Source organism: Serratia sp. S4 (assembly GCF_000347995.1).
In the GTDB taxonomy this organism is placed as follows: Bacteria; Pseudomonadota; Gammaproteobacteria; order Enterobacterales; family Enterobacteriaceae; genus Serratia; species Serratia quinivorans.
Genome location: NZ_KB661120.1, coordinates 4,541,394 through 4,596,849, shown reverse-complemented (window position 1 = coordinate 4,596,849; position 55,456 = coordinate 4,541,394). Strand labels below are relative to the sequence as shown.

The following is a 55,456-nucleotide window of genomic DNA, read 5'->3' as shown; positions in this document are numbered from 1 at the left end:
CCCTCTGAACTGAAATAGATAATTGCTTAATGCTCTATGATTTATTGAACCGACTGTTAGGGCTGTGAAGAAAAAAATTATTGATAAGAAAGCGAGGATAGACACATTTCTCATGTGTTCCCAAGAGTTAATCACTTCGATTAACTCTGCTTTTTTTTCTTTGTCGTCAAGGGATATGTATTCACATGCGGAGCGATATATATCGTGGGGGTGGGTTTTTATTATTTCTATACAATCGCTTTCGCTTAGCACTGTGTGGTCTTTAAGGAAGCCATTAGGAACCAAAATGTTGTTTTCGGAAATCTGTACGGATAATTTATCGTCATGGTAATTTACATACCCAACCTTTGGTAGGTCGCTCAACAGGAAAAATGCGAATGATAGTAGGATTATCCCCATGAAAACAACAAACCAGGTTTCATAGCGTGAACTTTTTATTTTTCCTACTACGCCAAAAAGAGAAGCGAAGTAAAATTGCTTTTTTGATATTTCCCCAGTGAGTAATCCTTTCGATAGTAACTTTGCATCTCGGACGTTTTCGACTTTAACACCATTAAGTAATGAAAATGTTTGAGTGTAAAACATTTCATCGTCGGCCTTTCCTAGAACGCCACGATTAAACCTAAGTCCCGCGGTTCTTAGCAAGAATCTAAATAAAACTGATATCCCACCACATCGCAAAATAATTAATGTAATAAACCCAAGAGATACTAATAATTTTATCCCATCGGGAAATATCTGATCTATTGCAAACATCATGCTACTCCTTTAATAAATTAAAAATATTGTAGCAAATCCAATGGTATGTTGTGCCTAAGATCTTCCAACCCCTTTCCGTTGCTGTTACCCGCGTCGGGCGGCATCCTTTCAGCATGAAAAATTTACCAAACATCATGCGCCTGCTGCGCAACATGATCCGCATTGGCACCGTGAACGCCGTCGACCTTGAGCGCGGTCTTTGCCGTGTCGATACCGGCGGCAACCTTACTGACTGGCTTCACTGGATGACCTGCCGGGCAGGCCGTGCCCGCATGTGGTGGGCACCGTCCGAAGGTGAACAGGTGTTGGTGTTGGCGCTGGGGGGGGAATTGGACACCGCCTTTGCGCTGCCGGGTATCTTTTCCGATGACTTCCCGGCCCCGTCGGCGTCTGCGGATGCGCTGTATATCACTTTCCCTGATGGCGCGGTGCTGGAGTATGAACCGGCCAGCGGTGCGCTGAGTGTGACTGGCATTAAAACTGCTGACGTGCAGGCGTCCGAGTCAATCACCGCCAGCACCAAGGTGGTGATGGTCAAAGCCGCAAAAAACATCACCCTCGATACCCCTGAGGTGATCTGCACTAACAAGCTGACTACCGGCACGCTGGAAGTGAAAAGCGGCGGGAAGATGACCGGCAGCATTGAGCACAGCGGCGGCAGCATCACGTCTAACGGCGTGGTAGTGCATACCCATACCCACGGTGGCGTGCAGAACGGCGGCGACAACACGGATAAACCAGCATGAACAACGCGAAATACCTCGGCATGAACCGCGACACCGGTCGCATGTTGACGGATATCGACCATATACGGCAATCCGTGGCCGACATTCTGATCACGCCGCAGGGTTCACGCCCTATGCGCCGGGCTTATGGTTCGTTGCTGTCTGAGCTGCTCGACCAGCCGCAGAATGACACGCTGCGTCTGCAAATTATGGCCGCCTGTTACAGCGCGATTCTGGCTTGGGAACCCCGCGTAAAGCTGACCGGCATCACCTTTAACACCACCTACGACGGCAAGATGGTGATTGATATCACTGGCACCAGCACCGATACCCCCGGCGCGTTGTCGTTGTCTATTCCTGTGAGCTGAACCATGGCAACGATTAACTTAAGCCTGCTTCCCGCCCCGACAGTGGTCGAGGTGTTGGACTATGAAACGCTGTTGGCAGAACGTAAGGCTACGCTAATTTCACTCTATCCCGAGGCCGAACGGGCGGCCATCAGCCGCACACTGGCGTTGGAGTCAGAGCCGATCGTTAAGCTGTTGCAGGAAAATGCTTATCGTGAGGTGATTTTACGCCAGCGCATCAACGATGCCGCCAAGGCGGTGATGCTGGCTTATTCCACTGGGGCAGACCTTGACCAGTTTGGGGGGAGTTTTAACACCCCGCGTCTGGTGATTATCCCGGCGGATGAAACCACTATCCCGCCGACACCGGCGCTAATGGAGTCGGACGACGATTATCGGCTGCGCTTACAGGATGCTTTTGAAGGCATGAGCACCGCCGGTTCGGCAGGCTCTTACCGTTTTCATGCTCGCTCTGCCGATGGACGAGTGGCCGATGTGACCGCCATTAGCCCATCCCCGGCCTGTATCACCGTGACCGTGTTGTCACGCGACGGCGACGGCACCGCCAGCCCTGAGCTGTTGCAAGTCGTCAGCGTGGCGCTGAGCGATGAGGATGTGCGCCCGGTCGCTGATCGGGTGACGGTGCAATCCGCCAAAATTACCCGCTATGCCATCGAGGCCACGTTATACCTCCATCCCGGCCCGGAGGTTGCGCCGATCCTCACGGCGGCCAACGAAAGGTTGCGTAATTACGTGGAAGGTGTGCGCCGGTTGGGGCGCAGTATCCGGCGTTCCAGCATGAATGCGGCGTTGACCGTGGAAGGTGTCGAGCATGTAGACATCATCAAACCGGCAGCCGATATCGTGCTGGATAAGACGCAGGCGGGCTATTGCACCGGCTTCACCATCAATCCGGGGCGTGCTGATGAATAACCGATTATTGCCGGTCGGTTCTTCCCCATTGGAAGTGGCCGCCGCCACGGCCTGTGCTGAGCTGGAGCGTTTACCGGTACCGCTGCGCGAACTGTGGAACCCGGCACGCTGCCCGGTGCACTTGTTGCCCTATCTGGCGTGGGCGTTTTCCGTTGACCGCTGGGATGAGGCATGGCCGGAAGAGGTGAAGCGCGGTGTGGTTGCAGCGGCATTTTTCATCCATCGCCATAAAGGCACCATCGGGGCCGTGCGCCGCGTGGTCGAGCCGCTCGGCTACCTGATTAACGTCACTGAATGGTTTCACGGTGACGATCCGCCCGGCACCTTTCGGCTGGATATTGGCGTATTAGAAACCGGCATCACGGAAGAAATGTATTTAGAAATGGAGCGGCTGATCGCCGATGCCAAACCCCTGAGCCGTCACCTGATTGGCCTCAATATTTTGCAGGACATTCCCGGCCTGATTTACGTCGGCGCGGCCGTCGTGGACGGCGATGTCATCACCGTTTACCCCGGATAAGAGGAAATTATGAGCAAGTATAAAGCGATTATTACCACCGCCGGGGCGGCCAAAATTGCCGCCGCGTCGGCAGGCGGTACCCAGTTAAAAATCACCCGTATGGCCGTCGGCGACGGTAACGGCAGCTTACCCACCCCGAACCCGGCACAGACCAAGCTGATCAATGAGAAATACCGGGCCCTCCTTAACGGACTGACCATTGATAAAGCTCTGAAAAATCATATTGTGGCGGAGTTGATTGTCCCGGCGAGCGTGGGCGGGTTCTGGCTGCGTGAGATGGGGTTGTATGATGATTTCGGCACGTTGATTGCGGTTGCTAACATGGCCGAAAGCTACAAGCCGAAACTGGAGGAGGGCAGCGGCCGCACGCAGACACTGCGCATGATCCTGATAGTTAGCAGCGCCGCCGCTATCAGCGTGATTGCCGGGGGCGATACCGTACTGGCAACCAAAGATTTTGTTGCGGACGCCATCAAAGACCATGAGAAAACCCGCAACCACCCGAACGCCAGTACCACCGCTAAAGGGTTGGTGCAACTGAGTAGCGCGACAACCAGCGCGGAAGAAACCAAAGCCGCCACACCGAAGGCCGTTAAAGCCGTTAACGATGCCAGCGCCAAAAAGTCCGCCAATCTGTCCGACCTGACCGACAAATCCGCCGCTCGTGGCAATCTGGCGTTAGGCAGTGCTGCGACGAAAAACGTCGGCGTTGAGGGCGGGCAGGTGATGGCCGTCGGTGCGTTTGGGCTGGGTATGGGGGGAAGGCAATTTGATGATGCTTATTCAAATATCGCGCAAATTTACCGGGTTAATGTGTCATCAGAAAACAAGCCACCCATTAGCGGTAACATTGCCGCCGGGGTTATTAGCCTGCCTTGCGATGCCGCGCCGTCGGCGGGTTATATTGCGGTGTCAGGTGTTGGCCATGGCTTTATCGGCTATTCCAATAGGCCGGAAAATGGGGTGCGCTGGTCACGGATTTACACCACGGATTACAAGCCGACGGCGGCCGATGTCGGGGCATTGACCGATGCGCAGGCGATGCAAAAGTTTGCCCTGCGCTCCATCAAGGTTAACGGCAAGCCATTGTCCGGTGATGTTAATCTGTTGGCGGCTGACGTTAACGCATGGAACAAAACGGAGGCAGATGGCCGTTATGTGAAACGGACGGGCGACACCATGGCCGGGACGCTTGTCATTGATGGCGCAACGGTGCTACCTACGCAACCATTGCGAGCGGCTACCGACGTCCCCGCGCTCTGGAAGCAGGGGATCAGCCTATCAACGTTGGAATTTGATGATAAAAATATCAGTGGTTATCCCGCGCAGCCTTATTCGACGTTGGTAAATTTGAGCGCGACTGAGCATCGTGGGATTCAATTATTATCTGAAAAAGCGACGAATAATTTTTGGTTACGGTCAGCGGATGCTAAAAAATACTCTGATTTTGTAAAGCTCTATCACACCAGTAATAAACCAACGGCTGCCGATGTGGGAGCGTTAACGGATGCACAAGCCGCGCAGAAATATGCCCTGCGATCGTACAAGGTCAACGGCAAGCCGCTATCCGGTGATGTCAATCTGTTGGCGGCGGACGTTAACGCCTGGAATAAATCAGAGGCGGACGGACGTTATTTAATGAAGTCCGGCGGTCAATTGACCGGAATAGTAAAAACCTCCGCTGAAATTCAATCAACATCAACCGATAATTATCGATTAATCGGTGGTGATTACGGCACGTTCTGGCGTAATGATGGCAAAAGCCTGTATTTAATGGTGACGAATGCGAAAAACCAGTACGGCACATTTAACGGATTGCGCCCGTTTTCTATTGATGTGAAAGGCGGGCATGTAAATTTCGGTCACAATGTGTCTGTCGGTGGTGAGCTGAAAACACTTAGCAGTTTCCGTTCTGATAAAGGTGTTTCGATTGGCGAGGATTTATGGGTTGATCGAAATGCCAACGTTGCAGGCAACCTGAAGGTAGGGAACACGACTTATCAAACCGATGGGAATATTAATGGGACTGCATGGGGCGGATATCTTAGCAACTGGCTAAGCGATCATTTAAATGGCCGTGTTGACTGGAATTCATTTAACAATCGTAGTCACATTTCCGGCAATAGAAATGCCTGGTGGTATAAAGACGAGTTAACCGGGTATATCCATCAGGGGGGTGTTATCAATCGCGGCGATAACTATCTAAACCGCGTTAATTTTCCACGTGGGTTTACACAGGACTGTTTCGGGGTTCAATTAACATTGGCGGGTCATTGGGGGGACTCATCCGCAAACATGGAAGCGCTAAACGTGGGGCCGGGAGGATTTGACTCTGGTATGAATGGAAATGAACGCATCGCATTTTGGTGGGCGGTTGGGGTTTAATGATGAATTACGGATACAGTGCGAAAACCAATATTTTCTATGTGTTGGAAGATAAAGAAGCCTACGAAACAAATAACAACTGGCCTGATGATGTTAAACCAGTGTCTGTAGAGCATTGGGAAAAATACCGCGGGCAATCCCCTGCGGGAAAAATCCGGGCGGCGGATAGCGATGGCCTGCCGTGCTGGATTGACGCTCCACCGTTGAGCCAACAGGAACAGGTGAGCGAAGCGTCACGGAAAAAAAGTTTGCTGATAGTACAAGCCAGCAATGCAATTGCTCCTTTGCAAGATGCGGTTGAATTAGGGATGGCGACCGAGAAAGAGAAGGCGCAGTTGATCGCATGGAAAACCTGCCGGGTGCTTGCCAACCGTATTCGGCCTGAGGATACGCAGGACATTGACTGGCCGACAGTCCCCGACGCCTAATAAAAAAGCCCGCATCATTATGATATGCGGGCTTCGTGCTTTGCGGCTTTCCCTGATGTTGCCGCGTCTTGTTTATTGACCATACCCCGCCCGGCTAAATTCCGTCCAATTGGTTGTGTAGATCAATGCAACGTTATTGATCGGCGAAAACGATCGGTAAGCCTCCTTATATTCCCTCAACAGGCGCGGCCTGTTGTCTGGTCTGCCTTCCATCATCCTCCGCGTGCGGCCTGCCGTGCCGCGCGGCATCATGTTTGCACCTACTCACCACGGAGCAAGCTTATATGGCTGACTATCATCACGGCGTGCGTGTTGTCGAAATCAACGACGGCACCCGCGTTATTTCCACCGTTTCGACGGCTATCGTCGGCATGGTCTGCACGGCGGAGGATGCCGACGCGGCAGCATTCCCGTTAAATACCCCGGTACTGATTACCGACGTGTTAGCCGCTTCCGGCAAAGCCGGTAAAAAAGGCACGCTGGCAGCGGCGCTGCTGGCTATCGCTGACCAGTCAAAACCGGTAACGGTGGTTGTGCGTGTTGCCGAAGGTAAAGACGCCAAAGAAACCACCTCCAATATTATCGGCGGCGCTAACGCAGAAGGCCGCTATACCGGCATGAAAGCGCTGTTATCAGCACAGGCGGAGTTGGGTGTTAAACCGCGCATTCTCGGCGTGCCGGGCCATGACACGCTGGAAGTGGCAACCGCATTAGCCGGTATCTGTCAGCAGTTGCGTGCATTCGGCTATGTCAGCGCCTACGGCTGCAAAACGGTGCAGGATGCGATTAAGTACCGCGCCAATTTCAGCCAGCGTGAGCTGATGATTGTCTGGCCGGATTTTGTCAGTTGGAACACTACCACCAACAAAAGCGATATTGCCTACGCCACCGCCCGTGCGCTGGGCCTGCGTGCCAAAATCGACACGGAAACCGGCTGGCACAAAACCCTGTCTAATGTCGGCGTTAATGGGGTAAGCGGTATCACGGCCAGCGTGTTCTGGGACTTGCAAGCACCCGGCACCGATGCTGACCTGTTAAACCAAGCCTGCGTCACCACCCTGATCCGCAAAGACGGCTTTAAATTCTGGGGTTCCCGCACCTGTTCTGACGATCCACTGTTCCAGTTCGAAAACTACACCCGCACCGCGCAGGTGCTGGCGGACACCATGGCCGAAGCGCATCTGTGGGCGGTAGACCGCCCGGTCACGCCAACGCTTGTCCGCGACATGATTGACGGCATCAAAGCCAAATTCCGCGAACTGAAATCCGCCGGGCTGATTATCGATGGTGACTGTTGGTATGACGCCAGCGCCAACGACAAAGAAACCCTGAAAGCAGGCAAGCTGTTTATCGATTACGACTATACGCCAGTGCCGCCGCTGGAAGATTTAACCCTGCGCCAGCGTATCACTGATCGCTATCTGGCGACGTTCGCCGCGTCCGTGAACCGTTAAGGAGAGGATGAATTATGGCTCTGCCGAAAAAACTGAAATACCTGAACCTGTTCAACGACGGTTTTAACTACATGGGCATTGTGTCATCGCTGACGCTGCCCAAGCTCACCCGCAAGCTGGAGAAATACCGGGGCGGCGGGATGAATGGCGCGGCCCCTGTCGATATGGGGCTGGACGATGACGCGCTGGCCGTTGAGTGGGCGATGGGCGGCATTGATGAACTGGTGCTGAAACAATGGGGCGCAGTTGATGCCGTACCGCTGCGTTTTGCCGGTTCCTTCCAGCGTGATGACACCGGCGAAGTATCCGCCGTGGAGGTGGTCATGCGTGGCCGCCACAAAGAACTCGACTTTGGCGAATACAAGCAAGGCGAGGACACCGAAACCAAGGTATCTACCGAATGCACCTATTTCAAGCTGACCGTGGATGGCAAAGAGCTGATCGAAGTTGACACCGTGAACATGGTCGAAAAGGTCGACGGCGTTGATCGTCTGGCTGAACACCGTAAGGCCATCGGCCTGTAAACCTGCGCCAGCCCGCCGGGCTGGCCGTTCCCTGATTCAAGAGAGAAAAACTACCATGAACGAAGCTAAAGAAAACGTCATCACCCTCGATACCCCGATCACCCGTGGTGAAACCACCATTACCGAAGTGCAGGTAATTAAGCCCACGGCAGGCGCACTGCGCGGCGTCGGTCTGGCAGCCGTAGCGAATGCGGACGTTGATGCGCTGCTGGTGATCCTGCCGCGTGTCACGTTCCCGAGCCTGACCAAAGAAGAATGTGCCCGGTTGGAACTGTCGGACTTGGTGGCGCTGGCCGGGCAGGTTGTCGGTTTTTTGTCGCCGAAGTCGGCGGAGTAGAAATTGACGCCCGGCTGGGCGTTGATGATCTGATGGCGGACATTGCGGTGATATTCCACTGGCCGCCGTCTGAAATGGCCGGTATGACGCTCACGGAGCTGTTGAACTGGCGTCATAAAGCCTTACAACGCAGCGGAGTGAATCACGATGAGTAAAAGCCTGCAGCTTCAGGTCTTGCTGAAAGCCGTAGACCAAGCCACCCGCCCGCTAAAGAGTATCCAACAGGCAAGCAAAACGCTGGCCGGTGACATTAAAACCACACAACAAACCCTCAAAGCACTGGACGCACAAGCCGCCCGGATTGAAGGTTTTCGTAAGCAGCAGGCGCAGCTTGCTGTCACCGGGCAGGCGCTGAAAACCGCCAAGGCGGAAGCGGCCGCGCTGGCTGTCCAGTTCAAGGCCACGGAAAAACCCACTGCACAGCAGGCGCGATTGCTGGCAGCCTCCAAACGCGCCGCTGCCGAGCTGCAAACAAAATACAATGGCTTGCGCCAGTCGGTGCAACGCCAGCGCAATGCGCTCAACGCTGACGGTATCGCCACCAAGAAGCTGAGCGCCGAGCAACGCCGGTTAAAAGCCAGCGCCAGTGAGGCCACAGCAGCGCTAAACCGTCAGCGTGCTGAGCTGGGACGGTTGAGTAAAAAGCAGGAGTCACTGAGCCGTATTCAGCAGCGTGCGCAGGCCGGTAAAGCATTGGGTGCCACCGTTCGCAATCAAAGTGCCGTCGGGCTGGGTGTCGCTACCGCCGGGTTGTATGCCGAAAGCCGCTTTATGGCACCGGGTGTGCAATTCGATAAGCAGATGTCAGACACGCAGGCCACCTTAGGGCTGGCGAAAAACGACAAACAACTGACGGCTATTCGCCAGCAGGCGCGGGACATCGGGGCCACAACGGCATTTTCACCGACGGACGTCGCCCGCACGCAATCAGTATTGGCGAAATCCGGCTTTAACGGTGATGCCATTCTGAAATCGACCGAATCCACGGTGAATTTGGCGTTGGCCTCCGATCTGGATATTGCCGACGCGGCGGACATCATCACCAATATGCAATCGGCGTTTAACATGCCGATAGACGAGATCCAGCGCGTTGCGGATGTGATGACCAAGGGCTTTACCAGCTCAAACAGCAACCTGATGGATTTTGGCGAGGCGATGAAGTACGTCGCCCCAATTGCGGAGGCGGCCGGGGCCAGTATTGAGGACACTACCGCACTGCTGGGCGTTCTGGCCGATAACGGCATCAAGGGCAGTATGGCCGGGACGGCGACAAGTGCCATGTTCACCCGGCTGCAAGCGCCGGTCGGGCAGGCGCAGGATGCGCTGTCAGAACTGGGGGTGAAAACCAAAGACGGCAAAGGCAACATGCTGCCGATCGAAGGCATCCTGAAGAAAATCGACGGCTCGTTTAAAAAGAACAAGCTCGGCACCGCGCAGCAGGCTGAATACCTGAAAGTCATTTTCGGCGAAGAGGCGATGAAAGGCGCAATCAAGCTGATTGCGGCGGCAGGCAACGGCAAGCTGGATGCGAAAAAGCAGACGGTGACGGATTCCAAGGGGGCGACAGAGCATATCGCCAAGACGAAAACGGATAACCTCGACGGCGACTTAAAAAACCTTTCCTCGGCTTTTGAGGATATTCAGATTGAGGTCTTTGATAAGCAGGATTCCGGGTTACGTAAGCTCACGCAAAGCGCCACAAAATGGCTCGGTGTGGCCGGGCAGTGGGCGAAGGAAAACCCGGAGCTGTCCGGCACGCTGTTTAAGCTGGCGTTGGGCATTACGGCGGTGATTGGCGGCTTGGCTATTGTGGGCTTTTTGGCCGGGCCGGTGATCACCGCTCTTAGTCTATTGATGGGGCCCACACTCGGCCTAACCAAAGGGTTTTTTAAACTGAGCGGGATTGCCGCCAAGTTTTCGTTTAAGGGCATAACCACCGCTGCGCGTGGGCTTGGCACCGTAATGAAGTTTACCGGCGGCGCGGTGGGCCGTTCCCTGTTGACGATGGGCAGTGGCATGCTCAGATTGATGTCCATCGTCGGGCGCGTGTCATTTGCCGGTCTGGTCAAAAGTCTGCGTTTTGTAGGCACGGCGGTGATGTGGTTGGGCCGCATCATGATGGCTAACCCGATTCTGGCCGTGATCAGCTTGGTGGCCATGGGGGCGATTTACATCTGGCAGAACTGGGAAACGCTGGGGCCAAAATTCCAAGCCATCTGGGAGACAGTCAAGAGTGCCACCCTGGGTGCATGGGATGGCATCACCACGGCGACGTCGGCAGCATGGGAACGTGTAAAACAGTCAACAAAGGCGGCGTGGGAGGGCCTTAAAACGTGGCTGGGTGGGCAATGGGACGACCTTGTGGGGTCGGCTAAGGCCTTGCCGGGTAAGTTTAAGGAAGCCGGGATGAACATGATTAACGGCATCATTGATGGCATTACCGAACGCTGGCAGGCACTGAAAGACAAGTTTAGCGGCCTTACCGATATGTTGCCGGACTGGATGAAGTTTGGCGGTGATAAGACGGAAATTAACCCGGCCATTTCTTACAATCGGCCTGCGCCGGAATTGGCACCGGGGCCGGGCTATGCGGGAGCTTTTGACAAAGGCGGCAACATTCCCCGTGGTCAGTTTGGCATCGTGGGCGAACGCGGCCCGGAAGTGGTCAGCGGCCCGGTTAATGTCACCGGTCGCCGGAAAACAACGGCGCTATCGGCTGCCATGCTGTCGTTGTCGACGCCGGTGATGGCATCAGCACCGCCAGCCGCGCCGGTGCAGATGGCCCCGGCACCTATCACTATTCAGGTACATGTCGCACCGGGACAGGATGCGCAGGCCATTGCCCGCGAAGTGTCTCGCCAGCTTGCTGCCGAGCAGCGCAAACACGCGGCCGCCGCACGCAGCCGCATGAATTACGGAGGGTAACGACATGATGTTAACGCTGGGGCTGTTTGTTTTTATGCTGCAAACGCTGCCTTATCAGTCCCTGAACCGCACGGCGGATTACCGTTGGCCGAGCAATGCGCGTGTAGGCCAGCGTCCGGCGGCGCAGTTTTTGGGGCTGGATGATGAAACTATTACCCTGTCCGGCGTGTTGCTGCCGGAGATCACCGGCGGCCGCTTTTCGTTGTTAACGTTGCAATTGATGGCGGAGCAGGGGCGGGCGTGGCCGCTGATTGAGGGCAGCGGTACGATTTACGGCATGTTTGTGATCGAGTCTATATCAGAGAGCCACTCGGACTTTTTCGCCGACGGCAGCCCGCGCCGTACCGAGTTCACACTCGATTTAAAACGGGTGGATGAGTCTTTGTCTGCGATGTTTGGCGATCTGCGCCAGCAAGCCGGGGAACTGTACGACAAAGCGGGCGCTATGGCCGGGCAGGCCGCCGGTGCAATGGGAGGATTATTATCATGATCACGGGTGTTGCTATGCCTGCCGGGGCGTTGATTGCCCCGGACTTCTCTTTATCTCTGCAGGAAAAAGACATCACGCAAAACATCCGCAAACGGCTTATTTCCTTATCGCTGACGGATAACCGGGGCTTTGAGGCCGATCAGCTTGATATTGAGCTGGACGACAGCGACGGCCTGATGGCGATGCCGCAGCGCAATGCGGTGCTTGCGTTGTCACTCGGCTGGAAGGGGGAGGCACTGACGCCAAAGGGGCTATTTACCGTGGATGAGGTAGAGCACCGGGGCACGCCGGACACGCTGACTATTCGCGCCCGGAGTGCGGATTTTCGTGGGTCGCTGAATACCCGCCGCGATGAGTCCTACCATGACACTACGCTGAGCCATATCGTGCAGAAGGTGGCGGCCCGCAATAAGCTTAAGGCCACCATTGCCGCCGGTCTGGGGGTTATCAAGGTGAGCCACATCGACCAGACTCAAGAGACGGATGCGGCATTTCTTACCCGGTTAGCTTCCCTCAATGGGGCGGTGGCCGTGGTGAAGAACGGCAGTCTGCTGTTTATGCGACCGGGCAACGGCACTACTGTGAGCGGCAAGCCGCTGCCGATGTTTACTATCACCCGGCAAGATGGCGATCAGCACAGCTTTAGTATTGCCGATCGGGACGCTTATACCGGGGTAACAGCGAGCTGGCTCAATACCAAACAGCCAAAACCGCAGAAAGTGAAACTGCAGCGTAAGCCGAAAGAGCAACATTTACGGGCGCTGCAGCATCCTAAAGCCAAGCCGGCCGCCAGTAAAAAAACGGGTAAACAGGTGGAGGAAAAGAAAGGGGAATATCTGGTGGGGGCCGAGGATAACGTGTTTGTGATCCCCAAGGTCTACGCGAATAAGGCCGCCGCCATGCGGGCCGCGCAAGCCAAATGGGAAAAGCTGCAGCGCGGAGCGGCTGAGTTCTCACTGTCGCTCGCTATGGGCCGCGCTAACATCACCCCGGAAACGCCAGTACGCGTCAGCGGGTTTAAGGAAGTGATTGACGCACAGGCTTGGATAGTGAGCAAAGCCACGCACAGCCTGAGCGATAGCGGCTTTACGACGGCGTTAGAGTTTGAGGTTTTGCTTTCCGATGTGACTTATGAGGTGAGTGACTTCGCTTTGTGAATTTGTAAATTAGATTAAAGCTAATTTAAATCCAGATCACAGCGCGTATTATCGCGGCAAGATCCATTGATGAGGAACTAATCATGTTTCATTGCCCACTTTGCCAGATGGCGGCCCATGCTCGCACCAGCCGTTACCTAAGTCAGCACACGAAAGAACGTTATCACCAATGCCAAAATATCAACTGCGGCCACACGTTTAAAACAATGGAGAGCTACGACAGTGCGATCATGACGCCGGGGCAGGTAAGGGCAGTACCGCCGCATCCAGTTGGTACAAATGTGTCAGGGCAGCAACAGGTTATGTGGATGTAACCAGCATAGAGAGACAAACCCGCGTAATGCGGGTTTTTTGTTGGCATGTTTACATTGGCCAAGCAACTATCTTGTGCCGGGGTTCGTCGGGTATGAGTAGCACTCAAAAAAAACAGAGCGACACTTTTGCGACACTGTACAGTAGAAACAAAAAAGCCACTTCGTGTGAAGTGGCTTAATGTGCTGTTATATCAGCTAAAATTTGGTGGCCCCTACTGGACTTGAACCAGTGACCAAGCGATTATGAGTCGCGTGCTCTAACCAACTGAGCTAAGGGGCCAAGCGGCGAGATTATACGGTAATCCTCCGGCGCAGGTCTACTGTTAACCATCTGTATGTTGCTTTTATGCGCAGTTCTAGCCTGTTGTAATTACTGGCGGATTTTGCGATAACCGCTGTAAATCCCTTTAATGGACTCCCGAACCTTATGGAACTCCTGGCACCCAACCTGCGGGTCGTGTTTTGCGGCATCAACCCTGGCCTGTCCTCGGCTCACCAAGGCTACCCTTTCGCTAACGGCAGTAACCGCTTCTGGAAGGTAGTGCATCAGGCCGGTTTTACCGATACTCAGTTAGCGCCGGAGCAGTGGCAACAGCTGCAGGATACCGGTTGTGGCATCACCGCGCTGGTAGCACGGCCCACGGTGGCGGCCAGTGAGGTGACGCGTGACGAATTGCTCAGCGGCGGTGAGGCGTTAAAGGAAAAGATCCTGCGTTACCAGCCGCGTGCGCTGGCGATTTTGGGCAAGCAGGCGTTCAGCAGTGCCTTTGGGGTGAAAAATGCGGCCTGGGGCCGTCAGGAGATGACGATCGGCAAAACGGAGGTTTGGGTATTGCCTAACCCCAGCGGATTGAACCGTGCCACGCTGGAGCAGCTTACGGAGAGCTACCGCGAGTTGTTCCTGGCTCTGAAATAATTTTTATTGCGGGCATGAGATCGATAATAAGGCTGTGGAGACTGTCAAAGAGCTGCCCCGGCTTTTGCCGCGAGCAGCTTATACTGACTTAATTCAAACCAAACTAATAGAGCAGCGACTACCCTGGATAACCGTTACGTTTGGCATTGGCAATGCAATCGGAACGGTTCTTATAACCCTCCGTAGATGCGCCGACAATCTTACCGTTAGGTGCAGTACGGCGCCAACGCCATTCATTGCGATTGTCTTGATAAAACTCCCATTTATCATTCATCAAAATCATTCCTTTTATTTGATATCTCTCAGTAATGTTCTTAAGACAATTACCTCGTGTTTTAACGGAAACCGTAAAACACTATTAATATGGTGTTTTTTTGACCGCCGCTCAAGACCTTTTTTATTGTGTGGTTACTGGTGTTTTGAGGCATAAAAAAAACGGCTTCCTGTTAAAGAAGCCGTTTATTGTCGAAGCTTAAAGTTCGATCAACCGAACCAAACCTTAGTCGTCCAGGAAGCTACGCAGCACTTCGGAACGGCTTGGGTGACGCAGTTTACGCAGCGCTTTGGCTTCGATCTGACGAATACGCTCACGGGTAACGTCGAACTGTTTGCCCACTTCTTCCAGCGTGTGGTCGGTGTTCATATCGATACCGAAACGCATACGCAGCACTTTCGCTTCACGGGCGGTCAGGCCGGCCAGAACGTCGTGCGTGGCAGAGCGCAGGCTCTCCGAAGTAGCAGAATCCAGCGGCAGCTCGAGGGTGGTATCCTCGATGAAATCGCCCAGGTGTGAATCTTCATCATCACCGATCGGCGTTTCCATAGAGATCGGCTCTTTGGCGATCTTCAGCACTTTGCGGATTTTGTCTTCCGGCATCAGCATGCGTTCAGCCAGCTCTTCCGGCGTCGGTTCGCGGCCCATCTCTTGCAGCATCTGGCGCGAAATACGGTTGAGTTTGTTGATGGTCTCAATCATATGCACCGGAATACGGATGGTACGCGCCTGGTCGGCGATAGAGCGGGTGATAGCCTGACGGATCCACCAGGTGGCGTAAGTTGAGAACTTATAACCACGACGGTATTCAAACTTGTCTACCGCTTTCATCAAACCGATGTTGCCTTCCTGGATCAGATCCAGGAACTGCAGACCACGGTTGGTGTATTTCTTGGCGATAGAAATAACCAGACGCAAGTTGGCTTCAACCATCTCTTTCTTCGCACGGCGGGCTTTCGCTTCACCGATAGACATGCGACGGTTAATGTCCTTCACCTGCTCGATGGTCAGGCCGGTCTCTTCTTCGATCTGACGCAGTTTCTGCAGGCTGCGCTGCACGTCATCCGCGACGTCTTTGAGCTTTTCTGACCATGGCTTGGCCATTGCCAGCGCTGCTGCGAACCAGGTATCACTGGTTTCGTTGCTGGAGAACAGGGTAACGAAGTTTTTCTTCGGCATTTTGCACTGCTCAACGCACAGCTTCATGATGATACGTTCTTGAGTACGAACGCGGTCCATCATGATGCGCATGCTGTTGACCAGGAAGTCGAACTGTTTTGGCACCAGGCGGAACTGCTTGAACACTTCAGACAGCTTCAGAATTTCTTCTGCTGCGCTGGCGTGGCTGCGGCCGTTCTTTTTGATGACTACACGAGTCGCTTCATACTGATCGCGCAGATCGGCGAATTTCTGACGAGCCAGCTCTGGATCGATGCTGTTGTCATCTTCTTCTTCGTCTTCGTCGTCTTCTTCTTCGTCATCTTTCTGCTCTTCGGTCGACAGCTCAGAACCGACGTGCGTTGCGGTAGGAGCGATGTCTTCTTCCGCGTTAGGATCGACGAAGCCGGTGATCAGATCGGACAGGCGAGCTTCGCCTGCTTCGACGCGATCGTACTGCTCCAGCAAATAGGTAATGGCTTCCGGGTACTCGGCAACCGAGCACTGAACCTGGTTGATGCCGTCTTCAATGCGCTTGGCGATGTCGATTTCGCCTTCGCGCGTCAGCAGTTCAACGGTCCCCATTTCACGCATGTACATGCGCACCGGGTCGGTGGTACGGCCAATTTCAGACTCAACGCTGGACAACACTTGAGCAGCCGCTTCCGCCGCATCATCATCGGTGTCGGTGGTGTTCTCGGCCAGCATCAGGTCATCGGCGTCCGGTGCTTCTTCCAGCACCTGGATGCCCATGTCGTTAATCATCTGGATGATGTCTTCGATCTGGTCGGAGTCGACGATATCTTCCGGCAGATGGTCATTGACCTCAGCATAGGTCAGATAGCCTTGCTCCTTACCACGGGTGACAAGTAGCTTTAGCTGTGACTGCGGGTTTTGCTCCATAAGACGGTATCCACACTTCAGAGTATTGGGGTTGGTGTCGGTCGGCGAAACCGCCAACAATAGCATTTGGGGCGTTTTTGTTGTTGCCGCGGCCCACTGTGGCGGCATATTGCAGGGCTCTGCCCTCGCATTTATCGGCACTTAAGCCGTTTAGGTATTCAGTTTTTCTTCGCTAGCACTTGGTTAAGAGAACGGACTTCTTCACGTTCTTCCGGGCTGAGGCCATGTGTTCTGGCCTGGGCGATCAATGTCTCCAGCCGTTGCTCCAGTACCGAGTCATATAGGCTGGCCAAGGTGTCCAAAAAGGTCTGTTCGACCCTTTCCTCAACGATCATATGGTTCCATGTCGCCAGGGTTTCAAGCTGCTGGCTCAATTTGTTGTCGCGATACTGCTCCAACAACTGGCCGGTAGTCAGGCCTGGCTGAGCTAAACAGGTCTGCACCAACTCGACAAACAGCGGTAAACCGGCCTGTTTGGTCTGCTCCAATCCCTCGAGTGAAGGGATAAGTGTAGCCAACTGCGGATTTTGTACCAGTAACCCTATTAGTATACGCATGGTTGTGCGTTTTAGCTGGGGCGCCTGATAGGTATTCGCATTTTCAGCCTGTTTGGGCATCAGCTTGTCTAGCTGGCTGTCATCGAGCAGGCCAAGCTTGCTGCCGAGCTGTTGACGCAGGTACAAGCGCAACGTTTCGCCCGGCACCTGAGTAATCAGCGGTAGCGCCAGCGTGCTCAGCTTGGCGCGGCCGTCCGGGCTGCTCAGATCAACCTGTGGCATCAGGGTTTCGAACAGGAAAGTGGAAAGCGGCTGCGCCAGCTCCATCCGTTGTTCGAAGGCCTCTTTGCCTTCTTTGCGTACTAATGTGTCCGGGTCTTCGCCATCAGGCAAAAACATAAACCGCAGCTGACGCCCGTCATTGAGATAGGGCAGCGCGGTTTCCAGTGCGCGCCAGGCCGCTTCACGACCGGCCCGGTCACCGTCATAGCAACAGACCACGTTGTCGGTGGCGCGGAACAGCAGCTGAATATGTTCAGCCGTCGTTGAGGTTCCGAGCGAGGCGACGGCATAATCAATGCCGTATTGCGCCAACGCCACCACGTCCATATAGCCTTCCACTACCAGCAAGCGCTGCGGGGTAGGGTGGTTCTGCTGCGCTTCATACAGGCCGTACAGTTGACGACCCTTGTGGAATACTTCAGTTTCCGGCGAGTTCAGGTATTTCGGCATGCCGTCACCCAACACGCGTCCGCCAAAGGCGATCACTCGCCCACGCTTGTCGCGAATAGGGAACATTACGCGTTCACGGAAACGATCGTACGAGCGTCCTTGATCGTTAGTCACCAGCATGCCGGCATCGTTCAATGCACTACGGCTGTCGGCGTCGCGACCAAAACGCTTTAAGGCATTATCCCAACCGGCAGGTGCAAAGCCGATGGCAAAATGGCGGATAACATCGTCACTCAACCCGCGCTGTTGCAGATAATTACGCGCCGGTGCACCGGAAGGTTGATGCAGTGACTGTTGATAGAACGAACTGAGCTGTTCCATCAGTTGATACAGGCTTTGGCGCTGATGACGTTCGATTTGGGTCGGTCCGGAACCTGCCTCGTAAGGCACTTCCAGTCCGTGCATGGTTGCCAGCTCTTCGATGGTTTCGACAAACTCAAGTCGGTCGTAATTCATCAGAAAGTCGACGGCGTTACCGTGCGCACCACAACCAAAACAGTGATAAAACTGCTTTTCACCATTAACGGTAAATGAAGGCGTTTTTTCGTGGTGGAACGGACAGCACGCGTGATAGTTCTTGCCCTGCTTCTTGAGCTTTACCCGGGCGTCGATCAGATCGACGATGTCGGTGCGAGCCAGCAAGTCATTGATAAATACACGCGGAATTCGTCCAGCCATAAGCCCTTACTTTACTAGCCTATAAACGAGAACAAGCCGCGCATTCCTTTCGGAAAGCACGGCCTTCGTATGCAACTACTCGGTCTGCGCGATTTTTAAAATCAGAAATTCACGCGGCGGGGTTGCCCCCGAAGAATTAATACAGACGAGTGCGGCGTGCGTTTTCGCGAGCCAGTTTCTTCGCGTGACGTTTCACAGCAGAAGCTTTAGCGCGCTTACGTTCGGTAGTCGGTTTTTCATAGAACTCACGACGACGAACTTCAGCCAAAACGCCCGCTTTTTCGCAAGAGCGTTTGAAACGACGCAGAGCAACGTCAAATGGCTCGTTTTCACGTACTTTAATTACAGGCATGTGCCTCTCACCTCAATAAAATTCGGTTTGCTGCTGGCCAAGCGCCAGCAATTTCAAAATGGTGCGGAATTTTACTTCAACGGATGCTGCTTTGTAAAGCACCACAGCAAATTGAACCTGCGGCCACCCTGGTAAAACATGCGCAATTTTGCATCGGGCGCTGATTATAGACTAATCAGAAAAAAATGCTCGTTTTTAATCAAACGGCATTTATGGCTGGAATCATCAACATAGCCCAGGGGGGCCGACAAGATGCGCCGCACTGGCGGTAAACCGGCCTGTTTGTGCTAAACTGGCGGCCGCACGTGAATGATGGGAAATGTAATGCGAGTACTGGGTATAGAAACCTCCTGCGATGAAACCGGAATTGCAGTGTATGACGATCAGGCCGGTTTATTAGCGAATCAATTGTACAGCCAGGTGAAGCTGCACGCCGACTACGGCGGTGTGGTGCCGGAACTGGCTTCCCGCGATCATGTGCGTAAAACCGTGCCCTTGATTCAGGCGGCATTGAAGGAAGCGAACCTGAGCGCGGCCGATATCGACGGCGTTGCCTATACTGCCGGGCCGGGCCTGGTGGGGGCGCTGCTGGTCGGCGCGACCATTGGTCGTGCGCTGGCGTTTGCCTGGGGCGTGCCGGCAGTACCGGTGCATCACATGGAAGGCCACCTGCTGGCACCGATGCTGGAAGATAATCCACCGGCGTTCCCGTTTGTCGCGCTGCTGGTTTCCGGCGGCCATACCCAGTTGATCAGCGTGACCGGCATTGGTCAATACCAACTGCTGGGCGAATCGGTCGACGATGCGGCGGGTGAAGCCTTCGACAAAACGGCCAAGCTGTTGGGGCTGGACTATCCCGGCGGGCCAATGCTGTCGAAAATGGCGCAGCAGGGTGCCGCAGGCCGTTTCACCTTCCCACGGCCAATGACCGATCGGCCGGGGCTGGATTTCAGTTTCTCCGGGTTGAAGACCTTTGCCGCCAACACCATTCGTTCCAACGGTAATGACGATCAGACGCGTGCGGACATTGCCCGGGCGTTTGAAGATGCGGTAGTGGATACGTTGGCGATCAAATGCAAACGTGCGCTGGAGCAAACCGGTTTCAAACGGCTGGTTATGGCCGGCGGCGTCAGTGCCAACCGCACGCTACGCACCAAAATGGCGGAGATGCTGCACAAACGCGGCGGTGAGGTGTTCTATGCCCGTCCGGAATTCTGCACGGATAACGGCGCAATGATCGCTTATGCGGGTCTGGTACGGTTGCAGAGCGGTGCCAATCCGGAACTGAGCGTTTCGGTGCGACCGCGTTGGCCGCTGGCTGAATTGTCTGCAGTATAAATAGTTGAAGGCCGGAGAGCTCCGGCCTTTTTGATTACTCTTCTTTTTTTTCTTCCTGCTCTACCGCGTCGGTTTTCTTCTTGCGGAAGACACTCCAGATTTTCCCTTCCTGACCACGCCACAGGCGCTGAATATTGTCGTGGTGCCGCATCAGGATCAGGCACGACAGCATCGCTACCGGGAAGGTGAACTGCGGTTTGAACCACCAGACGTAGAACGGAGCAATCAGCGCGCTGATAATCGCACCCAGCGAAGAATAGCCGCTGAGCAGCACGGTCAGCAGCCAGGTGCCGGTCATCAGGCCGGTAAGATCCCAGCCGATCGGTGCTATGGCACCAAACGCGGTTGCCACGCCCTTACCGCCGCGGAAGTGGAAGAATACCGGGTAGATATGTCCCAGACAGGCCGCGATCGCCGTCAGGCCCAGATACAGCGGCGGGACATCAAGTTTGTATGCCAGCCAGACCGGCAGCATCCCTTTGAGAATATCGAATACCAGCACCGCCGCCGCAGCTACGCGCCCGCCGATACGCAGGACGTTGGTCGCTCCTGGATTCCCTGAGCCATTTTCACGCGGATCGGGCAGCCTGGCGATCCGGCAAACCAGGATCGCACTGGAAATTGAGCCACACAGATACGCGAAGATAATCATGCCAAGCGCGGTAGCACTCATAACGCGGTTCCGTTTAATAAGGGTCGTTTTACTCGCAACATATATGGATAATACCCATATTCCGCTGGAAGTGGTATCCGGCAAGGCCAAAAACAGAGAATGACGTGATGGATATCGTATTTATAGAAGAGCTTACCGTAATTACTACCATTGGCGTTTATGACTGGGAACAAAACATTCGCCAGAAGCTGGTGTTCGATATCGAAATGGGCTGGGACAATCGCCAGGCGGCCGCCAGTGACGATGTGAATGACTGCCTGAGCTACGCCGATATCAGTGAAGCCATCATCCAGCACGTGGAGCCCAATCGCTTTGCTTTGGTGGAGCGGGTTGCAGAGGAAATATCTGAAATATTACTCCAGCGCTTCAATTCCCCGTGGGTCCGTATTAAGGTCAGCAAACCGGGCGCTGTTGCACATGCCAGCCGGGTTGGGGTGATCATTGAACGTGGCACCCGGCCGGTGTGAGGTTCTGTCATACTTGTGCAACTAAAGGTCATTAAATTGGTCTGAACCTGAGAATTGTTTTAGCGGCAATGTATTGAACACTGCCGCTTTTTTATGTTTATAGCCGTAAATTTATAGGGTGATCGAAGCACATGGCGGACATGCATTCACTGTTTATTGCGTTTGTTCTTGGGGTGGTCGAAGGGTTAACTGAATTCTTACCGGTGTCTTCAACCGGGCACATGATTATTGTCGGCGAGTGGCTGGGTTTTACCGGCGATAAGGCCAAAACCTTTGAGGTGATCATCCAGCTGGGGTCGATTCTGGCGGTGGTGGTGATGTTCTGGCGTCGCCTGTTCGGGCTGATCGGCATTCATTTCGGTGGTAAGCCGGTTGAGCATGAAGGCAAAACGACGGGCCATTTGAAACTGGGCCATATTCTGCTGGCGATGATCCCGGCGGTAGTGCTGGGGCTGCTGTTCCATGACGTTATCAAGTCGCTGTTTGCACCGAAAAACGTGATGTATGCGCTGGTAGTGGGTGGTTTCCTGCTGCTGGCAGCGGAATGGTTGAAGCCGAAAAAGCCGAGTGCTGAAGGGCTTGATGACATCACCTACCGCCAGGCGTTTATGATTGGTTGCTTCCAATGTCTGGCACTGTGGCCGGGCTTCTCCCGCTCAGGTTCCACCATTGCCGGTGGCATGCTGGTGGGCGTGAATCGTTACGCGGCTGCGGAGTTCTCATTCATTCTGGCGGTGCCGATGATGATTGGTGCCAGTGGGCTGGATTTGTACAAGAGTTTGCATTTCCTGACGATGGGCGATTTACCGATGTTTGCAGTCGGTTTTGCCACGGCCTTCGTGGTAGCACTGATCGCGATCAAGACCTTCCTGACGCTGATCAAACGCATCTCGTTTGTGCCGTTTGCCATCTATCGCTTTATCGTGGCCGGCGTGGTTTACATGGTCTTCATGTAAGCCGAGCGGCAATAAGAAACCCCGCGCTGCGGGGTTTTTTTATGCCTGATCGAGAGGGATATCCTGAGTTTGTTTCCACTCGGCCAGAGCTTGTTGGCGGCGGCGTTTCAGCTCGTCGCGGACAGCCAGCCCTTGCAGGCCGCTGGCCACCACCTCTTTGACCGATACCGCATTCGCCACCTGAAACGCCTGGCGCAGATAGTCGCCCTGCGGATAAGGGTTGTTTTCAAAGCCGGTACGGCCGCGGGCGTCGGCTTCGCTGGTGAGGATCATCTGTTCCAGCCGCTGCGGTTTGCGCCAAACATCGACCGCATCAAACAGTTTCAGCAAGGTCTCAGGGCGCAGCTTGTTTACCGTATGGATCAGATCGTGATATTCGGCAACCAGCTTGGCCAGATCGCGCACCGGATTGGGGACTCGCAGCCGCCGGCACAGTGCTTCGACCAACAGAACGCCCGCCGGTCCATGACCGTGGTGATGTGGCCAGAGCTCTTTTGGCGTCTGCCCCTTGCCGAGGTCGTGACAGAGTGCGGAGAAGCGTACGTCCACTTCAGTGCTGAGCTGGGCAGCGATAGCCAGCGTCATCAGGGTATGAATGCCGGTGTCGATCTCCGGGTGCCATTTGGCGGGGGCCGGTACGCCGAACAGCGCGTCGATCTCCGGGAACAGCACGCCCAGCGCCTCGCAGTCACGCAGTACCTGAAAATAGACCTGTGGGCTCTGGCTTTGCAGCGCCTTCTCGGTTTCTTTCCATACCCGCTCGGCCGTCAGCGCGGCCAGTTCACCACTGCGTGCCATCTGACGCATCAACCCGGCGGTTTCCGGCGCGATGCTAAAACCCAAATGGGCGAAGCGGGCGGCGAAACGCGCCACGCGCAGTACACGCAACGGATCTTCACCAAAGGCATCGGACACGTGGCGCAGCACTCGCGCTTGCAGGTCGGCCACGCCGTTGAAAGGGTCGATCAACTCACCGTCGGTGCTGCGGGCAATGGCGTTGATGGTTAAATCGCGCCGTTGCAAATCTTCTTCCAGCGTTACGTCCGGCGCGGCATAGCAGGTAAAACCGGTATAGCCCTGGCCGGATTTCCGCTCGGTGCGCGCCAACGCATATTCTTCATGTGTCTTGGGGTTGAGAAACACCGGGAAGTCTTTACCGACCTGTTGATAGCCCAGGGCTGTCAGCTCGGAAGGCGCAGCACCTACCACCACCCAGTCGCGGTCGACTACCGGTATTTCAAGCAAGCTGTCGCGGACGGCACCGCCGACCAGGTAAGTCTTCACTGTTAACTCCTGAATTTATTCTAAGGCTCTGTTGACCAGATTACCTCAATTAGCGGGGCGCTGCCGAAACCAATAAAAAGGGCGCCCCGCAGGCGCCCAATCTCAAACCGAACGATACTTTAATCAGTTCATCCAGCGGTTGTTGCTTTTACGACGCGGGATCAGGTGTGGTAACAGCAGGCCCAACAGCAGGCCTACGCCGGCCACGCCGCCGCCGTACATAAACCACTGCAGGATAATGGTGCGCTGTTTGTCGTCGAGCTGCAGGTTAACCGCGTTAACCTTTTTCTGCGCCACTACCAGCTGGTTTTTCAGATCCTGGTTTTCCTGCTGCAGGCCGCTGATGGTGCTGTCGCTGCCGGCCACTTTCTGCTGCATTTCAGCGGTACGCTGGTTCCAGCTGTTGTCGATATTGGCCAGTTTATCGGTCAGGGTTTTGACCTGCTGCTCCAGCGCGGGCACCTGAGTGCGCAGGCTTGGGGTCTGGCTAAGCTGATCCAACGGGATCCAGGTGTTGCGGCCCTTGGCATCGCGGATCTGGCCATAGTTGGTGCTGTCGTTTACGCTCAACAGGGTTACTTCTTCACCGGCGTTCAAGGTGCCGACAATACGGTACTGATTACCCGGGCCGCTGTGGACGTAAGTATTCAATTCATCGGAGATATAGCGTTTATCTTCGGCATGGGCGCCCCAAGTGATGCTGAAGCTCAGCACGGCAAGGCAAATCAGGCGTAATTTCTGCATTAGTTCATCGTTTCTGTGTGAATTTATGGGAACGATAGTAGAGCGTTCAGTCTGACGACGCAACGCTAAAACCGGAATGAGAACTATCTTACTGTGGCAGATTCTGTGAGTTGCGCAGCGTTTTATAACGTAACAGGTTTTTTCTGCAGTTAGCAGGGTTAAGGCGCCGGGAATCGCGGTAAGATAACGGCAACTGTGCGTCACCGGGCAGAACGTGGCAGGCCAGGCCCGCCGCCGTGAAGGCTGACGCGAATGCGTAACTTATTGGTGTAAAAGACTTATGACCGTTGAAATAGAACTGAAATTTATTGCCACCCCGGATGCGGTTGCCGCCTTGCCGCAGCAACTGGCTGCCTGGCCGAATCAGCATTCCGCACCGCAAAAACTGACCAATATTTATTTCGAAACCGCCGACAATTTCCTGCGTGGTCAGGATATGGGGCTGCGTATCCGCGGGTTCGACGACAGTTATGAAATGACTATCAAAACCGCCGGCAAGGTGGTGGCGGGCTTGCATCAGCGTCCGGAATATAATGTGGCGATTGCCACGCCGGAGCTGGCGCTGGATCGGTTCCCGGCAGATATCTGGCCGCAGGGTTGTGATATCCCGGCGTTGCAGCAGGCGTTACAACCGCTGTTCCGCACCGATTTCGTGCGTGAGAAGTGGGTGGTCACTTACGGTAAGAGCGAGATTGAGGTTGGTCTTGACCAGGGTGAAGTGAAAGCCGGTGAGCTGAGCGAAGCGCTGTGCGAAATCGAGCTGGAATTGAAAGAAGGCAATACCGCCGATTTGCTGGCGCTGGCCAACCAACTGGCGGAGCACGGCGGCCTGCGTCAGGGCAGCCTGAGCAAGGCGGCACGGGGTTATCATCTGGCGCAGGGCAACGTCCCGCGCGAACGTCTTCCATTGGCGGTGTTGAAGCCAGCCGCCAAATCCAGCGTTGAGCAAGGGATGATCGCCAGTTTTGAACTGGGTTTGAGCCATTGGCAATATCACGAAGAACTGTGGTTGCGTGGCGATACTCAGGCCCGTCGTTCCGTGATGGAGGCGATTGCGCTGATCCGCCAGGCACTGGTGATTTTCGGCGGCCTGGTACCCCGCAAGGCCAGCGCCGATCTGCGCGCCCGTCTGACTGCACTGGAGCCGCTGCTGATTGATAAAACCACTCAGCCGCAGGAGTTGTGCTATAGCGCGGAATATCTGCAATGTAAGTTGGCGCTCACATCGTGGTTGGTGACCGCTGCCTGGAAACCTTTTATCGATGCCAAGGCGCAGGCCAAGCTTGACGGTTCCTTCAAACGTTTCAGCGACATTATGCTGGGGCGCAGCGCCGCCGAGTTGAAAGAAGCCTTCACCCGCACGCTGAACGATGACGAATACGAGGAACAGCTGCCGCGTCTGACTCGTCAGGTCTCGGCATTTATCCTGCTGTCTGGGGCTTACCCTGACGACGAAACCGGCCCCTACATTGACGGCTGGCGCGAGCTGCAACTGGCGGTGGCCGAACGGCGCCAGGGCTGGTACGAAGGCAGCCGCAAGCAGGCCTTATCGCATGCGCCATTCTGGTTAAACGGCGCGCTCCGCTAACTAAGCTGGCCTGCCAGGCGCAGGTCTTCGATTGGATCATTCACTATGTTGCCACTTTCAGCAGCGTTACAGACTCAGGCACAGAACATCGTGCAGCGTTTTCAGGAAACTCAGGGCGCGGACTGCGCGCTCAGCAGCCAGGAACTGTGGGTTTTGGCGTCGAGCGACTTTGTCTGCGACATGTTGCAGAGCCAGCCGGAATGGCTGGCGACGCTGCGCAAGCAACCGCCGGTGGCGGACGAGTGGCAACATTATGCCGCCTGGCTGCAGGATGATTTGGAAGAGGTGCGTGACGAAGCGCAACTGATGCGTGCACTGCGCCTGTTTCGCCGCGAGACGCTGGTCAGGATCGCCTGGGCGCAGGCGCTGGGCCAATGCAGCACGCAAGAAACGCTGTTGCAGCTGAGCGGGCTGGCGGAAACGCTGATTGTCAGCGCCCGCGACTGGCTGTACCAAACCTGCTGCCGTGAGTGGGGTACTCCATGCAATGCTCAGGGCGTGCCGCAGCCGTTGCTGATCCTCGGTATGGGGAAATTGGGCGGCGGTGAGCTGAACTTCTCGTCCGATATCGATCTGATCTTTGCCTACCCGGAAAACGGCCAGACCCAGGGCGGGCGGCGTGAGCTGGATAACGCCCAGTTCTTCACCCGTCTGGGGCAGCGGCTGATCAAGGCGCTGGATCAGCAAACCATTGACGGTTTCGTCTATCGCGTGGATATGCGGCTGCGGCCGTTCGGCGACAGCGGCCCACTGGTGATGAGCTTCGCCGCGCTGGAGGATTATTACCAGGAGCAGGGCCGTGACTGGGAACGTTATGCGATGGTCAAGGCGCGGCTGATGGGCGGCTCGGAAGACGCCTACAGCGAAGAGCTGCGCAAAACCCTGCGGCCGTTTGTCTTCCGTCGCTATATCGATTTCAGCGTGATCCAGTCGCTGCGCAATATGAAAGGCATGATCGCCCGTGAAGTCCGGCGGCGCGGGCTAAAAGACAATATCAAACTGGGTGCCGGTGGCATCCGCGAAATTGAATTTATCACCCAGGTATTCCAACTGATCCGCGGTGGCCGCGAGCCGGCGTTGCAAGGGCGCTCGTTGCTGCCGACGCTACAGGCGGTGGGGGAACTGGGGTTGCTGGAGCCGCAACAGGTACAGGCGATGAGTGCCAGTTACCTGTTCCTGCGCCGGCTGGAAAACCTGCTGCAGGCGATTGCCGATCAACAAACGCAAACGCTGCCGCAAGATGAACTCGACCAGGCGCGGCTGGCCTGGGGCATGGGGTTCGACGACTGGTCGGCCCTGCTGCTGGCGCTGGATCACCATATGCAGGCGGTCAGGGCGGTATTTAACGACCTGATTGGCGATGATAGCCCCGACGTTGGCGAAGATCCTGATTATCAGCACTATCACAGTCTGTGGCAGGACGCGCTGGAAGAGAACGAACTGGCCCCGTTGACGCCACATCTGGATGAAGAGGCGCGCAGACAAATGCTGCGCACCATCGCTGAATTTCGGCATGACGTCGACAAACGCACCATCGGCCCACGCGGTCGTGACGTGCTCGATCAACTGATGCCGCGCCTGCTGGCGGAAGTCTGTCCGCGTCAGGACGCGCCGACCGCACTGCTCAGGCTGACCCAGCTGTTGCTGAGCATCGTGACCCGTACCACCTACCTTGAGCTGCTGGTGGAATACCATGCGGCCCTTAGCCATTTGATTCGCCTGTGTGCCGCTTCGCCGATGGTGGCCAACCAGCTGTCGCGTTATCCGCTGCTGCTCGATGAGCTGTTGGAGCCGGCGACGTTGTATCAGCCGGTGGCCCCGGATGCCTACCGCAGCGAGCTGCGCCAGTACCTGCTGCGGGTGCCGGAGGACGACGAAGAGCAGAGGCTGGAAGCGCTGCGCCAGTTCAAACAGGCACAACAGCTGCGTATTGCCGCCGGGGATATCTCTGGTGCGCTGCCGGTGATGAAAGTGAGCGATCACCTCACCTATCTGGCGGAGGCGATTATCGACACCGTGGTGCAGCAGGCGTGGAACGATATGGTCGTACGCTATGGCCAGCCAACCCATTTGCAGGAGCGTGAAGGGCGCGGTTTTGCGGTGATTGGCTACGGCAAGCTGGGCGGTTGGGAACTGGGTTACAGTTCCGATCTTGACCTGGTGTTTATCCTCGATTGTCCGCCGGAGGTGATGACCGACGGCGATCGCAGCATCGACGGCCGTCAGTTTTATCTGCGTCTGGCACAGCGGGTGATGCACCTGTTCAGCACCCGTACCTCGTCCGGTATTTTGTATGAAGTGGACGCCCGCCTGCGGCCGTCGGGGGCGGCCGGCATGTTGGTCAGCACCGTCGAAGCCTTTGCCGATTATCAGCAGAGCGAAGCCTGGACCTGGGAACATCAGGCGCTGGTACGGGCACGCATCGTGCATGGCGATCCGCTGTTGCATCAGCAGTTTGATGTTATCCGCCGGGAGATCCTGTGCAAACCGCGTGACCTGGAAACGCTGAAACGCGAGGTGCGTGAGATGCGCGAGAAAATGCGCAATCACCTTGGCAACAAGCAGCGTGAACTGTTTGATATCAAAGCCGACGAGGGCGGGATCACCGATATCGAATTTATTGCCCAGTATCTGGTCTTAGGCTATGCGGCCGCCGAACCGCGCCTGACGCGCTGGTCTGATAACGTGCGCATTTTCGAACTGATGGCCAATTACGACATCATGCCGGAAGAGGAAGCGCGTGCGCTGACCCAGGCTTACGTCACCATGCGCGATGAGATCCATCATTTGGCGTTGCAGGAGCATTCCGGCAAGGTTGGCAATGGGCAATTCGCCGCCGAACGTGAACAAGTCCGCGCCAGTTGGGCGAAGTGGCTGGGCTGAGCAGGCCGGTTGCGCAATACGTTTTGCAGCTATTACAGACGTCTGTGGTAATATCTGCGCCACTAAAATTTTGTACTTTTTTGGAGTTATCGGATGAAAGTTACACTGCCTGATTTTCGCCGCGCCGGGGTATTGGTGGTGGGTGACGTCATGTTGGATCGCTATTGGTATGGGCCGACCAGCCGCATTTCACCGGAAGCGCCGGTGCCGGTGGTCAAGGTTGAAACCATTGAAGAGCGTCCCGGCGGTGCGGCTAACGTAGCGATGAACATTGCTTCGCTGGGCGCCAATTCACGCCTGGTGGGCCTGACCGGTATTGATGATGCCGCGCGGGCGCTGAGCGCCAAGCTGAATGAAGTCAACGTGCGCTGTGATTTTGTCTCGGTGCCGACGCACCCGACCATCACCAAGCTGCGCGTGCTGTCGCGTAACCAGCAATTGATCCGCCTCGATTTCGAAGAAGGTTTCTCAAACGTCGATCCGCAGCCGCTGTTGGAACGTATTCAGCAGGCATTGCCGCAGATCGGCGCACTGGTGCTGTCAGATTACGCCAAAGGCGCGTTGAGTCAGGTACAGAGCATGATCCAGCTGGCGCGTGCCGCCAAGGTGCCGGTGCTGATCGATCCAAAAGGTTCTGATTTTGAGCGTTATCGCGGCGCAACACTGCTGACGCCAAACCTGTCCGAATTCGAAGCGGTGGTAGGTCACTGCAAAGACGAAGCCGAACTGGTTGAGCGCGGCATGAAGCTGGTGGCGGACTTTGAGCTTTCTGCACTGCTGGTCACCCGTTCCGAGCACGGCATGACGCTGCTGCAGCCGGGCATCGCGCCGCTGCATTTGCCCACTTTGGCGCAGGAAGTGTTTGACGTTACCGGTGCCGGCGATACCGTTATCGGCGTGTTGGCCGCGGCACTGGCTGCCGGTAACACGTTGGAAGAGTCCTGTTTCCTGGCTAATGCCGCAGCCGGCGTGGTGGTGGGCAAACTGGGGACTTCGACCGTTTCACCAATCGAGCTGGAAAACGCGGTACGCGGCCGGGCCGAAACCGGCTTTGGCGTAATGACCGAGGCGCAATTGAAAACCGCCGTGGCGCAAGCCCGTCAGCGCGGTGAAAAAGTGGTGATGACCAACGGCATCTTTGACATTCTGCATGCCGGTCACGTCTCTTATCTGGCCAATGCCCGCAAGCTGGGCGATCGCCTGATTGTGGCGGTGAACAGCGATGCTTCCACTAAACGTCTGAAAGGCGAAACCCGTCCGGTCAACGCGCTGGAAAACCGCATGATTGTACTGGGTGCGCTGGAAGCGGTGGATTGGGTGGTGCCGTTCGAAGAAGACACGCCACAACGCCTGATCGCCGATATCCTGCCGGATCTGCTGGTGAAAGGCGGCGATTACAAGCCTGAAGATATCGCCGGTAGTACCGAGGTATGGGCCAATGGCGGCGACGTAAAAGTGCTGAACTTCGAAGACGGCCTGTCGACCACCAACATCATCAAGGCAATCAAAGACGGGCGTGGCTAACGTTCGCTGAAAACGGCGGTGGGCAGTGAGTGGACTGAAGCAAGAGCTGAGTTTAGCGCAGGGCGTTGGGCTATTGTCCACTTCACTGCTGGGTACCGGCGTATTTGCCGTTCCGGCTTTGGCAGCACAGGTGGCACAGGGCGATAGTCTGTGGGCCTGGCCGCTGCTGATTATCCTGGTTTTCCCGATCGCCATTGCCTTTGCCGCCTTGGGCCGCCATTTCCCCAGTGCGGCTGGTGCAGCGCACTTTGTCGGTCTGGCCTTTGGTCCGCGCATGGCGAAAGTCACCGGCTGGCTGTTTTTGTCGGTTATTCCGGTTGGCCTGCCGGCGGCGCTGCAGATTGCCGCCGGTTTTTGGCAGGCCACTTTCGGCTGGAGCGCCAATGGCCTGCTGTTGGTGCAAATTGCCACGCTGGTGATGATTTGGTTTTTAGGCACGCGCAGCGCGGGTTCCAGTGCCAATATTCAAACGCTAATCGCCGTTCTGGTGGTAGCGCTGGTGGCCGCTATCTGGTGGCGTGGCGACATTTCACTGTCCCAAATTCCCTGGCCGGCAATCAATGAAATCTCCTCGCCCAATCTGTTCCATGCGCTGGCAGTGATGTTCTGGTGCTTTGTGGGCCTGGAGGCATTTGCCCATCTGGCGACCGAGTTCCGTAACCCTGAACGCGATTTTCCGCGTGCACTTCTGTTTGGCATGTTGGTCGCCGGGGCGGTGTACTGGGGCTGTACCGTGGCGGTACTGCATTTCCACGCCTACGGTGAGCATCAGGCGGCGGCTGCGTCATTGCCGGGTATCGTGGTGCAACTGTTTGGTCAGCATGCGCTGTGGGTGGCCTGTATCATTGGCTATCTGGCCTGCTTTGCCAGCGTCAATATCTATACCCAAAGCTTCGCCCGGCTGGTGTGGTCGCAGGCGCAGGACCGACCGGCCAGCGCGCTGGCCAGGCTGTCTGCCGGACAGGCACCGGTCAATGCATTAAGCGCGGTGGTGGGCAGCTGTTTGCTGTTCACTTTGCTGATTTATACGCTGAAGCTGCCGCTGGATACGCTGCTGGTGTATGCCAATGGCATCTTTGTGCTGATCTATTTGCTGTGTATGCTGGCGGGCTGCCGAATTTTGCACGGGCGTTCGCGGCTAATGGCGGCGACAGGATTAGGGCTGTGTGTGCTGTTGATGGTGATTATCGGCTGGAAAAGCCTGTATGCACTGGGAATGTTCGCGCTGATTTGGCTGGTGTTGCGGCTTAAGGCTCAGGCGGCGCTCAAACCGCAATAAGGGCGCAGTATCGCGCCCTTAACGGTAACTTATTCGGCGTCTGGCTGTTGTGCAGCAGGCGTGGCGTTCAGCTTGCTTTCCAGCTCGCTCATACGCTGTTCCAGCAACGCCAGTTTTTCACGGGTGCGCAGCAATACCTGGGTCTGCACGTCGAACTCTTCGCGGTTGACCAAATCCAGACGGGTGAGCTGTGACTGCAACACCTGACGGATTTTCTTCTCAACGTCTTCCCCGAATTCGCGCACGCCTTTAGGCATGGACTCATGCACCTGACGTGCGATCTGTTCAATTTTTTTCGGGTCAATCATGGCGTATCCCTTTCAGAGTTTAATAGCTGTTGCCTAGTGTAATGCGAGTTGCCCGCCGGATAAACTATTTAACCGCATTCCCTGCGGCTGGCCGAATTGTGCTTTTGCCAATTGCCCTGATTAATCATTAGCGTTATAGTCGAGAGGCTTATTCTCAGGGCGGGGTGCAAGTCCCCACCGGCGGTAAATCACCTTCTACGGTGAAAGCCCGCGAGCGCTCAGCCAGTCTCTTGCAGTTTGGTTAGAGGTCAGCAGATCCGGTGTAATTCCGGGGCCGACGGTTATAGTCCGGATGGGAGAGAGTAACGGTATCTGCCGGGTTTGCGCCCGCTTGCGTTATTTTTTTAGCTATTGCTAGCTACTCCTCAAGATCGCCCTGGTTCTGGTAATCCATAATTTTCTAATGAGGTTTTTTACCATGAATCAGACCCTACTTTCAGATTTCGGCACGCCGGTAGAACGCGTAGAACGCGCTCTTGAAGCATTGCGCAATGGGCGCGGTGTGATGGTGCTCGATGATGAAAATCGTGAAAACGAAGGTGATATGATCTTCGCCGCAGAAACCATGACCGTTGAGCAGATGGCGCTGACCATTCGCCACGGTAGCGGTATTGTGTGCCTGTGTCTCACCGAAGAACGCCGTCAGCAGCTTGAGCTGCCGATGATGGTGACCAACAACTCCAGCCAGTTCCAGACCGCTTTCACCGTGACTATCGAAGCGGCGCAGGGTGTGACGACCGGTGTTTCCGCGTCCGATCGCCTGACCACCATTCGCGCGGCGGTAGCCGATAACGCCAAGCCGAGCGATCTGAACCGCCCTGGCCACGTGTTCCCACTGCGTGCGCAGCCGGGTGGCGTCCTGAGCCGTCGTGGCCATACCGAAGCGACTATCGATTTGGTATCAATGGCCGGTTTCAAACCTGCCGGCGTGCTGTGTGAACTGACCAACGATGACGGCAGCATGGCGCATGCGCCAGAAGTTATCCTGTTCGCCAAACAGCATGATATGACCGTGCTGACCATCGAAGATCTGGTGGCCTACCGCCAGTCACACGAGCAGAAAGCCAGCTGATATCGGACTGATTTTCTGAATATAAAAAAGCCGCGAATGCGGCTTTTTTTGGCTTAAAAGGTTTAACCGATCCCGCCGCTTTGCAATAACGTCAGGCTGAATCCCATCACCGCCATTCCGCACAGCACGCCGTAACTCGGGTTATTGTTCGGATCAATTTCTTTCGCCAACGGCATCAGCTCATCGACCGACAGCGCCACCATAATACCGGCGACTGCCGCCATAATCGACGCCATCACCACCGGCGATATCATCGGACCGAGCAGCAGAAATGCCAGCACGCCGCCGAGAATTTCCGCCATGCCGGAAATACCCGACCACAGCAACGCCTTGGTCTTTGAGCCGGTTGCGGCGTACACCGGCCCGGCGACCGCCAGGCCTTCAGGAATATTGTGAATGGCTACGGCCAGCGCGATACCCATTCCCAGCTCCAGATCGGCGCTGGCGGTCACGAAGGTGGCGATGCCCTCCGGGAAGTTGTGCAGGCTGATACCTAGCGTCAGCAGCACGGCAGTGCGTTTCAGGTTGTGCGGCTGGAGTGGTTTTTGCAGTAAATCCTGCGGATGCTGATGTGGCAGCATCCGGTCCAGCGCAAAATAACCCAGCAGGCCAAGCATGAACATGCCGTAGCCCAGCATGGGTGACATACCGACGGTGTGCAGCGCCGCGGGCAGCATTTCCATCAGAGATATCAACAGCATAATCCCGGCGGCAAAGCCGAGAGCAAACGCCAGCATTCGGTTGGATGGCTTCTGGCCGATAATGCCGAACAGGGCACCGACAAAGGTGGCGCCGCCGGCCAGCAAGGTCAGGAGCAGCGGTACGGACATAGTCTTCTCCTGTACGTTGAAATTGTTGTTTATTTTCTGATACTAACAGAGTAAAGGCATAAATCGAGTGGATTTGGCTGATTGCTTCCATTGTTTTAACCATTCAAATTTATTGAAGATCATCATCACGGTTATCCGGCTGTTTTACCTCGGCAAACGGCGTAGTCTGGTTTATAGAATGTATTGCGACCAACCAAGGATCCTGTATGAAAACCTCTCGTATGCCAGCACTTTTCCTCGGCCACGGTAGCCCGATGAACGCGCTGGAAGAAAACCGCTACACCCGGGCATGGCGTACGTTGGGTGAAACCTTGCCACGTCCGAAGGGCATCGTTGCCGTATCCGCTCACTGGTATACCCGTGGCACCGCCGTTACTGCGATGGAAAAACCGAAAACCATCCATGACTTTGGTGGTTTCCCACAGGCGCTGTTTGATACCCAGTATCCGGCTCCCGGCTCTCCCGAATTGGCTGCGCAGGTCCAGCAGGTGTTGGAGCCGACTCGCGTCAAGGCTGACGTCAGTGAATGGGGGTTGGATCACGGTACCTGGGGCGTGTTGATCAAAATGTACCCTGAGGCGGACATTCCGGTGGTGCAGCTCAGCATCGACGGTACTCAGCCGGCAGAATACCATTATGAGCTGGGCCGCAAACTGGCGGAGTTACGCGAACAGGGGATTATGATCGTTGCCAGCGGTAACGTGGTGCATAACCTGCGGATGGTGAAATGGCAGGGTGACGCGACGCCTTATCCGTGGGCCACGTCGTTTGACAAGTTCGTGCGGGATAACCTGAATTATCATGGCGATAACCACCCGCTGGTGAACTTTATGCAGCATGAAGGTGCGGCGCTTTCGAACCCGACGCCGGAGCACTACCTGCCGCTGCTGTATGTGCTTGGCGGTTGGGACGGCAAGGAAGCGATCACCGTGCCGGTAGATGGCATTGAGATGAGCTCATTGAGCATGCTGTCAGTGCAGATCGGCTAGATCATCCACGCCAGCTCAGGCTGGCGTGGATTTATCTGCAAAACCGCAGGACTCGCGGATCACCAGAGAAGGCGGCAGGATGATACGTTTTGGCGGCTCATCATTACCCTGAATACGGCTGTACAACAGTTCCCCGGCCTTACGGCCAATCTCGCGCGAGGCCACCGATACGGTGGTCAAACCCGGCTGCACCAGCGAGGCTTCGGTAATATCATCAAAACCAATTAGCGCAAAATCACGGCCAATCTGGCGGTTGAGTTTGCGCAATGTCTGCATCACCCCCAGCGCGACAATGTCCTGATAGCATAAGGCCGCAGTGATTTCCGGATGGGCTTTCAGTAACTGTTCCGCCGCCATGGCTCCGGAGCTTTGGCTGGCCTCGCTATCCACAATCCATTCTCCGTTGACCGCGATACCGTGCTCTACCAGCTTGCTGGTGTAGCCGCCCAGCCGTTGTGCGCGGGTAGTCGAGCTGATGGATCCCCCGATAAAGGCGATATGACGATGCCCCAGATTCAGCAGATGCTGAGTCGCCAATTGAGTGCCCAGGAAGTTATCGGTGCCGACGAAGTCAAAGTGCGCATCGGCCACCGGGCGGACTACCATAATGGCCGGTATCTTGCGGCGTTTCAGCGTTTCAAAAAACAGCGGTGGCGTTTGTCTTGCGGCGCACAGCACCATGCCGCTGGTATTGTTCTGCAACAGGGAGTCGACAAATTTTTGCTGCCTGTCGGCGGACTCTTCGCTGTTGGCCAGAAACAGCATCAACTGATGGCGCTCCATCTCCTGGCTCAGCCCGGCGGTCATCTCCGCATAAAACGGATTGGTGATGTCGTGCAGCAGCAGGCCGACCTGGTTGCTGCTGCGATTGCGCAGGTTAGCGGCGGTCTGATTGTAGACATAGCCCAGCTCATCAATGGCGCTCAGCACGCGCTTGCGGGTGGCATCCGATATGCGGCCTCGATTGCGCAACACCATCGATACCGTCGCGGTGGAGACTTTTGCAAGTGCGGCGACGTCCGCCAAGGTTATTGTGCTCATTTCATCTCCTGTCGGTGCCGACTGTCATAGCAAGGTATAACGATTAACCTTATTTTGTAAAACCCTGCCGATAAATCGTGATTCGCGTCACGAAAGTTTGGTTTTTTATGGGGTTATTATCGATTGTAAGAGGTTAATCTCGTTAATCAGCCTATTTTGTATTCGGTTAATCGATTAATCTTTTTCTATGTATTCAGTTCATAGGCAGAAGAATATGACACAGCAACAGCATAAATCAACAAGCTATGACAAGTCTCCGGAAGTGGCAGTGCAGGGATTTGATCATGCCGCCTGGCAGGGCTGGCAGGCAGTGGCCGCCGCCGTCAGCCACAAGATTGCCACTCTTGGGTTGCGCAAAACCCTGTTGGTGGTGGATTGCTACCATGGGGTGAGCCTGGCAGAGCTAACCGAGAATTTTATTCATCCTCTGCAGCCGGTCAGTAGCATCAACGCCGAGTCGGCTAAATACGATGAGCCGCACATCCACGCGATGATTGAGCGCAATTTAACGGATGACCGTGTTTTTGGCGTGCTGTCGTGCCATGAAATGCCCGAGTTTTTTGACGCCGAGCGCGTCCAGCAATTGCGCGATCAAATTGCGAGCGTAGACAGTGGGCTGGTGGTGGTTTACGGGCCGGGTGCGGCGCTGATCGCCGAAGCCGATGTATTGGTGTATGCCGATATGGCCCGCTGGGAAATCCAACAGCGTTTCCGTCGCGGCGAACTGGGCAACTGGGGGGTGAATAATGTGGACGAAGACGTGCTGCGCCGTTACAAACGGGCATTCTTCGTGGAATGGCGAGTCTTCGATCGTCATAAAACCCCGTTGCTGCAGCGTGCCGATTTTGTGTTGGATACCAATCAGGCCGGCCAACCCAAGCTGGTGACCGGCACGGCTTTCCACGCCGGATTGCAGCAGGCAACCCAACGCCCATTCCGCGTGGTGCCGTTTTTTGACCCCGGAGTCTGGGGTGGCCAGTGGATGAAACAACAGTTCGATCTCGACCCGACGGCAGCCAACTATGCATGGTGTTTTGACTGCGTGCCCGAGGAAAACAGCCTGCTAATGCGTTTTGGTGACGTTCGGGTCGAGATCCCCTCACAGGATTTGGTGCTGTTATATCCCCGCCCCTTGCTGGGTGAGCAGGTACACGCCCGCTTCGGCGCCGAATTCCCGATCCGCTTTGATCTGCTCGATACCGTCGGTGGGCAAAATCTCAGTTTCCAGGTGCACCCGCTGACGGAATACATCCAACAGCATTTCGGCATGCACTACACCCAGGATGAAAGCTATTACATTCTGGCGGCAGAGCCGGGGGCTGAGGTGTACCTGGGAGTGAAAAACGGTACCGAACCGCAGGCGATGATGGCCGATCTGGCCGCTGCCCAAAGCGGTGAAAAGCCCTTCGATGACCAGCGTTTTGTTAATCGTTTTCCGGCGCGTAAACACGACCATTTCCTGATCCCTGCGGGGACGGTGCACTGTTCCGGCTCCGGCTCCATGGTGCTGGAGATCAGCGCGACGCCATATATTTTCACCTTCAAACTGTGGGACTGGGGCCGCCTGGGGTTGGATGGTCAGCCACGCCCGGTGCATCTGCAGCATGGCGAACAGGTGATCAACTGGCAGTGCGACACCACCTGGGCGAAGGATCACCTGGTGAACCGTATTGAACAGGTTGCCGAAGGGGCGGGCTGGCAGGAAGAGCGAACCGGTTTGCACGAGCGCGAATTTATCGAAACCCGTCGTCACTGGTTCAGTGAACCGGTGCTGCACCATACCGAAGGCCGGGTGAACGTACTGAATTTGGTTGAAGGGGAAGAGGCGGTAGTTGAAAGCCCTGAGGGCCATTTCGCGCCCTTTGTGGTGCATTACGCCGAAACCTTTATCGTACCGGCCGCCGTGGGGCCATACCGTATCAGCCCCCATGGTCGCAGCCTGGGCAAGACCCTGGGCACCATCAAAGCCTGGGTAAGGGGATAAGCATTATGTTGAAAGTGATAGTGACCTCCCATGGCCCGCTGGCCGAGGCGCTGATGAGCAGCGCACGTATGGTTTACGGTGATCTGCCGGGGACCAGCCATGTAGGCCTGAGCGAAGGTGCCGGTATCGAAGCCTTTAAACAGGAGTTTGCCGACGAATTGCAGCGGGTGAGCGCGGGGGCGGACGGTGTGCTGGTGCTGTGCGACATGCTGTGCGGTACGCCCTACAACGTGGCCTGTCGCCACGCTTTTGATCCCCAAACGCCAGTGCCGATGGCCGTGGTGACCGGCGTGAATTTCCCGATGCTGTTGATGAGTGCCGAATTGCTGGACGAAAAGGACGTTCACCAGGCGGCTCAAGAGCTGGTAGCGCTGGCGGGTGAGGCGATTGCCGTTGCCCGTCCGGCGGTAACGGCGCAATTGGACGATTTCTGAGGAGAGAAGATGGCCATTTCATTTGTACGTATCGACGACCGGGTCATTCACGGTCAACTGGTCACCCGCTGGGCGAAGGAGTTGCCTTGCGACGGTATTGTGGCGATCGATGATGAGGTGGCGGCAGACCCGTTGCTGTCATCGGTGATGAAGGGGGCGGTGCAGGACACGAAAGTGTGGCTGTTTACCGTGCAGCAGGCGATAGAAAAACTGCCGAAGGTGATCGCCAGCGACAAGCAGTACTTCGTGATCGGCAAATCGCCGGTCACGCTGCGCAGGTTGATAGAGGCAGGGATCGATCTCAGCAATCGTAACAAGAAAATTAACGTCGGGCCGATGTCTGCCCGCAAGGAAACGGTGACCATTGGCCCCAATCAATCCGTGAGCGCGGCAGAGACAGAGGCCTTCGATTTCCTTGCCGAACAAGGACATGCCATCGAATTCCGTTTAGTCCCAGACGCCAGCCATTTCAGCTGGCTGGACGCAAAAAAGAAACTCAAATAAGCCTGAACGGCGGGAGTGAACTATGTGGTTTGAAGCGACGCTTATCGGGATACTTTGCTATCTCGGTGCGCTGAGCAGCCCCTGGCTGCTGGGACTGACCGGAGGCTGGTATATCCTCAGCCGTCCGCTGGTCTCCGGCATGCTGGTGGGGGCTATCCTCGGCGATGTACAGACCGGCATTATCATCGGTGTTGCGGTTCAGGCGGTGTATATCGCCATGGTAACACCGGGCGGATCGATGCCGGCCGATCTCAATTTTGTGGCGTTCCCGGCGATTGCGTTGGGCATTCTTTCCGGTAAGGGAACCGAGGTGGCGGTGGCGCTGGCGGCGACTATCGGCATCATGGGCACCGTGCTGTTCAACGCCATGATGGTGCTCAACTCTTACTGGAATCACCGTGCGGATCTGGCGGTCGAGCGCGGCGATGAGCGGGGGATTTACCTCAATAGCGCCATCTGGCCGCAGGTCACCAACTTCCTGTTGCGGTTTATACCGACGTTCATCGCGGTCTTTTTCGGGGCGCGCTATATCAATGCCTTTATGGACAGCCTGCCTGCGCTGGTGTTGACTACCATGAACGTGGTGGGCGGTATTCTGCCTGCGGTCGGCATCGCTATTCTTCTCAAGCAGATTATTAAGAGCTACAGCATGCTGATTTACTTCCTGGTGGGGTTCATCTGCATTGTTTTCCTCAAACTGAATATGGTGGCGCTGGTGATTGTCGGCGCGCTGCTGGCACTGATTCACTACAACTATAAGCCAGAGCCGCAGGTGGCCGCCGCACAGGGCACGCCTCAGGCTGATGATGAGGATGAATTCTGATGGATACGCCAACACCTAAATTGAATAAGCAGGATTTGCGTCGTTGCTGGCGCAGCTGGATGATGTACAACCTGTCATCGATGAGTTTCGAACGCCTGGAGTCTTACGGTTTTTGCCTGAGTATGATGCCGGCGCTGAAAAAACTGTATCAGGATAAACAGCAGCGTATTGAAGCCATTCGCCGTCATACCTCTTTCTACAATACCGAGCCACAGCTGGGCGCGATTGTTAACGGCATGGTGATTGGGCTGGAAGAAAAACGTGCCAACGGCGAGCCGATCGACGGGGAAACCATCAACACGCTCAAGGTGGGGCTGATGGGGCCGGTGGCGGGTATCGGAGACTCGATGGTGCCGGGCATGTTGATCCCGATTTTGTTGAGTATCGGCATGGCGCTGGCGGCCGGTGGCAGTGTGATTGGCCCGCTGTTTTACATCATCGCGTTTAGCCTGATCGTCATTCCGGGGTCTTACTGGCTGTTTATGAAAGGCTACCATATGGGCTCCGGCTCGGTGGAGATGCTGGTCAGCAGCAAGTCCTCACGGCTGCGGGAAGCCCTTTCTCTGCTGGGAGTGTTCGTCATGGGCGGCGTAGCGGCGAGCTACGTCAAACTGGGGACTGGGCTGGAGTTTGTGACCAAAGACGGGGTGAATATCCACCTGCAGCAAATGCTGGACGGCATTTTCCCTAACCTGATGCCGCTGATCGTGGTGCTGGCGACCTGGTATCTGATGGCCAAGCGCGGACTGTCACCGGTGAAGGCGATGCTGGGGTTATTGGTATTGGCAGCGGCAGGGGTAGCCTGCGGTCTATTCTCTTAATACCCGTCGCCTTTCAAGTTGCAGCGTTGTTACCTGCACTCACTCCCCCCAGTTACTTACTTAAGTAAGCGCCTGGGGATGAGTGAGCTGGGCGCCTAGCTGCAACTCGAAATTCATAGGGTATGAAATTTCCTGTTATTGAGTGGGACAGTGGTCTTTACGGCTCAAATCGTTGCCATTTTTCCGCTACGCTGCCGGGTTTGGAAATGAACTGGAAGCGCGCCGGGTCAGCTTCAAACTGCGAGTATAAGGGAGCGTCGCTCAAACCGAATTCGTGGTATTGGCGTGGCCCGATGGCGTGCAGCCTGCCGGATTGATAGTGCGGATTCTGTTGCCAGATAATATTGCTGCCCTGTAATAGCGGGTACCAGGCCAGCCCTTTATATTCACGTACGGCATCGTATTCAAAGCCATATTCACGATCGCACCAGGCGGCGAAGGTCAGCGGCTGATTGGCATCGGCGGAAATCGTGGCGTGCGCCCATCCTGGCGGTACCAATACTTTTTCACCCGGGCCGGCATGTACGGCAAAGCAACGTCCCGGCTCACGCTCAACCCTTTCTTGCATGTAAATAATGGCCTTCCCTTGCCAGATTTCGTACAGCTCCGGCGGTGACCAGCCGCTGTGTACACTGATGCGATGCACATGACCCTGACTGCGTACTGGCTCCTGACCTAACTGGCCTTTGGCATAGGTGACAATGCCGAACAACAACATGCGTTTTTTCAATTCGGCCAAATGCTGCTGTTTGGCGACGTCCATGGCGATGGCATAGACCTGTTCTGGCCCGCTGCAGTCAGGGTCGCGCAGAGAACGGCGGATTTGTTCTAACGTCCGAATCTCCGGCAAAGGGCCAATCACGTCATCGCCATAGCCAAACCCCATCGGATGCTCGCTAATGGAGACATCCAGGCCAAATCTAAGCATCGAATCACTCATATTGCGCCTCCGCTTTCCAACCGCTGCCATCGGTAAACACCCGCAGTTTGAAGCCCTGTGGCTGTAGTGCGTCGTAGTTGTGCCCAGCCACCGTTGGCCAAACCGCCAGTGCGGACAGTACCTCAGTACCGGTGTTGATCAGGCGATGAGCGGTAAAGGAAGGGATATGGTGCACGCTACCGGGGGTTACCTGTTCCAGCATGCAAGCACCGTCCCGGTGTTGCAGCAACAGCAAACCCTGGCCACGCAGACCAAAATAGAATTCCGCCTGTTCGGGGCGCTGATGAAAGTGCCCGCGGGTCATAAAGAATTCACTGCCCACCCGGCCAGGTTGCAGGTGAGTGGTGCCGACAAACAGCTCACCTTCCTGTTGCTCGGAAGGCAGCATTTCTACCTGATACACGGCAAGTTCTGCCGGCATCTCTCGCCATGCGGCAGGATCGGAAAAGATCCCGGTCAGACTGCCCAGGGTGGTAGATTTTCGTTGAATATCAGGTGCAGTAAAGCATCCGTCCGCCAGGTTGACCTGCGGTGGAATAATGGACGTCAGTTTCATATCTGGTTGCTCCGCCCGAGGAGAACAGACACTTTGAGTATAAAAGGTTAATCGATTAATCACCAGCCGGAAAGTATAAAAAAAGCGCGATATGATCGCGCTTGATATCAACCAATTTAATCGTTAGCCGAGGATGATGTGCGGGTAGAAACGCGACAGATCCTGGGTGATCAGTTCGCGATCTTCACGCAGACCGATGCCGCAGGGTTGATCGTCAACCAGCCAACTGCCGATCAGCGTATAGCTGCCTTCAAACTGAGGCAGCGGGTGGAACTGCTGCACGATCATGCCTTCTTCGCCGTAAGGGCCATCGACGCGTGCCACTTCCTGACCGTTTTGCACGATCTGGATATTGGCACCTTCGCGTGAGAACAGCGGCTTGGTGACGTAGTGATCGAGCTGTGGATGATCGTCTTCTGCAAAATATGACGCCAGCAGATTAGGGTGATCCGGGAACATTTCCCACAGCATCGGCAGCAGGGCCTTGTTGGAGATAATGCTTTTCCACGCCGGCTCCAGCCAGCGCACGCCGGCATCTTCCAGCTTGGTGGAAAACATTTCGCGCAGCATGAATTCCCACGGGTAAAGCTTGAACAGGTTACCAATGACCTGATTTTGCAGGTCGGTAAACTGGCCTTTCTCACCCAGACCAATCTCTTCCATAAACAGGAATTCGGTCGGGACTCCGGCTTCCAGCGCGCAGTCTTGCAGGTATTGCACAGTACCGCGGTCTTCCTCACTGTCCTGGCAACAGGCCAGGTGCAGCAGGCCGAAACCGTGGTGCGCTTTCAGATCGGCGAAACGCTCGATCAGTTTTTCCTGCAGGCTGTTGTACTGATCGGACTCCGGGCTGAGCTTGCCGGCGTTGATCTGGTCTTCCAGCCACAACCATTGGAAAAAGGCCGCTTCATACAGCGAGGTCGGGGTATCGGCGTTGTTTTCCAGCAGCTTGGGCGGATTGATACCGTCGTAGGCCAGATCAAGACGTGAATACAGTGACGGTTGGCTGGTGCGCCATGAGCTGCGTACGAACTCCCAGGTGTGTTTCGGGATGCGGAACTTGGTCATCAGCGCATCGCTGCTGACCACTTTCTCTACCACCTGCAGGCACATCTGGTGCAATTCGGCGGTGGCGTTTTCAATTTCTTCAATCTGCGCCAGCGTGAATTGGTAATAGGCGTCCTCACACCAGTAGGGTTCGCCATACATGGTGTGGAAGCGGAAGCCGAATTCGGTGGCTTTTTCGCGCCAGTCCGGGCGCTCGGTGATCGCAACGCGTTTCATGCATTAACCGCCCATGCTGCGTGAGCTGGAGGTCGCGCTGCTGCGCTGCATGCTGGTCTGCTTGGCGACGGATTCGCCAAAGCCACCACGGGTGACGGTATTGGTCACTGCCGGTTTCGGTGCCATGGCGGTTTTTGGCACCGTCATGGTACGGCCGCCTGCGGTGGCCGGGCCGTAGCTCTTGCCAGAGGCATCAACGAATTTGCCGTTGGCCGGGCTGGCGGCGTTTTTAGAGGTGAACAGCGGCTGTTGAGCAAAGCCGGAGCCGCCCATCATGCGGCCCATCATGTAACCCGCCATCAGCGGCATCCACATGCTGCCGCTGCTCTGTGACTCTGCAGCCATGCCGGCCTGTGCCGGAGCCGGTGCCTGAGTACACTGCGCTTCACCGAACTCGGCGACACAGTCTTCGCGAGTCGCGTATTTCGGCGCGGTTTTTTCGGCTTCTTTCAGGGCGTTGTTATAGGCAGTGGTGCACTGCTCGCTCATCGAAGGGTTGGTGCGCGAACAGTCGTCGGCATTTTGATACATAGAGACCGTTTCATCGCTCTTCTCGCAGCCGGCCAGCATAAAGACAGCGCTGATCGCCAAAGCTACGGGCGCAACGCGGTAGTCGCGCCAGGATTTGCGGAACGTCTCTCGGTTGATGTTTTTTGTCCGTTTCATCGTTATTCATCCCATCAGTCGGGCTGTATTCGCCCATTCCCAGTAATGGCGGTAAGGATAGGGTAAAGATGGTCAAAATTAAAGCTGAAATACCTACGGAATCCACTCTTTACGCAGCTATACGTTGGGTTGTGCGCCAGTTCGCTTTACCGGCTAAAAAAGCCTCGTCAGAGTTTCATTATGAAACGTCATGGGTAAAGTAATGTTCCATAATGAAACGAAAATACCGGAGGTCGCAAAGCCTTCGACAAGCCCTATAGTCAGTCCATAACAACGCGACGGCACAAGACCGGCGCATTATCACCTGATATCTGAACGTTACCATCGCCAATTTCCCTACAAGGATCCGGTTATGTTGAGAATCATCCAGTCTCCAGGCAAGTACATCCAGGGCGCCAACGCATTGGCCGCCGTGGGCGAATACGCGAAAGCCCTTGCCGACCATTATTTCGTGATCGCCGACGACTTCGTGATGAAGCTGACGGGCGATACCCTGATGGGCAGCCTGCACCAGCACGGGGTGAAGCATCACGCCTGTGTGTTCAACGGCGAATGCTGCCATAAGGAAATCGACCGGCTGGGCCAGGAACTGAAGGCCCATGGCTGCCGCGGTGTGATTGGCGTCGGCGGCGGTAAAACGCTGGACACCGCCAAGGCTATTGCCCATTACCAGCATCTGCCGGTGGTGCTGATCCCGACCATTGCTTCCACCGATGCGCCAACCAGCGCGCTGTCGGTGATCTACACCGAGCAGGGCGAATTTGACGAATATCTGATCCACACCAGTAATCCGGACATGGTGATAATGGACAGCTCGATTATCGCCAAGGCGCCGGTGCGACTGCTGGTGGCGGGCATGGGTGACGCGCTTTCAACCTATTTTGAAGCACAGGCCTGTTTCGATGCCCAGGCGACCAGCATGGCGGGCGGCAAGTCCACGCTGGCGGCATTGAGCCTGGCGCGGTTGTGCTATGAGACGCTGCTGGCGGAGGGCGTGAAGGCCAAGCTGGCGGTCGAGGCCGGCGTGGTGACCGAGGCGGTCGAGCGCATTATCGAGGCCAATACCTATCTGAGCGGTATCGGTTTCGAAAGCAGTGGCCTGGCGGCCGCGCATGCCATTCACAATGGTTTTACCGTGCTGGAAGAGTGCCATCACCTTTATCACGGCGAAAAGGTGGCATTTGGCACGCTGTCACAGCTGGTGCTGCAAAACAGCAGCATGGCGCAGATCGAAACGGTGCTGGATTTCTGTCAGCGTCTCGGCCTGCCAATTACGCTGGCGCAGATGGGCGTTAGCGGCGACCCGGCGGAGAAAATCATGGCGGTGGCCGAAGCCAGCTGCGCGGCAGGCGAAACCATTCACAATATGCCGTTTGAGGTCACGCCTGCCAGCGTACAGGCGGCCATTCTGACGGCAGACCGGCTGGGCAACGCCTGGCTGCAACAACACTCAAGCTGATAGAGCAGGGGCGCAGCACGCTGCGTCCCGTTGGCCAAACGAGGAAATAACCGTGAAAAAACTGATTAACAAGGTTGAGTCGGTACTGGAAGAGCAACTGCTGGGGTTGGCAGAGGCTCATCCTGAGCTGTTGGTGCATCAGGAGCCGGTGTTTGTCACCCGCGCCGATGCGCCGGTAGCGGGCAAGGTGGCGATCCTGTCCGGCGGCGGCAGCGGCCACGAGCCGATGCACTGCGGTTTTGTCGGCGAAGGCATGCTCGACGGTGCCTGCCCGGGGGAAATTTTTACCTCGCCCACGCCGGATAAAATGTACGAGTGCGGCCAGGCGATCGACGGCGGCGCCGGGGTGTTGTTGCTGATTAAAAACTACACCGGCGACGTACTGAACTTTGAAACCGCCACTGAGCTGTTGCATGACAGCGGTGTCCAGGTGGCGACGGTGCTGGTGGATGATGACGTGGCGGTTAAAGACAGCCTGTTCACCGCCGGGCGACGCGGGGTGGCCAATACCGTGCTGATGGAGAAACTGCTCGGTGCGGCAACGGCGCGTGGCGATGACCTCGATAGCATCGTGACGCTGGGCCACAGCATCAATAATCACGGGCATTCGATCGGTATCGCGCTGGGGGCCTGTACCGTACCGGCTGCCGGTAAACCGTCATTCGTGCTGGCGGAAAACGAGATGGAATTCGGCGTCGGTATTCACGGTGAACCGGGGATTGCGCGGCGCCCGTTCACCACCCTGAATGCGGCGGTGGACGACATGTTCCATACCCTGATCGACCATGGTCATTACCAGCGCACCATCCGCGTCTGGGATCGTCAACAGGGCGAATGGCGCGATGAAGTGCAGACCAAACAACCGCTGACGCGCGGTGACCGGGTGATCGCACTGGTAAACAACCTGGGTGCGACGCCGCTGTCCGAACTGTATGGCGTCTATCACCGGTTGGCGGAGCGTTGTGCCGAAGCAGGCATGATAGTTGAGCGCAGCCTGGTGGGTTCCTATTGCACATCGCTGGATATGCAAGGGGTCTCAATCACGCTGCTGAAAGTGGACGACGAACTGTTGTCCCTGTGGGATGCGCCGGTGAAAACGCCTGCGCTGCGTTGGGGTTGCTGAGGAGGAGTCATGGCGTTAACCAAACAACAAGTGGTCGACTGGCTGATGCGCTGCGGCGAGGTATTTACTCAGCAGCGTGATTTTTTAACCCGGCTGGATACCGAGATTGGTGATTCCGACCACGGGCTGAACATGAACCGCGGCTTCAACAAGGTAGTGGAAAAACTGCCTTCGGTGGCGGACAAAGACATCGGTTTTATCCTGAAGAACACCGGCATGACGCTGCTGTCCAGCGTGGGAGGAGCCAGCGGCCCGCTGTTCGGCACCTTCTTCATCCGCGCTGCGCAGTCGACCAATGCCAAGCAGAGCCTGGATCTGGCGGAGCTGCATCAAATGATGCAGGAAGGCGTCGAAGGCGTGGTGATGCGCGGCAAGGCGGAGCCGGGTGATAAAACCATGTGTGACGTCTGGTGGCCAGTGGTGGAAAGCCTGGGCCAGTCGGCCGAGCAGCAGCTAAGCGTGGCGGAGGCCTTGCAGCGCGCCAGTGAACGGGCGGAGCAGGCGGTTGAAAGCACCATCACCATGCAGGCACGCAAAGGGCGGGCCAGTTACCTGGGTGAGCGCAGCATCGGCCATCAGGATCCGGGTGCCACCTCGGTGATGCTGATGATGAAAACGCTGGCAGCGGTCGCCGGCCAATAGCAGGAGGCGAAATGATCAATATCGTTGTAGTTTCACACAGCGCGCTGTTGGCGCGCGGGGTTGAAGAGCTGGCGTTGCAGATGATGCGTGGCGATGGCTGCAAACTGGTGCTGGCGGCGGGGGTCGATGATGCGGAGCACCCGATAGGCACCGACGCCGTCAAAGTGATGGAGGCGATTGAGTCGGTGGCTGAAGGTGCGGGCATTGTGGTGCTGATGGATTTGGGCAGTGCGCTGCTGAGCGCCGAAACCGCGATCGATCTGCTGGATCCGTCGTTGGCCGCCAAAGTCCGGCTGTGCTCGGCACCGCTGGTCGAAGGGACGCTGGCCGCGGTGGTGGCCGCCAATGCCGGAGCCGGGCTGGAACAGGTACTGGCCGAGGCGCAGGGCGCATTGCAGGCCAAACAGGCGCAGTTGGGGGAAGCCACCGCATCGGTTGTGCAAAGCGTTGAATTGCCGCTTGCACAGGGGAAAAGCGTCAGTTGGACGGTGCAGAACCCGCATGGCCTGCACGCCCGACCGGCGGCGCGGCTGGCGGAAGCGCTGGCCCCGTTTGATGCCGAGCTGGTGCTGGAAAAACAGGGCCAGTGCGCCAATCCGCGTAGTCTTAACCAGATTGCGCTTTTGCAGGTGCGCCACGGCGACACCATTCGGCTGATTGCGGACGGACCGCAGGCCGAACAGGCGCTGGCGGCGTTTAGCGCACTGGCGGAGCAGCACTTTGGCGAAACGGTCTCCGAGCAGAGCCTGCCGTCGCTGCACGGTATTCCGGTGGCGGAGAGCGTGACCAGTGGCCCGGTGTGGCAAGCGCTGAGCTTCTGGCCGACAGTGGTCGAGCGCACTATTGGCGCTGACGACGTGCTGAACGAACAACAGCGGCTACGCCAGGCGTTGCAGCTCACGCTGAGCGATTTGAACCGGTTGGCGGAGCGCACTGGCTCATTGATTGGCAAACCGCAGGCGGCCATATTCGGCGCCCACAGCATGCTGCTGGACGATCCAGATCTGCAGCAGGCGGCCTATACCCGCATCGCCCGCCAGCAATGCAGCGCCGAGCAGGCATGGCGGCAAGAGATGGAAGCGATTGCCGGGGAGTATCGTGAACTGGACGATGAATATATGCGGGCGCGGGAATTGGACGTGCGCGACATGCTGCGTCGCACCCTGAGTCATCTGCAACAGCAGCCGTTACCGGTGATTACGCTAACCGCGCCGTCCATTCTGGTGATGGATGAACTGATGCCGTCTGACGTGGTGATGCTCGATCGTCGTCTGGTGCTCGGCATCTGCTTAAGCGGCGGTAACGCACTGTCGCACAGCGCCATTTTGGCGAAGGCGATGGGCATGCCGATGGTGGTGGGCATGAACGATTGCATCAGCAAAACCCGCAATGGCCAGAAAGCGATGCTGGATGCGGCGCGCGGTGTGTTGCAACTCAGCCACTGACGGCGTGCCCTCAGGCGCGCAGCTTAAACTGGCGAATATCAATCTGATACTGTTTGATTTTTCGCCACAGCGTGGTGCGACCAATGCCCAGCAGCTGCGCCATTTCGTTCAATTGCCCGCGGCTGACGTTTGCCGCGTGAATGATCGCCTGACGTTCCATCTCCGCCAGTGTTAATAGCGGTATGCCCGGTTGCGGTTCACTTTCCAGCAGTGGCTGGTGGCTGAGCAAGTGCTCGGGCAAGTCCGCCAGTTGCAGATGGTGGCCGTGGCACATCATCGCGGTGCGCTCCACCACCCCCTTCAGCTCCAGATCGTTGCCGGGCCACAGATACAGACCGAGCTGGACCATCACTTCGTCATCCACCCGAAAACGGCACTGGAAATGCTGTTCCAGCGTGCGCAGGTGGTGCTTCACCAGCAGCGGAATATCACTCAGCCGTTGGCGCAGCGCCGGGATTTGGATCTCGAACGCCTGCAGGCTGTAGAACAGTTGGCGGCGAAAGCGATTCTGTTGCACCAACAGCGGCAGATCGGCGGCACTGCTGGCGATCACCCGCACATCGACCGGGATCACCCGATTGGAATTGAGCCGCATGACTACGCCAGTTTTCAGCACCTGCAGCAGCGCAGACTGCATCTCCGCCGGCAAATACTCTATTTGTTCCAGGTACAGCGTACCGCCATTGGCCAGTTCAAACTTGCTGAGCTGGCCCGCTTCTTCCTCGTTGGCATCGCTGCCGAGCAGCTCCCGCAGTCCCTGAGCCTCCGGCAATAACTGGCAATTGAGGGCGATGTAAGGCCCGGTGGCGCGCTCACTGGCGTTGTGGATCGCCTGGCTGAGTAGCTCCTTGCCAACACCTTCTTCGCCGCACAGCAGGATCGGGTGCTGGCCCTTCGCCGCCTGTTGGCCATAGCGAATCAACCGCCGCATTTCCAGCGAGGCGGAAGGCATCTGTTCAAAACTGTGGCTGACTCGCCCCAGTTGGCTGCTGACATACTGATGCAGTCGTTCGAGCGGATGGAGCAGGGCAATAAAGCTGCAGCGCTCACCGTCGAAGATCGGTTTGAGGGTTAACAGTGCCGCAATAAACTGCCGCTGGCTTTCGAAGGTCACTTCAACGTGTTGCAGTGGCTGCCGCTGGGCGATGGCCCGGTTGAGCAGGGCGGGCAGCGTCAGTAACTGGCTCAGGGGCTTGCCCTGACTTTGTTGTTCATCCAGCTTGAGCAAGGAAGCGGCACGCTGATTGATGTACTGCAGGTAGCCGCGATGGTCCCAGGCCATGACGCCGTCATCCACCCCGTCGAGCAGGCCGTATAGCTGATTCAGATGGCGGTTGGATTCCGCCAGCAGGCTGTCGGCGTTGATTGAATTACCGATCTCACGTGCCAGCGCCAGCGTTAGTGACAAATCACCGGCGGCACAGTCGGCAAGCAGGCAGCCTAATGCGATCGAGCCGCGTTGGCGGCCACTGTTGTCATAGACCGGCGTGGCGCAGAATGACCAGTCGTGCAGCGCCTGGCGCACATGTTCGCTGCCGCGGACCTGCATTGGGTGGCCCTCTGCCACCGCCAGTGACGGTGCATTGGTGCCGATGTCACCTTCGGCCCAATAAGCGCCAGGCATAAAACCCAACTGTTGCAGACGTTCGCGCGTTAGGGCATCGCCGCACAGCCACAGCATGCAGCCGCTTTCGTCGAGGATCATCAGCAGGCAGCGCCGTTGTTCCATGTACTCGCAAGCGTCTTCCAGCGCCGCCTGGCCGAGCGTCAGCAGATCGTTCTTACGCTGGCAGATGGAGTTAAAGGTAGCGCCAAGTGCGCAGTGGGGGGCTTTCCACACCGCGGGCTGCATCAGGCTGCGGCAGCGTAGCCAGGAAGCATAGATTGCCGGCGCAGGACGTTGTTCGGGTGGCAGGTTGCCTTCGATCAGGCGTTGCCAGCTTGAGGTGTTTTCCATTGGATCCCGTCCAGACGAGATAAAGCGATAACCTGGATGATACCACCCCAGGGTGGGGGAACGGCTGTGAGGCGGTGGGCAGAACCGATGAGCAGGCAAAAAAAACGGGGTGCGGCAGATGCCGGACCCCGTATTCAGCGCAGTACGGCAATCAATTACGGAATGGATTACCGCTGGTGCGTGCAGGCTGGCTGGTGGTGGCCGCCGGCGCGGAGGCGCGGGTGGCAACCGGTGCTGCAGTTTGTGGCGCAGGGGCGTTGCCGTTATAGCCTTCAGCGTAAGCGTCCTGTGCGGTAGTCGGTGGCGCTACCACGTCTTGCGAAGTAGAAATCGGTTTACCCAATGCGCCATTCAGCATCATCAGATCGTTCTCGTTCAGGGTACCGAGCGCCGACTTGATGTTCAGTTGGTTGATCAGGTAGGTATAACGCGCGCTGGAGAGCTGTTGCTTGGCGTTATACAGCGTACTGGTTGCATCCAGCACGTCGACGATGGTACGGGTACCCACCTGGTAGCCGGCCTCGGTCGCATCCAATGAACTCTGGGCAGACACTACCGCTTGTTGGTAGGCGTTGATGCTGCTGATCGAGGCGTTCACGTTATTGAACGAAGAACGCACGGTCTGCACTACGCTGCGGTGGGCACTTTCCAGTTGCTCGCTGGCGCCAACGAAGTTGTACTGCGCCTGCTGCACCTGCGAGTTGGTCTGACCGCCGCTGTACAACGGCAAGTTAAAGCTGATGCCAACCTTATTCTGACCGGCATCGGAATCGCTGTAACGCGATGAGTTCACCGGGCCACTGGTAGCGGATCCGTTATATTTGGTATTGCTGATGCCGGTGGATGCGCTAACGTCTATTGTTGGCATATAACCGGTTTGCGCCGAACGGATCTGCTCACGGGCCAGGTCTTGGCTCAGGCGAGCGGACAACAGGCTCAGGTTGCGGCTTTCTGCCTCTTTCAGCAGGTTATTGACTGCATCCGGGCGTTTGGTGTTGAAACGGTCGGTATTCAACGAGGCCAGTTCCGGATAGAAGGTGCCGGTCACCTGGCGCAGTTTTTCCAGCGCGTTGTCCAGGTTGTTACGGGCGGTGACTTCGGCCGCCAGCACAGTATCGTAGGACGAACGGGCGTTCTGCACGTCGGTGATCGCGACCAGGCCCACGTTAAAGCGTTGGGTGGTCTGGTCCAGGGTGCGGTAAACCGCTTGCTTGTTCGCCTGGGTGTAGGACAGCGTATCGATGGCGCTCAGTACGTTAAAATAGGCGGTAGCGGTGTCGAGGATCAGCTGCTGTGACGAGGTCTGGAAAGTCACGTCGGAAATGCCGGCGGTTTTTTCCTGCAGCGTCAGCGCACGCCATTTGGACATGTCGAATACGGTCTGCGTCAACGCCAGGGAACCGCTGGTGACGTTACTGTTAACGCCATTGCTGTCGCGGTAGCCATTGGTGTAATCGTAACCCGCGGTCAAACCCAACTGCGGCAGCAACGGGCTGCGTGCTTCGTTGATTTTTTCGAATGCGGCGTCACGGTCAGCGGCGGTTTTGCGCAGATCCGGGTTACTTTCCCTGGCCTGTTTGTAGACCTGCAGCAGGTTCTCTGCCTGGCTCATTGCACTGAAGCCGCCCAGGCTCAGTCCGATAAGAAGGGGGAGCAGTTTCTTCATTTGCATTCCTTGTTGTGCAGCAATATTGCGGAGTTAGCTGACGATAGACGAAATAGTTGCCGATTCTAGCAGAGTCTGTTGTACGCCTAAGGTGGCTGAATGTGCCATCTCGCGTAACTTTTACCTTTCAGGCCGCCTGTTTACATTAGTTCAACTGGTCGCACACGTCACACCTGATATCATGGCTCACAATCTATCATAAAGCCGCGGAAGATTATCCCGCCGTTTCTGTCATCAAAACTGTTTATTTTATCGGCATACTCATGCAGGAGAATTCACTTATGAGCCACTCGCTTCCGTCGCCCGTTACTCTTGATGAAAATGATGTAGAAATTATTGCACGAGAGACGCTTTACCGTGGTTTTTTTTCACTCAATTTATATCGTTTCCGCCACCGCCTGTTCAATGGTGACATGAGCCCCGAAATTAAACGTGAAATTTTTGAGCGTGGGCATGCCGCGGTGTTACTTCCCTATGACCCGGTGCGTGACGAGGTGGTGCTGATTGAACAACTGCGGATCGCCGCGGTCGATACCAGTAACTCACCCTGGCTACTGGAAATGGTGGCGGGTATGATCGAAACCGGCGAGAGTGTTGAAGACGTGTGCCGCCGTGAAGCGCAGGAAGAGGCCGGCGTCGAGGTCGGGCGGTGCAAGCCGGTGCTGAGTTACCTGGCCAGCCCCGGTGGTACCAGCGAGCGCTTGTCGATTATGGTGGGCGAAGTGGACGCGACTACCGCAGTTGGCATCCATGGACTGATCGACGAGCATGAAGATATCCGTGTCCATGTGGTCAGCCGCGAACAGGCTTACCGCTGGGTTGAAGAGGGCGCGATTGATAACGCGGCATCAGTGATTGCATTGCAGTGGCTGGCGTTGCACCATGAATCGTTAAGAAAAGAGTGGGCCAATTAATGAAACAGCGCTATACCCCTGATTTCCCCGAAATGATGAGATTGTGCGAAACCAACTTCGCGCAATTGCGCCGCTTGTTGCCGCGCAATGACGAAGTGGGTGAAACGGTGACTTATCAGGTGAGCGGCGCCAGTTATCGTCTGACCATTATTGAATCCACCCGCTATACCTCGTTGGTGCAAATTGAACAGACCGCCCCGGCGGTCAGCTACTGGAGCCTGCCAGCCATGACGGTGAGGCTGTATCATGACGCGATGGTTGCGGAAGTGTGTTCAAGTCAGCAGATCTATCGCTTTAAAGCGCGTTATGATTATCCCAACAAAAAGTTGCATCAACGCGACGAAAAGCATCAAATTAACCAGTTTCTTGCTGATTGGTTGCGCTACTGTTTGGCGCATGGAGCGATGGCGGTTCCGGTTTGTTAAACAGACTGAGATAACAAAGGACACCATTTGGAAAGCCTGTTTAAACCGACCGTGGCAAGTGGGGCCAGGGTCAGGATCCTGCAAATAACAGATACCCACCTTTTTGCCGGCGAAAATGAGACTTTGCTTGGCATTAATACCTATCGCAGCTATCACGCGGTGTTGGACGCTATCCTGGCGCAGCAGCGTGATTTTGATCTGGTCGTCGCCACCGGTGATTTGGCTCAGGATCATTCATTGGCTGCCTACCGGCACTTTGCCGAAGGTATTGCACGACTGCCGGCGCCTTGCGTCTGGCTGCCGGGCAACCATGATTTTCAGCCGGCGATGGTCGACGCCCTGGCCGACGCCGGGATTGCCCCGTCAAAACAGGTACTGGTGGGCGACCACTGGCAGGTGCTGTTGCTCGATAGCCAGGTGTTCGGCGTGCCCTACGGCGAGTTGAGCGACTATCAGCTCGAGTGGATGGAGCGCTGCCTGCAAGCCTATCCCGAGCGCTATACCTTAATGCTGTTGCATCATCATCCGCTGCCTTCCGGCTGCACCTGGCTCGATCAGCACAGCCTGCGCAACCCACATATGCTGGGCGCGGTGCTGCTGCGTTACCCGAAAGTGAATACCCTGCTGTGCGGGCATATTCATCAGGAGCTGGATCTGGAGTGGCAGGGCAGGCGCCTGCTGGCCTCGCCGTCCACCTGCGTGCAGTTCAAGCCGCACTGTACCAATTTCACCATCGACGAGGTTTCACCCGGCTGGCGCTATATTGATTTACTGCCGGACGGCCGCGTCGAAACGCAGGTTTTCCGCTTGGAAAACGACGATTTCCGCCCCGACATGGATTCGGAAGGGTACTGATGCCTTCAACACTGCTCTATCTGCACGGTTTTAACAGTTCGCCGTTTTCGGCCAAGGCAACGTCTTTCAAGGCGTGGCTGGCCGAACATCATCCGCATATCGAGGTATTAGTGCCGCAGCTGCCGGTTTTCCCGGCGGAGGCTGCCGAGATGATCGAGAATATGGTGATGGAGCGCGCCGGGCAGACGATAGGCCTGGTCGGTTCCTCACTGGGCGGGTACTACGCAACCTGGCTTTCACAGTGTTTTTCACTGCCTGCGGTAGTGGTTAACCCTGCTGTGAAGCCGTTTGAGCTGCTGATTGACTACCTCGGCAAAAACGAGAACCCCTACACCGGCCAGCAATATGTGTTAGAGTCTCGACACGTTTACGATCTGAAAACGATGCAGATCGATCCCTTGGAGTCACCGGATTTGATCTGGTTGCTGCAACAAACGGGCGATGAAATTCTCGATTATGGGCAAGCGGTGGCCTATTACACTGCGTGCCGTCAGACGGTGGAATCGGGTGGAAACCACGCTTTCGTCGGTTTCGAGCACTACTTCCCCCAGATTGTGGATTTTTTAGGGCTCAACGCTGTCTGAGCAGGCGGTTCCGGTTCCTTCCTTTAACCACGAAAAATTCAACGATGACTCAATCCAGCTATAACGCTGATGCCATTGAAGTACTCAGCGGTCTAGAACCAGTGCGCCGTCGTCCCGGCATGTATACCGACACGACGCGCCCCAATCACCTCGGACAAGAGGTGATAGATAACAGCGTCGATGAAGCGTTGGCCGGTCACGCCAAGCGCATCGACGTGATTCTGCACGCCGATCAGTCACTGGAAGTGATCGATGACGGCCGCGGTATGCCGGTGGATATCCATCCTGAAGAAGGCGTTCCTGCGGTTGAGTTGATCATGTGTCGTCTGCACGCGGGCGGTAAATTCTCCAATAAAAACTACCAGTTCTCCGGCGGCCTGCACGGCGTGGGGATTTCGGTGGTTAACGCCCTGTCGACCCGGGTGGAAGTCAACGTCAAGCGCGACGGTAATGTCTACAGCATTGCCTTCGAAAACGGCGACAAGGTGCAGGATTTGGCGGTGACCGGCAGCTGCGGCAAACGCAATACCGGCACCAGCATCCATTTCTGGCCTGACGAGAAGTTCTTCGACAGCCCGCGTTTCTCTGTC

The 55,456-nt window shown here is 56.2% G+C and carries 55 protein-coding genes, 1 tRNA gene and 1 riboswitch (2 of these 57 only partly in view); of the genes, 38 read left to right on the top strand and 18 right to left on the bottom strand.

The genetic code is table 11. The features are described from left to right. Nucleotides 1-759, bottom strand: the 5' portion of a protein-coding gene (locus SERS4_RS0122110; RefSeq protein WP_156816666.1) for a hypothetical protein. 3 nt of this gene lie to the left of the window's left edge; 759 of the gene's 762 nt are visible here — the first part of the coding sequence; its start codon is at nt 757-759; its stop codon lies beyond the left edge, outside the window. A 113-nt stretch (nt 760-872) separates the two neighbouring features. On the opposite strand from SERS4_RS0122110, the gene SERS4_RS0122105 reads away from it, so the two are divergent. From SERS4_RS0122105 to SERS4_RS26600, 14 genes are all read left to right on the top strand, one after another. Then, nucleotides 873-1,505: a phage baseplate assembly protein V gene (locus SERS4_RS0122105; RefSeq protein ID WP_017894078.1), complete on the top strand. Its 633-nt coding sequence runs from the start codon at nt 873-875 to the stop codon at nt 1,503-1,505. Then, nucleotides 1,502-1,852 carry a GPW/gp25 family protein gene (locus tag SERS4_RS0122100; protein ID WP_017894077.1) on the top strand — a complete coding sequence of 117 codons (351 nt, stop codon included), beginning with the start codon at nt 1,502-1,504 and terminating at the stop codon, nt 1,850-1,852. Before SERS4_RS0122105 ends, SERS4_RS0122100 begins: the two co-directional genes overlap by 4 nt. A gap of 3 nt (nt 1,853-1,855) precedes the next feature. Then, the gene (locus tag SERS4_RS0122095; protein ID WP_017894076.1) at nt 1,856-2,764 is read left to right on the top strand and encodes a baseplate J/gp47 family protein; all 909 of its coding nucleotides are present in this window, start codon (nt 1,856-1,858) and stop codon (nt 2,762-2,764) included. Then, nucleotides 2,757-3,284, top strand: a complete 528-nt coding sequence (locus SERS4_RS0122090) for a phage tail protein I (RefSeq protein ID WP_017894075.1) — start codon at nt 2,757-2,759, stop codon at nt 3,282-3,284. Before SERS4_RS0122095 ends, SERS4_RS0122090 begins: the two co-directional genes overlap by 8 nt. Before the next feature lie 9 nt (nt 3,285-3,293). Further along, a complete protein-coding gene (locus tag SERS4_RS25980; protein WP_017894074.1) occupies nt 3,294-5,669 on the top strand; it encodes a phage tail protein in 2,376 nt (791 codons plus the stop codon). After that, complete coding sequence (locus tag SERS4_RS0122080) at nt 5,669-6,097, top strand: tail fiber assembly protein (protein WP_017894073.1); 429 nt, start codon at nt 5,669-5,671, stop codon at nt 6,095-6,097. The genes SERS4_RS25980 and SERS4_RS0122080 overlap by 1 nt, the downstream gene beginning before the upstream one ends. Nucleotides 6,098-6,381: 284 nt before the next feature. Next, nucleotides 6,382-7,551 (top strand): phage tail sheath protein, encoded by a 1,170-nt coding sequence (locus SERS4_RS0122075; RefSeq protein ID WP_017894072.1) that lies wholly within the window; start codon nt 6,382-6,384, stop codon nt 7,549-7,551. 14 nt (nt 7,552-7,565) lie between these two features. Continuing rightward, nucleotides 7,566-8,075, top strand: coding sequence for a phage major tail tube protein (locus SERS4_RS0122070; RefSeq protein ID WP_017894071.1), 510 nt, complete (start codon nt 7,566-7,568; stop codon nt 8,073-8,075). Between the two features lie 55 nt (nt 8,076-8,130). Then, nucleotides 8,131-8,412 (top strand): phage tail assembly protein, encoded by a 282-nt coding sequence (locus SERS4_RS0122065; RefSeq protein ID WP_017894070.1) that lies wholly within the window; start codon nt 8,131-8,133, stop codon nt 8,410-8,412. A 32-nt stretch (nt 8,413-8,444) separates the two neighbouring features. Further along, entirely contained in the window at nt 8,445-8,567 is a 123-nt protein-coding gene (locus tag SERS4_RS0122060) for a GpE family phage tail protein (RefSeq protein ID WP_026142543.1), read from the top strand. After that, nucleotides 8,560-11,337 carry a phage tail tape measure protein gene (locus SERS4_RS0122055; RefSeq protein WP_017894068.1) on the top strand — a complete coding sequence of 926 codons (2,778 nt, stop codon included), beginning with the start codon at nt 8,560-8,562 and terminating at the stop codon, nt 11,335-11,337. Before SERS4_RS0122060 ends, SERS4_RS0122055 begins: the two co-directional genes overlap by 8 nt. 4 nt (nt 11,338-11,341) lie before the next feature. Next, the gene (locus SERS4_RS0122050) at nt 11,342-11,827 is read left to right on the top strand and encodes a phage tail protein (RefSeq protein ID WP_017894067.1); all 486 of its coding nucleotides are present in this window, start codon (nt 11,342-11,344) and stop codon (nt 11,825-11,827) included. Beyond that, entirely contained in the window at nt 11,824-12,984 is a 1,161-nt protein-coding gene (locus tag SERS4_RS0122045) for a phage late control D family protein (RefSeq protein WP_017894066.1), read from the top strand. Before SERS4_RS0122050 ends, SERS4_RS0122045 begins: the two co-directional genes overlap by 4 nt. 83 nt (nt 12,985-13,067) lie before the next feature. Continuing rightward, nucleotides 13,068-13,298, top strand: coding sequence for a DNA-binding transcriptional regulator (locus SERS4_RS26600; protein WP_017894065.1), 231 nt, complete (start codon nt 13,068-13,070; stop codon nt 13,296-13,298). A 203-nt stretch (nt 13,299-13,501) separates the two neighbouring features. On the opposite strand, the gene SERS4_RS0122040 is transcribed toward SERS4_RS26600, so the two are convergent. Then, nucleotides 13,502-13,578, bottom strand: a tRNA-Ile gene (locus tag SERS4_RS0122040). Nucleotides 13,579-13,725: 147 nt separating this feature from the next. On the opposite strand from SERS4_RS0122040, the gene mug reads away from it, so the two are divergent. Beyond that, the gene (gene mug, locus SERS4_RS0122035) at nt 13,726-14,214 is read left to right on the top strand and encodes a G/U mismatch-specific DNA glycosylase (RefSeq protein WP_012146998.1); all 489 of its coding nucleotides are present in this window, start codon (nt 13,726-13,728) and stop codon (nt 14,212-14,214) included. 118 nt (nt 14,215-14,332) lie between these two features. Here the strand turns inward: mug and SERS4_RS26595 are convergent, their stop codons facing one another. The 4 genes from SERS4_RS26595 to rpsU form a co-directional block, all read right to left on the bottom strand. Next, on the bottom strand, nt 14,333-14,488 hold the full coding sequence (locus SERS4_RS26595; protein WP_017894064.1) for a DUF1508 domain-containing protein: 156 nt from the start codon (nt 14,486-14,488) through the stop codon (nt 14,333-14,335). A gap of 225 nt (nt 14,489-14,713) precedes the next feature. Then, complete coding sequence (rpoD, locus tag SERS4_RS0122025) at nt 14,714-16,549, bottom strand: RNA polymerase sigma factor RpoD (RefSeq protein WP_017894063.1); 1,836 nt, start codon at nt 16,547-16,549, stop codon at nt 14,714-14,716. Between the two features lie 158 nt (nt 16,550-16,707). Continuing rightward, entirely contained in the window at nt 16,708-18,456 is a 1,749-nt protein-coding gene (gene dnaG / locus SERS4_RS0122020) for a DNA primase (protein WP_012146996.1), read from the bottom strand. Between the two features lie 136 nt (nt 18,457-18,592). Then, on the bottom strand, nt 18,593-18,808 hold the full coding sequence (rpsU, locus tag SERS4_RS0122015; protein ID WP_001144069.1) for a 30S ribosomal protein S21: 216 nt from the start codon (nt 18,806-18,808) through the stop codon (nt 18,593-18,595). Nucleotides 18,809-19,132: 324 nt separating this feature from the next. Between rpsU and tsaD the strand changes: the two genes are divergently transcribed. Then, complete coding sequence (gene tsaD, locus SERS4_RS0122005) at nt 19,133-20,146, top strand: tRNA (adenosine(37)-N6)-threonylcarbamoyltransferase complex transferase subunit TsaD (RefSeq protein ID WP_017894061.1); 1,014 nt, start codon at nt 19,133-19,135, stop codon at nt 20,144-20,146. 34 nt (nt 20,147-20,180) lie between these two features. On the opposite strand, the gene plsY is transcribed toward tsaD, so the two are convergent. After that, on the bottom strand, nt 20,181-20,819 hold the full coding sequence (gene plsY / locus SERS4_RS0122000; RefSeq protein ID WP_017894060.1) for a glycerol-3-phosphate 1-O-acyltransferase PlsY: 639 nt from the start codon (nt 20,817-20,819) through the stop codon (nt 20,181-20,183). Nucleotides 20,820-20,926: 107 nt separating this feature from the next. Between plsY and folB the strand changes: the two genes are divergently transcribed. Next, entirely contained in the window at nt 20,927-21,286 is a 360-nt protein-coding gene (gene folB / locus SERS4_RS0121995) for a bifunctional dihydroneopterin aldolase/7,8-dihydroneopterin epimerase (RefSeq protein WP_006320572.1), read from the top strand. A 131-nt stretch (nt 21,287-21,417) separates the two neighbouring features. Then, the gene (gene bacA, locus SERS4_RS0121990) at nt 21,418-22,242 is read left to right on the top strand and encodes an undecaprenyl-diphosphate phosphatase (protein ID WP_012146993.1); all 825 of its coding nucleotides are present in this window, start codon (nt 21,418-21,420) and stop codon (nt 22,240-22,242) included. Between the two features lie 39 nt (nt 22,243-22,281). On the opposite strand, the gene SERS4_RS0121985 is transcribed toward bacA, so the two are convergent. Both SERS4_RS0121985 and SERS4_RS0121980 read right to left on the bottom strand, forming a co-directional pair. Next, the gene (locus tag SERS4_RS0121985) at nt 22,282-23,526 is read right to left on the bottom strand and encodes a multifunctional CCA addition/repair protein (RefSeq protein ID WP_017894059.1); all 1,245 of its coding nucleotides are present in this window, start codon (nt 23,524-23,526) and stop codon (nt 22,282-22,284) included. Nucleotides 23,527-23,649: 123 nt separating this feature from the next. Continuing rightward, nucleotides 23,650-24,270, bottom strand: a complete 621-nt coding sequence (locus tag SERS4_RS0121980) for a TIGR04211 family SH3 domain-containing protein (RefSeq protein WP_012146991.1) — start codon at nt 24,268-24,270, stop codon at nt 23,650-23,652. Between the two features lie 280 nt (nt 24,271-24,550). Between SERS4_RS0121980 and SERS4_RS0121975 the strand changes: the two genes are divergently transcribed. The 4 genes from SERS4_RS0121975 (at nt 24,551) to yjeH (ending at nt 31,544) form a co-directional block, all read left to right on the top strand. After that, nucleotides 24,551-25,858 (top strand): inorganic triphosphatase, encoded by a 1,308-nt coding sequence (locus SERS4_RS0121975; RefSeq protein WP_017894058.1) that lies wholly within the window; start codon nt 24,551-24,553, stop codon nt 25,856-25,858. 45 nt (nt 25,859-25,903) lie between these two features. Beyond that, entirely contained in the window at nt 25,904-28,741 is a 2,838-nt protein-coding gene (gene glnE, locus SERS4_RS0121970; RefSeq protein ID WP_017894057.1) for a bifunctional [glutamate--ammonia ligase]-adenylyl-L-tyrosine phosphorylase/[glutamate--ammonia-ligase] adenylyltransferase, read from the top strand. A gap of 93 nt (nt 28,742-28,834) precedes the next feature. Further along, nucleotides 28,835-30,265 (top strand): bifunctional D-glycero-beta-D-manno-heptose-7-phosphate kinase/D-glycero-beta-D-manno-heptose 1-phosphate adenylyltransferase HldE, encoded by a 1,431-nt coding sequence (gene hldE, locus SERS4_RS0121965; protein WP_012146988.1) that lies wholly within the window; start codon nt 28,835-28,837, stop codon nt 30,263-30,265. 25 nt (nt 30,266-30,290) lie between these two features. Further along, nucleotides 30,291-31,544: an L-methionine/branched-chain amino acid transporter gene (yjeH, locus tag SERS4_RS0121960; protein WP_017894056.1), complete on the top strand. Its 1,254-nt coding sequence runs from the start codon at nt 30,291-30,293 to the stop codon at nt 31,542-31,544. 29 nt (nt 31,545-31,573) lie between these two features. Here the strand turns inward: yjeH and ubiK are convergent, their stop codons facing one another. After that, nucleotides 31,574-31,852 (bottom strand): ubiquinone biosynthesis accessory factor UbiK, encoded by a 279-nt coding sequence (gene ubiK / locus SERS4_RS0121955; protein WP_012146986.1) that lies wholly within the window; start codon nt 31,850-31,852, stop codon nt 31,574-31,576. Nucleotides 31,853-31,998: 146 nt separating this feature from the next. After that, nucleotides 31,999-32,160: riboswitch (FMN riboswitch) on the top strand. A gap of 110 nt (nt 32,161-32,270) precedes the next feature. On the opposite strand from ubiK, the gene ribB reads away from it, so the two are divergent. Beyond that, on the top strand, nt 32,271-32,924 hold the full coding sequence (gene ribB, locus SERS4_RS0121950) for a 3,4-dihydroxy-2-butanone-4-phosphate synthase (RefSeq protein WP_017894055.1): 654 nt from the start codon (nt 32,271-32,273) through the stop codon (nt 32,922-32,924). A gap of 62 nt (nt 32,925-32,986) precedes the next feature. On the opposite strand, the gene zupT is transcribed toward ribB, so the two are convergent. Further along, a complete protein-coding gene (gene zupT / locus SERS4_RS0121945) occupies nt 32,987-33,754 on the bottom strand; it encodes a zinc transporter ZupT (protein WP_012146984.1) in 768 nt (255 codons plus the stop codon). Between the two features lie 206 nt (nt 33,755-33,960). Here zupT and ygiD point away from each other — a divergent pair, with 206 nt between their 5' ends. Continuing rightward, a complete protein-coding gene (gene ygiD / locus SERS4_RS0121940) occupies nt 33,961-34,743 on the top strand; it encodes a 4,5-DOPA dioxygenase extradiol (RefSeq protein WP_012146983.1) in 783 nt (260 codons plus the stop codon). A gap of 15 nt (nt 34,744-34,758) precedes the next feature. On the opposite strand, the gene SERS4_RS0121935 is transcribed toward ygiD, so the two are convergent. Beyond that, nucleotides 34,759-35,784 carry a LacI family DNA-binding transcriptional regulator gene (locus SERS4_RS0121935; RefSeq protein ID WP_012146982.1) on the bottom strand — a complete coding sequence of 342 codons (1,026 nt, stop codon included), beginning with the start codon at nt 35,782-35,784 and terminating at the stop codon, nt 34,759-34,761. A 214-nt stretch (nt 35,785-35,998) separates the two neighbouring features. On the opposite strand from SERS4_RS0121935, the gene SERS4_RS0121930 reads away from it, so the two are divergent. Genes SERS4_RS0121930 through SERS4_RS0121910 form a run of 5 tightly spaced genes read left to right on the top strand, consistent with a single transcriptional unit; the run spans nt 35,999 to nt 40,350 of the window. After that, nucleotides 35,999-37,768, top strand: a complete 1,770-nt coding sequence (locus SERS4_RS0121930; RefSeq protein WP_017894054.1) for a class I mannose-6-phosphate isomerase — start codon at nt 35,999-36,001, stop codon at nt 37,766-37,768. 5 nt (nt 37,769-37,773) lie between these two features. Further along, nucleotides 37,774-38,202 (top strand): PTS sugar transporter subunit IIA, encoded by a 429-nt coding sequence (locus SERS4_RS0121925; protein WP_017894053.1) that lies wholly within the window; start codon nt 37,774-37,776, stop codon nt 38,200-38,202. 9 nt (nt 38,203-38,211) lie between these two features. Next, nucleotides 38,212-38,706, top strand: a complete 495-nt coding sequence (locus SERS4_RS0121920; protein WP_017894052.1) for a PTS sugar transporter subunit IIB — start codon at nt 38,212-38,214, stop codon at nt 38,704-38,706. A gap of 22 nt (nt 38,707-38,728) precedes the next feature. Next, nucleotides 38,729-39,529 carry a PTS sugar transporter subunit IIC gene (locus SERS4_RS0121915; RefSeq protein ID WP_012146978.1) on the top strand — a complete coding sequence of 267 codons (801 nt, stop codon included), beginning with the start codon at nt 38,729-38,731 and terminating at the stop codon, nt 39,527-39,529. Next, nucleotides 39,529-40,350, top strand: coding sequence for a PTS system mannose/fructose/sorbose family transporter subunit IID (locus SERS4_RS0121910; protein ID WP_012146977.1), 822 nt, complete (start codon nt 39,529-39,531; stop codon nt 40,348-40,350). The genes SERS4_RS0121915 and SERS4_RS0121910 overlap by 1 nt, the downstream gene beginning before the upstream one ends. Nucleotides 40,351-40,507: 157 nt before the next feature. Here the strand turns inward: SERS4_RS0121910 and SERS4_RS0121905 are convergent, their stop codons facing one another. From SERS4_RS0121905 to SERS4_RS0121890, 4 genes are all read right to left on the bottom strand, one after another. Further along, nucleotides 40,508-41,290: a glucose-6-phosphate isomerase family protein gene (locus SERS4_RS0121905; protein WP_017894051.1), complete on the bottom strand. Its 783-nt coding sequence runs from the start codon at nt 41,288-41,290 to the stop codon at nt 40,508-40,510. Further along, nucleotides 41,283-41,846 carry a glucose-6-phosphate isomerase gene (locus tag SERS4_RS0121900; RefSeq protein WP_017894050.1) on the bottom strand — a complete coding sequence of 188 codons (564 nt, stop codon included), beginning with the start codon at nt 41,844-41,846 and terminating at the stop codon, nt 41,283-41,285. The genes SERS4_RS0121905 and SERS4_RS0121900 overlap by 8 nt, the downstream gene beginning before the upstream one ends. Before the next feature lie 123 nt (nt 41,847-41,969). Further along, nucleotides 41,970-43,130 carry a glutathionylspermidine synthase family protein gene (locus SERS4_RS0121895; RefSeq protein WP_012146974.1) on the bottom strand — a complete coding sequence of 387 codons (1,161 nt, stop codon included), beginning with the start codon at nt 43,128-43,130 and terminating at the stop codon, nt 41,970-41,972. Nucleotides 43,131-43,133: 3 nt separating this feature from the next. Then, complete coding sequence (locus SERS4_RS0121890) at nt 43,134-43,796, bottom strand: DUF1190 family protein (RefSeq protein WP_012146973.1); 663 nt, start codon at nt 43,794-43,796, stop codon at nt 43,134-43,136. A gap of 352 nt (nt 43,797-44,148) precedes the next feature. On the opposite strand from SERS4_RS0121890, the gene SERS4_RS0121885 reads away from it, so the two are divergent. Genes SERS4_RS0121885 through dhaM form a run of 4 tightly spaced genes read left to right on the top strand, consistent with a single transcriptional unit; the run spans nt 44,149 to nt 48,465 of the window. Continuing rightward, nucleotides 44,149-45,255, top strand: coding sequence for a glycerol dehydrogenase (locus SERS4_RS0121885; RefSeq protein ID WP_017894049.1), 1,107 nt, complete (start codon nt 44,149-44,151; stop codon nt 45,253-45,255). A gap of 52 nt (nt 45,256-45,307) precedes the next feature. Continuing rightward, a complete protein-coding gene (gene dhaK, locus SERS4_RS0121880) occupies nt 45,308-46,378 on the top strand; it encodes a dihydroxyacetone kinase subunit DhaK (protein WP_012146971.1) in 1,071 nt (356 codons plus the stop codon). A 9-nt stretch (nt 46,379-46,387) separates the two neighbouring features. Next, nucleotides 46,388-47,020, top strand: a complete 633-nt coding sequence (gene dhaL, locus SERS4_RS0121875) for a dihydroxyacetone kinase subunit DhaL (protein WP_017894048.1) — start codon at nt 46,388-46,390, stop codon at nt 47,018-47,020. Between the two features lie 11 nt (nt 47,021-47,031). After that, nucleotides 47,032-48,465, top strand: a complete 1,434-nt coding sequence (gene dhaM / locus SERS4_RS0121870; RefSeq protein WP_017894047.1) for a dihydroxyacetone kinase phosphoryl donor subunit DhaM — start codon at nt 47,032-47,034, stop codon at nt 48,463-48,465. A gap of 10 nt (nt 48,466-48,475) precedes the next feature. On the opposite strand, the gene dhaR is transcribed toward dhaM, so the two are convergent. After that, nucleotides 48,476-50,422 carry a dihydroxyacetone kinase operon transcriptional regulator DhaR gene (gene dhaR, locus SERS4_RS0121865; protein WP_017894046.1) on the bottom strand — a complete coding sequence of 649 codons (1,947 nt, stop codon included), beginning with the start codon at nt 50,420-50,422 and terminating at the stop codon, nt 48,476-48,478. Nucleotides 50,423-50,573: 151 nt separating this feature from the next. Next, nucleotides 50,574-52,088 (bottom strand): outer membrane channel protein TolC, encoded by a 1,515-nt coding sequence (tolC, locus tag SERS4_RS0121860; protein WP_017894045.1) that lies wholly within the window; start codon nt 52,086-52,088, stop codon nt 50,574-50,576. Between the two features lie 281 nt (nt 52,089-52,369). On the opposite strand from tolC, the gene nudF reads away from it, so the two are divergent. The 5 genes in view from nudF to parE are tightly spaced (at most 44 nt apart) and all read left to right on the top strand, a layout consistent with a single transcriptional unit that may run on beyond the window. Continuing rightward, nucleotides 52,370-53,002: an ADP-ribose diphosphatase gene (gene nudF / locus SERS4_RS0121855; RefSeq protein WP_017894044.1), complete on the top strand. Its 633-nt coding sequence runs from the start codon at nt 52,370-52,372 to the stop codon at nt 53,000-53,002. Further along, complete coding sequence (locus tag SERS4_RS0121850; protein WP_012146965.1) at nt 53,002-53,427, top strand: DUF1249 family protein; 426 nt, start codon at nt 53,002-53,004, stop codon at nt 53,425-53,427. Before nudF ends, SERS4_RS0121850 begins: the two co-directional genes overlap by 1 nt. Before the next feature lie 27 nt (nt 53,428-53,454). Continuing rightward, nucleotides 53,455-54,282, top strand: coding sequence for a 3',5'-cyclic-AMP phosphodiesterase (gene cpdA, locus SERS4_RS0121845; protein WP_012146964.1), 828 nt, complete (start codon nt 53,455-53,457; stop codon nt 54,280-54,282). Further along, the gene (yqiA, locus tag SERS4_RS0121840) at nt 54,282-54,866 is read left to right on the top strand and encodes an esterase YqiA (RefSeq protein WP_012146963.1); all 585 of its coding nucleotides are present in this window, start codon (nt 54,282-54,284) and stop codon (nt 54,864-54,866) included. The genes cpdA and yqiA overlap by 1 nt, the downstream gene beginning before the upstream one ends. A gap of 44 nt (nt 54,867-54,910) precedes the next feature. Then, nucleotides 54,911-55,456: the beginning of a DNA topoisomerase IV subunit B gene (gene parE, locus SERS4_RS0121835; protein ID WP_012146962.1), read on the top strand. The gene runs 1,350 nt beyond the window's last position; the window shows 546 of its 1,896 coding nt (coding positions 1-546); its start codon is at nt 54,911-54,913; the stop codon falls past the right edge of the window.

Excerpts from the sequence above, each read along its gene's own strand:
- SERS4_RS0122105 (WP_017894078.1), top strand. The coding sequence starts at position 873 with ATGAAAAATTTACCAAACATCATGCGCCTGCTGCGCAACATGATCCGC.
- SERS4_RS0122100 (WP_017894077.1), top strand. The coding sequence starts at position 1,502 with ATGAACAACGCGAAATACCTCGGCATGAACCGCGACACCGGTCGCATG.
- SERS4_RS0122095 (WP_017894076.1), top strand. The coding sequence starts at position 1,856 with ATGGCAACGATTAACTTAAGCCTGCTTCCCGCCCCGACAGTGGTCGAG.
- SERS4_RS0122090 (WP_017894075.1), top strand. The coding sequence starts at position 2,757 with ATGAATAACCGATTATTGCCGGTCGGTTCTTCCCCATTGGAAGTGGCC.
- SERS4_RS25980 (WP_017894074.1), top strand. The coding sequence starts at position 3,294 with ATGAGCAAGTATAAAGCGATTATTACCACCGCCGGGGCGGCCAAAATT.
- SERS4_RS0122080 (WP_017894073.1), top strand. The coding sequence starts at position 5,669 with ATGATGAATTACGGATACAGTGCGAAAACCAATATTTTCTATGTGTTG.
- SERS4_RS0122075 (WP_017894072.1), top strand. The coding sequence starts at position 6,382 with ATGGCTGACTATCATCACGGCGTGCGTGTTGTCGAAATCAACGACGGC.
- SERS4_RS0122070 (WP_017894071.1), top strand. The coding sequence starts at position 7,566 with ATGGCTCTGCCGAAAAAACTGAAATACCTGAACCTGTTCAACGACGGT.
- SERS4_RS0122065 (WP_017894070.1), top strand. The coding sequence starts at position 8,131 with ATGAACGAAGCTAAAGAAAACGTCATCACCCTCGATACCCCGATCACC.
- SERS4_RS0122060 (WP_026142543.1), top strand. The coding sequence starts at position 8,445 with ATGGCGGACATTGCGGTGATATTCCACTGGCCGCCGTCTGAAATGGCC.
- SERS4_RS0122055 (WP_017894068.1), top strand. The coding sequence starts at position 8,560 with ATGAGTAAAAGCCTGCAGCTTCAGGTCTTGCTGAAAGCCGTAGACCAA.
- SERS4_RS0122050 (WP_017894067.1), top strand. The coding sequence starts at position 11,342 with ATGATGTTAACGCTGGGGCTGTTTGTTTTTATGCTGCAAACGCTGCCT.
- SERS4_RS0122045 (WP_017894066.1), top strand. The coding sequence starts at position 11,824 with ATGATCACGGGTGTTGCTATGCCTGCCGGGGCGTTGATTGCCCCGGAC.
- SERS4_RS26600 (WP_017894065.1), top strand. The coding sequence starts at position 13,068 with ATGTTTCATTGCCCACTTTGCCAGATGGCGGCCCATGCTCGCACCAGC.
- mug (WP_012146998.1), top strand. The coding sequence starts at position 13,726 with ATGGAACTCCTGGCACCCAACCTGCGGGTCGTGTTTTGCGGCATCAAC.
- SERS4_RS26595 (WP_017894064.1), bottom strand. The coding sequence starts at position 14,488 with ATGAATGATAAATGGGAGTTTTATCAAGACAATCGCAATGAATGGCGT.
- rpoD (WP_017894063.1), bottom strand. The coding sequence starts at position 16,549 with ATGGAGCAAAACCCGCAGTCACAGCTAAAGCTACTTGTCACCCGTGGT.
- dnaG (WP_012146996.1), bottom strand. The coding sequence starts at position 18,456 with ATGGCTGGACGAATTCCGCGTGTATTTATCAATGACTTGCTGGCTCGC.
- rpsU (WP_001144069.1), bottom strand. The coding sequence starts at position 18,808 with ATGCCTGTAATTAAAGTACGTGAAAACGAGCCATTTGACGTTGCTCTG.
- tsaD (WP_017894061.1), top strand. The coding sequence starts at position 19,133 with ATGCGAGTACTGGGTATAGAAACCTCCTGCGATGAAACCGGAATTGCA.
- plsY (WP_017894060.1), bottom strand. The coding sequence starts at position 20,819 with ATGAGTGCTACCGCGCTTGGCATGATTATCTTCGCGTATCTGTGTGGC.
- folB (WP_006320572.1), top strand. The coding sequence starts at position 20,927 with ATGGATATCGTATTTATAGAAGAGCTTACCGTAATTACTACCATTGGC.
- bacA (WP_012146993.1), top strand. The coding sequence starts at position 21,418 with ATGGCGGACATGCATTCACTGTTTATTGCGTTTGTTCTTGGGGTGGTC.
- SERS4_RS0121980 (WP_012146991.1), bottom strand. The coding sequence starts at position 24,270 with ATGCAGAAATTACGCCTGATTTGCCTTGCCGTGCTGAGCTTCAGCATC.
- SERS4_RS0121975 (WP_017894058.1), top strand. The coding sequence starts at position 24,551 with ATGACCGTTGAAATAGAACTGAAATTTATTGCCACCCCGGATGCGGTT.
- glnE (WP_017894057.1), top strand. The coding sequence starts at position 25,904 with ATGTTGCCACTTTCAGCAGCGTTACAGACTCAGGCACAGAACATCGTG.
- hldE (WP_012146988.1), top strand. The coding sequence starts at position 28,835 with ATGAAAGTTACACTGCCTGATTTTCGCCGCGCCGGGGTATTGGTGGTG.
- ubiK (WP_012146986.1), bottom strand. The coding sequence starts at position 31,852 with ATGATTGACCCGAAAAAAATTGAACAGATCGCACGTCAGGTGCATGAG.
- ribB (WP_017894055.1), top strand. The coding sequence starts at position 32,271 with ATGAATCAGACCCTACTTTCAGATTTCGGCACGCCGGTAGAACGCGTA.
- zupT (WP_012146984.1), bottom strand. The coding sequence starts at position 33,754 with ATGTCCGTACCGCTGCTCCTGACCTTGCTGGCCGGCGGCGCCACCTTT.
- ygiD (WP_012146983.1), top strand. The coding sequence starts at position 33,961 with ATGAAAACCTCTCGTATGCCAGCACTTTTCCTCGGCCACGGTAGCCCG.
- SERS4_RS0121935 (WP_012146982.1), bottom strand. The coding sequence starts at position 35,784 with ATGAGCACAATAACCTTGGCGGACGTCGCCGCACTTGCAAAAGTCTCC.
- SERS4_RS0121930 (WP_017894054.1), top strand. The coding sequence starts at position 35,999 with ATGACACAGCAACAGCATAAATCAACAAGCTATGACAAGTCTCCGGAA.
- SERS4_RS0121925 (WP_017894053.1), top strand. The coding sequence starts at position 37,774 with ATGTTGAAAGTGATAGTGACCTCCCATGGCCCGCTGGCCGAGGCGCTG.
- SERS4_RS0121920 (WP_017894052.1), top strand. The coding sequence starts at position 38,212 with ATGGCCATTTCATTTGTACGTATCGACGACCGGGTCATTCACGGTCAA.
- SERS4_RS0121915 (WP_012146978.1), top strand. The coding sequence starts at position 38,729 with ATGTGGTTTGAAGCGACGCTTATCGGGATACTTTGCTATCTCGGTGCG.
- SERS4_RS0121910 (WP_012146977.1), top strand. The coding sequence starts at position 39,529 with ATGGATACGCCAACACCTAAATTGAATAAGCAGGATTTGCGTCGTTGC.
- SERS4_RS0121905 (WP_017894051.1), bottom strand. The coding sequence starts at position 41,290 with ATGAGTGATTCGATGCTTAGATTTGGCCTGGATGTCTCCATTAGCGAG.
- SERS4_RS0121900 (WP_017894050.1), bottom strand. The coding sequence starts at position 41,846 with ATGAAACTGACGTCCATTATTCCACCGCAGGTCAACCTGGCGGACGGA.
- SERS4_RS0121895 (WP_012146974.1), bottom strand. The coding sequence starts at position 43,130 with ATGAAACGCGTTGCGATCACCGAGCGCCCGGACTGGCGCGAAAAAGCC.
- SERS4_RS0121890 (WP_012146973.1), bottom strand. The coding sequence starts at position 43,796 with ATGAAACGGACAAAAAACATCAACCGAGAGACGTTCCGCAAATCCTGG.
- SERS4_RS0121885 (WP_017894049.1), top strand. The coding sequence starts at position 44,149 with ATGTTGAGAATCATCCAGTCTCCAGGCAAGTACATCCAGGGCGCCAAC.
- dhaL (WP_017894048.1), top strand. The coding sequence starts at position 46,388 with ATGGCGTTAACCAAACAACAAGTGGTCGACTGGCTGATGCGCTGCGGC.
- dhaM (WP_017894047.1), top strand. The coding sequence starts at position 47,032 with ATGATCAATATCGTTGTAGTTTCACACAGCGCGCTGTTGGCGCGCGGG.
- dhaR (WP_017894046.1), bottom strand. The coding sequence starts at position 50,422 with ATGGAAAACACCTCAAGCTGGCAACGCCTGATCGAAGGCAACCTGCCA.
- tolC (WP_017894045.1), bottom strand. The coding sequence starts at position 52,088 with ATGAAGAAACTGCTCCCCCTTCTTATCGGACTGAGCCTGGGCGGCTTC.
- nudF (WP_017894044.1), top strand. The coding sequence starts at position 52,370 with ATGAGCCACTCGCTTCCGTCGCCCGTTACTCTTGATGAAAATGATGTA.
- SERS4_RS0121850 (WP_012146965.1), top strand. The coding sequence starts at position 53,002 with ATGAAACAGCGCTATACCCCTGATTTCCCCGAAATGATGAGATTGTGC.
- yqiA (WP_012146963.1), top strand. The coding sequence starts at position 54,282 with ATGCCTTCAACACTGCTCTATCTGCACGGTTTTAACAGTTCGCCGTTT.